55 protein-coding genes and 2 pseudogenes (2 of these 57 cut by a window edge) are annotated in these 56,291 nt (G+C 66.0%); 22 read left to right on the forward strand and 35 right to left on the reverse strand.

The window, feature by feature from the left end; translation table 11 throughout:
* The 4 genes from CJ177_RS40110 to CJ177_RS40125 all read left to right on the forward strand — a co-directional run.
* On the forward strand, positions 1–1,103 hold the 3' portion of the coding sequence (locus CJ177_RS40110) for a hypothetical protein (RefSeq protein WP_095870321.1). Its footprint begins 262 nt before the window's first position; 1,103 of the gene's 1,365 nt are visible here — the last part of the coding sequence; its start codon lies beyond the left edge, outside the window; the stop codon is at positions 1,101–1,103.
* A 139-nt stretch (positions 1,104–1,242) separates the two neighbouring features.
* On the forward strand, positions 1,243–1,470 hold the full coding sequence (locus tag CJ177_RS40115) for a hypothetical protein (RefSeq protein ID WP_257014910.1): 228 nt from the start codon (positions 1,243–1,245) through the stop codon (positions 1,468–1,470).
* Positions 1,467–1,763, forward strand: coding sequence for a hypothetical protein (locus CJ177_RS40120; protein ID WP_061044450.1), 297 nt, complete (start codon positions 1,467–1,469; stop codon positions 1,761–1,763). The genes CJ177_RS40115 and CJ177_RS40120 overlap by 4 nt, the downstream gene beginning before the upstream one ends.
* 95 nt (positions 1,764–1,858) lie before the next feature.
* On the forward strand, positions 1,859–2,269 hold the full coding sequence (locus CJ177_RS40125; protein WP_061044449.1) for a secondary thiamine-phosphate synthase enzyme YjbQ: 411 nt from the start codon (positions 1,859–1,861) through the stop codon (positions 2,267–2,269).
* Positions 2,270–2,294: 25 nt separating this feature from the next.
* On the opposite strand, the gene CJ177_RS40130 is transcribed toward CJ177_RS40125, so the two are convergent.
* Complete coding sequence (locus CJ177_RS40130) at positions 2,295–2,930, reverse strand: TetR family transcriptional regulator (protein WP_061044448.1); 636 nt, start codon at positions 2,928–2,930, stop codon at positions 2,295–2,297.
* 157 nt (positions 2,931–3,087) lie between these two features.
* On the opposite strand from CJ177_RS40130, the gene CJ177_RS40135 reads away from it, so the two are divergent.
* Entirely contained in the window at positions 3,088–3,555 is a 468-nt protein-coding gene (locus CJ177_RS40135; protein ID WP_231914481.1) for a CarD family transcriptional regulator, read from the forward strand.
* Positions 3,556–3,653: 98 nt separating this feature from the next.
* On the opposite strand, the gene CJ177_RS40140 is transcribed toward CJ177_RS40135, so the two are convergent.
* Positions 3,654–4,529, reverse strand: a complete 876-nt coding sequence (locus tag CJ177_RS40140) for a glycine-rich protein (protein WP_257014911.1) — start codon at positions 4,527–4,529, stop codon at positions 3,654–3,656.
* A 231-nt stretch (positions 4,530–4,760) separates the two neighbouring features.
* Between CJ177_RS40140 and CJ177_RS40145 the strand changes: the two genes are divergently transcribed.
* Positions 4,761–5,759, forward strand: coding sequence for an MBL fold metallo-hydrolase (locus CJ177_RS40145; RefSeq protein ID WP_061701535.1), 999 nt, complete (start codon positions 4,761–4,763; stop codon positions 5,757–5,759).
* Positions 5,760–6,456: 697 nt separating this feature from the next.
* Here CJ177_RS40145 and CJ177_RS40150 read toward each other — a convergent pair.
* Positions 6,457–7,662, reverse strand: a complete 1,206-nt coding sequence (locus tag CJ177_RS40150; protein WP_061042523.1) for an IS4 family transposase — start codon at positions 7,660–7,662, stop codon at positions 6,457–6,459.
* 369 nt (positions 7,663–8,031) lie between these two features.
* Between CJ177_RS40150 and tnpB the strand changes: the two genes are divergently transcribed.
* Positions 8,032–9,531, forward strand: a complete 1,500-nt coding sequence (tnpB, locus tag CJ177_RS40155) for an IS607 family element RNA-guided endonuclease TnpB (RefSeq protein ID WP_061044445.1) — start codon at positions 8,032–8,034, stop codon at positions 9,529–9,531.
* Here tnpB and CJ177_RS40160 read toward each other — a convergent pair.
* Complete coding sequence (locus tag CJ177_RS40160; protein ID WP_061044444.1) at positions 9,516–10,565, reverse strand: DNA polymerase IV; 1,050 nt, start codon at positions 10,563–10,565, stop codon at positions 9,516–9,518. The two genes, tnpB and CJ177_RS40160, sit on opposite strands and share 16 nt — an antisense overlap.
* 275 nt (positions 10,566–10,840) lie before the next feature.
* Here CJ177_RS40160 and CJ177_RS40165 point away from each other — a divergent pair, with 275 nt between their 5' ends.
* Positions 10,841–12,139, forward strand: coding sequence for a DUF6884 domain-containing protein (locus tag CJ177_RS40165; RefSeq protein WP_257014913.1), 1,299 nt, complete (start codon positions 10,841–10,843; stop codon positions 12,137–12,139).
* A 201-nt stretch (positions 12,140–12,340) separates the two neighbouring features.
* On the opposite strand, the gene CJ177_RS40170 is transcribed toward CJ177_RS40165, so the two are convergent.
* Positions 12,341–12,793, reverse strand: coding sequence for a hypothetical protein (locus tag CJ177_RS40170; protein ID WP_061044442.1), 453 nt, complete (start codon positions 12,791–12,793; stop codon positions 12,341–12,343).
* 222 nt (positions 12,794–13,015) lie between these two features.
* Positions 13,016–14,413: a plasmid pRiA4b ORF-3 family protein gene (locus CJ177_RS40175; protein WP_061044441.1), complete on the reverse strand. Its 1,398-nt coding sequence runs from the start codon at positions 14,411–14,413 to the stop codon at positions 13,016–13,018.
* Positions 14,414–14,474: 61 nt separating this feature from the next.
* On the opposite strand from CJ177_RS40175, the gene CJ177_RS40180 reads away from it, so the two are divergent.
* Positions 14,475–15,656 (forward strand): serine/threonine-protein kinase, encoded by a 1,182-nt coding sequence (locus tag CJ177_RS40180; RefSeq protein WP_061044440.1) that lies wholly within the window; start codon positions 14,475–14,477, stop codon positions 15,654–15,656.
* A gap of 1 nt (position 15,657) precedes the next feature.
* On the opposite strand, the gene CJ177_RS40185 is transcribed toward CJ177_RS40180, so the two are convergent.
* Together CJ177_RS40185 and CJ177_RS40190 are read right to left on the reverse strand one after the other, a co-directional pair.
* The gene (locus CJ177_RS40185) at positions 15,658–16,011 is read right to left on the reverse strand and encodes a hypothetical protein (RefSeq protein WP_005252569.1); all 354 of its coding nucleotides are present in this window, start codon (positions 16,009–16,011) and stop codon (positions 15,658–15,660) included.
* Positions 16,008–16,916 carry an LLM class flavin-dependent oxidoreductase gene (locus CJ177_RS40190; protein ID WP_095870322.1) on the reverse strand — a complete coding sequence of 303 codons (909 nt, stop codon included), beginning with the start codon at positions 16,914–16,916 and terminating at the stop codon, positions 16,008–16,010. Before CJ177_RS40190 ends, CJ177_RS40185 begins: the two co-directional genes overlap by 4 nt.
* Before the next feature lie 110 nt (positions 16,917–17,026).
* On the opposite strand from CJ177_RS40190, the gene CJ177_RS40195 reads away from it, so the two are divergent.
* Positions 17,027–17,374, forward strand: a complete 348-nt coding sequence (locus CJ177_RS40195; RefSeq protein ID WP_061044438.1) for a GNAT family N-acetyltransferase — start codon at positions 17,027–17,029, stop codon at positions 17,372–17,374.
* Here the strand turns inward: CJ177_RS40195 and nhaA are convergent, their stop codons facing one another.
* Entirely contained in the window at positions 17,375–19,243 is a 1,869-nt protein-coding gene (nhaA, locus tag CJ177_RS40200; protein WP_095870323.1) for a Na+/H+ antiporter NhaA, read from the reverse strand.
* 321 nt (positions 19,244–19,564) lie between these two features.
* Here nhaA and CJ177_RS40205 point away from each other — a divergent pair, with 321 nt between their 5' ends.
* Complete coding sequence (locus CJ177_RS40205; protein WP_257014914.1) at positions 19,565–21,133, forward strand: plasmid pRiA4b ORF-3 family protein; 1,569 nt, start codon at positions 19,565–19,567, stop codon at positions 21,131–21,133.
* A 41-nt stretch (positions 21,134–21,174) separates the two neighbouring features.
* Here CJ177_RS40205 and CJ177_RS40210 read toward each other — a convergent pair whose 3' ends face one another.
* The 3 genes from CJ177_RS40210 to CJ177_RS40225 all read right to left on the reverse strand — a co-directional run bounded on the left by CJ177_RS40210 (position 21,175) and on the right by CJ177_RS40225 (position 23,796).
* Positions 21,175–21,615, reverse strand: a complete 441-nt coding sequence (locus CJ177_RS40210; RefSeq protein ID WP_005252560.1) for an SRPBCC family protein — start codon at positions 21,613–21,615, stop codon at positions 21,175–21,177.
* Between the two features lie 33 nt (positions 21,616–21,648).
* Entirely contained in the window at positions 21,649–22,350 is a 702-nt protein-coding gene (locus CJ177_RS40215) for an alpha/beta fold hydrolase (RefSeq protein ID WP_061044435.1), read from the reverse strand.
* A gap of 459 nt (positions 22,351–22,809) precedes the next feature.
* Positions 22,810–23,796 (reverse strand): arabinofuranosidase, encoded by a 987-nt coding sequence (locus CJ177_RS40225; RefSeq protein ID WP_095870324.1) that lies wholly within the window; start codon positions 23,794–23,796, stop codon positions 22,810–22,812.
* A 206-nt stretch (positions 23,797–24,002) separates the two neighbouring features.
* Here CJ177_RS40225 and CJ177_RS40230 point away from each other — a divergent pair, with 206 nt between their 5' ends.
* Positions 24,003–24,365: a VOC family protein gene (locus CJ177_RS40230; protein ID WP_061044433.1), complete on the forward strand. Its 363-nt coding sequence runs from the start codon at positions 24,003–24,005 to the stop codon at positions 24,363–24,365.
* 55 nt (positions 24,366–24,420) lie between these two features.
* Here CJ177_RS40230 and CJ177_RS40235 read toward each other — a convergent pair whose 3' ends face one another.
* From CJ177_RS40235 to CJ177_RS40260, 6 genes are all read right to left on the reverse strand, one after another.
* A complete protein-coding gene (locus CJ177_RS40235; protein WP_005252545.1) occupies positions 24,421–24,753 on the reverse strand; it encodes a hypothetical protein in 333 nt (110 codons plus the stop codon).
* A 167-nt stretch (positions 24,754–24,920) separates the two neighbouring features.
* Entirely contained in the window at positions 24,921–25,244 is a 324-nt protein-coding gene (locus tag CJ177_RS40240) for a hypothetical protein (RefSeq protein ID WP_095870325.1), read from the reverse strand.
* Between the two features lie 96 nt (positions 25,245–25,340).
* Positions 25,341–25,820 (reverse strand): MaoC/PaaZ C-terminal domain-containing protein, encoded by a 480-nt coding sequence (locus CJ177_RS40245; RefSeq protein ID WP_061044432.1) that lies wholly within the window; start codon positions 25,818–25,820, stop codon positions 25,341–25,343.
* A gap of 104 nt (positions 25,821–25,924) precedes the next feature.
* Complete coding sequence (locus CJ177_RS40250; RefSeq protein ID WP_257014916.1) at positions 25,925–26,467, reverse strand: hypothetical protein; 543 nt, start codon at positions 26,465–26,467, stop codon at positions 25,925–25,927.
* 194 nt (positions 26,468–26,661) lie between these two features.
* Complete coding sequence (locus CJ177_RS40255) at positions 26,662–29,010, reverse strand: WXG100 family type VII secretion target (protein WP_095870326.1); 2,349 nt, start codon at positions 29,008–29,010, stop codon at positions 26,662–26,664.
* A complete protein-coding gene (locus CJ177_RS40260) occupies positions 29,007–29,408 on the reverse strand; it encodes a hypothetical protein (RefSeq protein ID WP_061044429.1) in 402 nt (133 codons plus the stop codon). The genes CJ177_RS40255 and CJ177_RS40260 overlap by 4 nt, the downstream gene beginning before the upstream one ends.
* Before the next feature lie 194 nt (positions 29,409–29,602).
* Between CJ177_RS40260 and CJ177_RS40265 the strand changes: the two genes are divergently transcribed.
* The gene (locus CJ177_RS40265; protein WP_005252532.1) at positions 29,603–30,823 is read left to right on the forward strand and encodes a fatty acid desaturase; all 1,221 of its coding nucleotides are present in this window, start codon (positions 29,603–29,605) and stop codon (positions 30,821–30,823) included.
* A gap of 1 nt (position 30,824) precedes the next feature.
* Here the strand turns inward: CJ177_RS40265 and CJ177_RS40270 are convergent, their stop codons facing one another.
* The 6 genes and pseudogenes from CJ177_RS40270 to CJ177_RS48800 form a co-directional block, all read right to left on the reverse strand.
* Positions 30,825–32,126 (reverse strand): glutamine synthetase family protein, encoded by a 1,302-nt coding sequence (locus CJ177_RS40270; protein ID WP_061044428.1) that lies wholly within the window; start codon positions 32,124–32,126, stop codon positions 30,825–30,827.
* On the reverse strand, positions 32,126–34,069 hold the full coding sequence (locus CJ177_RS40275; protein ID WP_095870327.1) for an acyl-CoA thioesterase/bile acid-CoA:amino acid N-acyltransferase family protein: 1,944 nt from the start codon (positions 34,067–34,069) through the stop codon (positions 32,126–32,128). Before CJ177_RS40275 ends, CJ177_RS40270 begins: the two co-directional genes overlap by 1 nt.
* Before the next feature lie 62 nt (positions 34,070–34,131).
* A complete protein-coding gene (locus CJ177_RS40280; protein WP_306453425.1) occupies positions 34,132–34,698 on the reverse strand; it encodes a LysR family substrate-binding domain-containing protein in 567 nt (188 codons plus the stop codon).
* Between the two features lie 398 nt (positions 34,699–35,096).
* Entirely contained in the window at positions 35,097–35,348 is a 252-nt protein-coding gene (locus CJ177_RS47080) for a hypothetical protein (RefSeq protein ID WP_143548788.1), read from the reverse strand.
* A gap of 32 nt (positions 35,349–35,380) precedes the next feature.
* Positions 35,381–36,439 (reverse strand): YbhN family protein, encoded by a 1,059-nt coding sequence (locus tag CJ177_RS40290; protein WP_095870329.1) that lies wholly within the window; start codon positions 36,437–36,439, stop codon positions 35,381–35,383.
* 146 nt (positions 36,440–36,585) lie between these two features.
* A pseudogene (locus tag CJ177_RS48800) lies at positions 36,586–36,732 on the reverse strand (cold shock domain-containing protein); the annotation flags it as partial.
* Between the two features lie 611 nt (positions 36,733–37,343).
* Here CJ177_RS48800 and CJ177_RS40300 point away from each other — a divergent pair.
* Positions 37,344–37,634: a MerR family transcriptional regulator gene (locus CJ177_RS40300; RefSeq protein ID WP_179443398.1), complete on the forward strand. Its 291-nt coding sequence runs from the start codon at positions 37,344–37,346 to the stop codon at positions 37,632–37,634.
* Between the two features lie 209 nt (positions 37,635–37,843).
* Here CJ177_RS40300 and CJ177_RS40305 read toward each other — a convergent pair whose 3' ends face one another.
* Positions 37,844–39,559 carry a GAF domain-containing protein gene (locus tag CJ177_RS40305; protein ID WP_095870332.1) on the reverse strand — a complete coding sequence of 572 codons (1,716 nt, stop codon included), beginning with the start codon at positions 39,557–39,559 and terminating at the stop codon, positions 37,844–37,846.
* Between the two features lie 261 nt (positions 39,560–39,820).
* Here CJ177_RS40305 and CJ177_RS40310 point away from each other — a divergent pair, with 261 nt between their 5' ends.
* Positions 39,821–40,246, forward strand: a complete 426-nt coding sequence (locus tag CJ177_RS40310; RefSeq protein WP_095870333.1) for a pyridoxamine 5'-phosphate oxidase family protein — start codon at positions 39,821–39,823, stop codon at positions 40,244–40,246.
* Between the two features lie 363 nt (positions 40,247–40,609).
* Here CJ177_RS40310 and CJ177_RS48805 read toward each other — a convergent pair whose 3' ends face one another.
* From CJ177_RS48805 to CJ177_RS40325, 3 genes are all read right to left on the reverse strand, one after another.
* Positions 40,610–41,809 carry an alpha/beta fold hydrolase gene (locus CJ177_RS48805; protein WP_095870334.1) on the reverse strand — a complete coding sequence of 400 codons (1,200 nt, stop codon included), beginning with the start codon at positions 41,807–41,809 and terminating at the stop codon, positions 40,610–40,612.
* A gap of 6 nt (positions 41,810–41,815) precedes the next feature.
* Positions 41,816–42,259 (reverse strand): nitroreductase family deazaflavin-dependent oxidoreductase, encoded by a 444-nt coding sequence (locus tag CJ177_RS40320; protein ID WP_257014918.1) that lies wholly within the window; start codon positions 42,257–42,259, stop codon positions 41,816–41,818.
* A gap of 257 nt (positions 42,260–42,516) precedes the next feature.
* Complete coding sequence (locus CJ177_RS40325) at positions 42,517–42,954, reverse strand: hypothetical protein (RefSeq protein ID WP_095870335.1); 438 nt, start codon at positions 42,952–42,954, stop codon at positions 42,517–42,519.
* A 594-nt stretch (positions 42,955–43,548) separates the two neighbouring features.
* On the opposite strand from CJ177_RS40325, the gene CJ177_RS40330 reads away from it, so the two are divergent.
* Positions 43,549–44,715, forward strand: coding sequence for an ABC transporter substrate-binding protein (locus tag CJ177_RS40330; protein ID WP_095870336.1), 1,167 nt, complete (start codon positions 43,549–43,551; stop codon positions 44,713–44,715).
* A 157-nt stretch (positions 44,716–44,872) separates the two neighbouring features.
* Here CJ177_RS40330 and CJ177_RS40335 read toward each other — a convergent pair whose 3' ends face one another.
* Together CJ177_RS40335 and CJ177_RS40340 are read right to left on the reverse strand one after the other, a co-directional pair.
* The gene (locus CJ177_RS40335; RefSeq protein WP_095870337.1) at positions 44,873–45,802 is read right to left on the reverse strand and encodes an IS3 family transposase; all 930 of its coding nucleotides are present in this window, start codon (positions 45,800–45,802) and stop codon (positions 44,873–44,875) included.
* Positions 45,799–46,107, reverse strand: a complete 309-nt coding sequence (locus tag CJ177_RS40340) for a transposase (RefSeq protein WP_095869356.1) — start codon at positions 46,105–46,107, stop codon at positions 45,799–45,801. Before CJ177_RS40340 ends, CJ177_RS40335 begins: the two co-directional genes overlap by 4 nt.
* Here CJ177_RS40340 and CJ177_RS40345 point away from each other — a divergent pair.
* From CJ177_RS40345 to CJ177_RS40365, 4 genes are all read left to right on the forward strand, one after another.
* Positions 46,106–46,456, forward strand: coding sequence for a rhodanese-like domain-containing protein (locus tag CJ177_RS40345; protein ID WP_095870338.1), 351 nt, complete (start codon positions 46,106–46,108; stop codon positions 46,454–46,456). The two genes, CJ177_RS40340 and CJ177_RS40345, sit on opposite strands and share 2 nt — an antisense overlap.
* A 315-nt stretch (positions 46,457–46,771) precedes the next feature.
* Positions 46,772–47,941, forward strand: coding sequence for a tyrosine-type recombinase/integrase (locus CJ177_RS40350; RefSeq protein WP_095870339.1), 1,170 nt, complete (start codon positions 46,772–46,774; stop codon positions 47,939–47,941).
* Positions 47,938–49,584 (forward strand): tyrosine-type recombinase/integrase, encoded by a 1,647-nt coding sequence (locus tag CJ177_RS47085; protein ID WP_143548789.1) that lies wholly within the window; start codon positions 47,938–47,940, stop codon positions 49,582–49,584. Before CJ177_RS40350 ends, CJ177_RS47085 begins: the two co-directional genes overlap by 4 nt.
* Entirely contained in the window at positions 49,581–50,129 is a 549-nt protein-coding gene (locus CJ177_RS40365) for a DUF6262 family protein (RefSeq protein WP_257014919.1), read from the forward strand. Before CJ177_RS47085 ends, CJ177_RS40365 begins: the two co-directional genes overlap by 4 nt.
* A 479-nt stretch (positions 50,130–50,608) precedes the next feature.
* Here the strand turns inward: CJ177_RS40365 and CJ177_RS40375 are convergent, their stop codons facing one another.
* On the reverse strand, positions 50,609–50,845 hold the full coding sequence (locus CJ177_RS40375; protein WP_095870340.1) for a toxin: 237 nt from the start codon (positions 50,843–50,845) through the stop codon (positions 50,609–50,611).
* Entirely contained in the window at positions 50,842–51,102 is a 261-nt protein-coding gene (locus CJ177_RS40380; RefSeq protein WP_095870341.1) for a ribbon-helix-helix domain-containing protein, read from the reverse strand. Before CJ177_RS40380 ends, CJ177_RS40375 begins: the two co-directional genes overlap by 4 nt.
* A 211-nt stretch (positions 51,103–51,313) precedes the next feature.
* Between CJ177_RS40380 and CJ177_RS40385 the strand changes: the two genes are divergently transcribed.
* Positions 51,314–52,276 (forward strand): recombinase family protein, encoded by a 963-nt coding sequence (locus tag CJ177_RS40385; protein ID WP_095870342.1) that lies wholly within the window; start codon positions 51,314–51,316, stop codon positions 52,274–52,276.
* A 3-nt stretch (positions 52,277–52,279) separates the two neighbouring features.
* Here the strand turns inward: CJ177_RS40385 and CJ177_RS40390 are convergent, their stop codons facing one another.
* The 3 genes from CJ177_RS40390 to CJ177_RS49595 all read right to left on the reverse strand — a co-directional run bounded on the left by CJ177_RS40390 (position 52,280) and on the right by CJ177_RS49595 (position 55,852).
* Entirely contained in the window at positions 52,280–54,364 is a 2,085-nt protein-coding gene (locus CJ177_RS40390; protein ID WP_257014920.1) for a site-specific integrase, read from the reverse strand.
* Entirely contained in the window at positions 54,361–55,485 is a 1,125-nt protein-coding gene (locus CJ177_RS40395; protein ID WP_095870343.1) for a tyrosine-type recombinase/integrase, read from the reverse strand. The genes CJ177_RS40390 and CJ177_RS40395 overlap by 4 nt, the downstream gene beginning before the upstream one ends.
* 91 nt (positions 55,486–55,576) lie before the next feature.
* On the reverse strand, positions 55,577–55,852 hold the full coding sequence (locus CJ177_RS49595) for a LysR family transcriptional regulator (RefSeq protein ID WP_373560077.1): 276 nt from the start codon (positions 55,850–55,852) through the stop codon (positions 55,577–55,579).
* Between CJ177_RS49595 and CJ177_RS40405 the strand changes: the two are divergent.
* Positions 55,830–56,291 (forward strand): annotated as a pseudogene (locus CJ177_RS40405) (acetyl-CoA C-acyltransferase) (its annotated part continues 405 nt past the right edge of the window); the annotation flags it as partial. The gene CJ177_RS49595 and the pseudogene CJ177_RS40405 overlap by 23 nt on opposite strands.

A 56,291-nucleotide genomic window follows, 5' to 3' on the forward strand; every position in this document is an offset into this window, starting at 1 on the left:
TTTCTCATCTGACTGTTGTCAACACCAGAACGGCTGAGGCCGAGGCCGACCATTGCGCTGTGGCCGATGACTGGTCCGTTGTCGGCTATACCGCTAAGGCTAAGCAACATTCATCCGCTATCGCTGCCGCGTTGCGGGAGCTCATGGTGGTCGCGGATGACACCGCGAAGAAGATTCGCGACGCCGCCGTCGAGATCCGGGCATGCGGAAATCAACTACCTGAGGGACTCGATCCCTCGGGCGCAGAACATGTTGTCGGCACACAGGAAGCCCGCGATCAAGTTTCAGCTGAAGCGTTCAATGACATGTTCGGGCGATACCCGCTCTCGCCAAGTGACTGGCAAACCGCCACCGTGCTGAATCCGAACAGCTACACAGAGAAGTACCAAGGAGTGCAGCCGGATATCAAGGTTGTGCACATCGATCCGGTACCGGGCCAGGGGGTCGTTCGGACGAGTAGCTTCATCGAGCAGTACTCGGTGTTCAACCGGCCGTACTACGACCTGGGAGACAATCGCCCGAACATTCCCGACTTCGATCCCGAAAACAGCAGAGTAACCACATATGTCGACTATGAGAACGGCATCGTCGTCATGCGGCAGAACCCGTCGGTCGATACCAACGGTGAGGTGAAGGTCGGGTCTCCGGACGCCGAGGTGTGGCAGGCGGACGACGGGTCAGTGCGCCTGAAGTACGAAGCAGCGAACCCCTTCCATCCGAAAGTCGGACCATTCGAAGCACCCGGCGATGCAATGCCCACCGTGCACGGCGATGTGGTGATCACGCCAGGGCAGGGGCAGCCTGGGATGCCCAGTTCCACTGGTGTGACGGTCAATGGAACGCGCGCCGACTATCCGTCCTTCGAGGTGTACCAGGACGATCCCACTGGCGCGACGCACACGGTAGCCGTGGATCCCGCGGCCTCGGGCCAGCCATGGGGCCCGGCGCTCAACCTCTGGACCGACCATGACATCGGCAGCGGCGAACGTGCGCTGGAACAGTTTCAGCACGTTCAGGAATGGGCTGGGCGCATCCCTCCCACCGTGTCCGATCTTCCCAGCACGTCCCTGGGCAGCACCGACAATCCGCCGCGCGTGAAGTGACCAGGAGGCGAGTCGAATGTTGATGAATGTGTTGAGAAGGGCCGCGACAACCGGCCCAGGCTATTGGAGAGCTGCAACTCTGGGCACTCCGTCATGGCTCGCACTCGTCGTCGCAGGGTTCTTTGCTGTGGCTCCAATCGTGGGCGCTCTCCTCCCCGGCGACCCGGCCGACGTGGCCGTCGAGTTCGCCGCCATTGGCACCGAAGCTGTCATCAGCATCCTGGTTGCGGTCGCGCTGTTCGCGAGCGGCTCGGCGGCCCGGCGCGGACTTGCACTGGGCATTGTCACCGCGGCGATAGTCGGCGTGGAGTTCGCGGCGATTCACTTCGCGATCAACATTGATGCACAGTATGCGGTGGCTCCGTGACCGAGAAAACTGACACCTGGTTCGGTGCCGCCACCTATCTGTCAATGGCGATTACGCTCGTGCTCCTTGTCGTCGGAATCGTGAATCCGTCGACTGATTCGGGCACCCCGGCCTGGGCATGGGCCGCTCTTGTTGTCGGGCTCGTCGTCATGATTGCATTCTTCGTTGTCGGACAGATCTATAGACGCATCGCGTTTGGAGTACTCATCGGGCTGCTGACGCCCCTCTGTGCGTTGTTGGCGATTCCGATCGTGGCAGGGATAGGTCACATAGTGGGTGCAGTCGTCGGATAGCCACCAGTGCAGAGCAGCGACTGACACATCCGCGTATGCGAAGGCCGCACACGTTCCGATCGACTGTCACGGGGCATGGCACTAACGTCGGAACTATGTTCAGTACCGAGATCGAGGTGCGCACCGGCGCTGAGCCGGTGGTGCACGACCTGACCCGTGAGATCGAGAAGTTCCTCGCCTCAGCCGGGGCCGGCGACGGCCTGTTGCATGTGTGGGTGCCGCACGCCACTGCGGGACTCGTCGTCATCGAGACCGGCGCGGGAAGCGACGACGACCTGCTGCGGGCGATCGACGAGGTGCTTCCGCGCGACGACCGGTGGATCCATCGCCACGGCAGCCATGGGCACGGCCGCGACCACGTGCTGCCGGCGTTCCTGCCGCCCTACGCGTCCGTACCCGTCTTCGATGGCGCACTCGCGACGGGCACCTGGCAATCCGTGTGCCTGGTCGACACCAACATCGACAACCCGGTGCGGCACGTCCGGTTCAGCTTCCTAGCCGGCTGAGCCGGCGCCTGCGGACCCTCTCCGATCAGGCCTGCGCGAGTCCCCTTGCCAATGAATAGATTTCGGGCAGACTCGCCGCCTCGTCGATGGACGATTGGTCCACCCACGTTTCCAACGCCGCCCGGAGCACGGCGATCGACACGTCGACTGCCAGTCGAATCTGCAAGTCGGCGCAGTCGAACCTCTTCGACACCACATCGACAAGCGCCGCGGTCCGACGCACACTCTCGCGCGCCAGCTCCGCCCGCAGCGCCGGCTCCTTCTTGATGAGTCGGTTCACCCGCAGCAATCGCCGGCAGGCGATCGACAAACTGTCCGAGTACATCGTCAGAGCAGCAGCGAAGGCCGTTTCCAGGGCGAGCCTCGGTGAAACTTCCGAGTCGAGCTGGTCGAGCCCTCCGGCCAAGACCGCCTCGAAGGCCCAGTGATCCCGGAGTGCGGCCTCTTCCTTGGTAGCGAAATATCGGAAGAAAGTTCGCTGCGACACTCCCGCAGCCTGCGCGATCTCTCCGACGGTCGTGCCCTCGACACCCTTGTGTTCGAACAGTGTGAGTGCGGTCTCGCTGATCTCGACATTCGTCTGCTCACGTCGTCGCTCCCGCAGCCCCAACGGGCCGGCGGGCAGGTCAGGCGACACGGAGAACACTTCGAGTCTGGTCATCAACGGCCTTCGCAATCGGTAGGAGCACCCACCAGAGATCGTTCATATCTGGTCAGCAGTTGTCAAGATGGCAGCGTGTGCCATAATGTATGTGAAGGGTAGGTAATCTATGAATCTCAATATCGGTGATATCTTTCTGTACCCGCACCACGGGTCGGTGACAGTCACAAAGCTCACGACCCGGATGTTCAACGATTTGCCCACCGAATACGTACAGTTCGAGGTCGCTCAGAACGGGCTGTCCATCGAGATCCCGGTAGCGAAAGCCGAATCCATCGGCGTGCGAAACGCGATCAACAACGACGAAGTCGGTCGAGTCTTCGACATCCTGCGCGGTCCGACGGTCGACGACCCGTCGAACTGGTCGAGGCGGTTCAAGGCCAACCAGGAAAAGCTGACCGTCGGCGGAATCTTCACGGTGAGTGAAGTCATCCGCGATCTGATGACGCGTTCGCAGGTCAAGCCGCTGTCAGCCGGCGAGAAGCGGCAGCTCGAGCACGCAATGCAGCTCGTCATTTCCGAACTCGTCCTCGCAATGAAGTCCGATCCCGACGAGACTCGGCGCCGCATCGAAGCGATCTACGAACCCGCGTCCGCCTCTACGACGGCGGCTGTCGCAGTCTGAGAACACCATCGGCAGCAGCCCCGAACGAAAGTTCGGGGCTGCTGCCGATTTCGTGTGTCACTTCGCGGCCTGTCACGACTCCAGCGTGGGAGTCGAGATCAGCTGCTGCCGAAGAGGTTTCCGAGTGACCCTGTTCCCGATCCGGCCCCGTACGTGATGACTACCGACGAAACAGCATCCACCCCAGCGACGCTGAAGGTTCCGCCGGGCGCGTAGGACGACCCGCCACCGCCTCCGCCGCCGCCGTAGTTCTCGGCGCCGCCTCCGCCGCCGAACCAGCCACCGCCACCACCGCCGCCCGTGCCCGCGCCGGCACCACCGACACCGGCCTCACCTGGGGAACCATGCGGGTCGGTGCCACCGTTGCCTCCGACACCGCCGGAGTCGGCCGTGCCACCACCGCCGCCACCGCCCCCGCCGCCGGCTTGACCGTCGGGGCCCATCAGGTTGCCCGCGCCACCGATGTAGGTGTCGCCCGCACCGCCGCCGCCTGCGGCGACGAGCTGACGATCCGCCAGCTCACCCGTCCCGGTGCGCACGTCGGAGGCGCCGCCACCGCCACTTGCGCCGGTGCCGCCGCCTCCACCACCGTTGTATCCGGCTTGGCCGGTGCCGTCACCACCGTTGCCGCCGACCTGGATGTACAGCGCGTCACCCGCGGCGACCGTCAACTGTCCGGTCGCGACCGCCGCGGCGCCGCCGAGGATGTCTTCACTGTTTCCACCACGGCCGCCCGTTGCCGTCACCGCCAAGCTGGTGATGCCCTCGGGAACGGTGAACGACTGCGCACTGCCGGTGAATGTGAACGTACAGGTCACCTGGGTGCCGGCGCCCTGCACACAGCCGGCAGGCAACGCCGCCGGCGCGGCAACCGCCACGCTGGGGGCGAGCAGCCCCGAGGCACCCACTACGGCGAGACTACACATTCCGGTCGTGTACCACCGGCGGCGTGATCGAACGAGGGTTGTGGTCAAAGCAGTCTCCTGTCGCAATGCGAGCATGTTGAAAGCTGGTCCGAGTGGAGCATTCCATAGCGTCCGGCATCCAGTGGGTCTTCCGGTCTCCCGGTCGGATCTCGCGCGAAAGCACCTGGTCACGGGCCATGTCGTCCGCTAATCGGGACCCGCGGTATCGCAAACCGCGCCGAAAGGTCAGTATGAAGGTAAGTAGAACTAATTTGTTCATCTAGGCAACGAGGTATGCATATGAGCGACGCAGCGCCCATCGGTGACGGGATCTTCCAGATTCCGGTGCCGATCACCGACAACCCCCTCGGTCACACCCTGGTGTACGCGATGGAATCACCCGGCGGTCTGATCCTCGTCGACGCCGGCTGGGACGACGACAACGCCTGGAACGGCCTCACCTCCGGACTCGAGGCCATCGGACACTCGGTGAAGGACGTCGAAGGCGTCGTACTCACGCACTTCCACCCCGACCACACAGGTCTGTGCGGGCGGGTCCGGGAGGCATCCGGTGCGTGGATCGCGATGCATGAATCCGATCACGGGATGTTCGAGCACATGTCGACCGGTCATGGTCCCGAGTGGTTGGATTTCCAGAAGGCCAACATGACGCGTGCCGGTGCCGCCCCGGCAGATCTCGAGGCATTCGAGAAGGCAACGAGTGGGAAGCCGCCGGCGGGTCCCGAGTCGGCGCCCGATCGTGTTCTCGTCGACGACGAACTCATTGCCCTCGCCGGCCGTAACCTGCGCGCCGTCTACACCCCCGGCCACACTCCCGGCCACGTCTGCTTCTACCTGGAAGACGCCGACGTGATGTTCACCGGCGACCACGTCCTGCAGAAGACGACGCCACACGTCGGCAATTTCGTGTACCCGCTCGAGGAGCGCGACGGCCTGGCAGAGTTCATGGACTCGCTGCGCCGCGTGCAGACCATGGACATCACCCGGGGACTCGGCGCCCACGGCATCCCGATCGACGACGTCGCGGGCCGCGCCGGCGAACTCATCGAGCACCACGAAGAGCGACTCGACCACCTGTACAAGGCTTTCGGCGACGACCAGATCACCGTGTGGCAGGTGGCCGAGCGCATGAAGTGGTACAAGCCGTGGGCCGACATCTCCCCCATGGGCAAGGGCATGGCGCTGTCCGAGGCAGCGGCCCACCTGCGGCACCTCGTCGCCCGCGACCTCGTCGCCCAGGTTCCCGACAGCGAACCCGCAGTCTTCGCCCGCCGCTGACATGTGAGCGGCAGAGCGTGCCGGGCACGCTCCGCCGCTCACCTGGGCGAGTTCCTACTGTTCGCTTGTTGAGATGGTTTCGTGCCGTTCAGTGTCGTGATGTTGCACTATCGGCGGTAGTTAACGATCGCCGCTGACATGTGAGCGGCAGAGCGTGCCGGGCACGCTCCGCCGCTCACCTGGGCGAGTTCCTACTGTTCGCTTGTTGAGATGGTTTCGTGCCGTTCAGTGTCGTGATGTTGCACTATCGGCGGTAGTTAACGATGAAGTATCGGACCGCGTTGGCGTGTTTCACGCGGAAACGCTCCCTATCCGAGCTCGGCCGTTGCCGACGGGCACCATCCTGGTGGTAGATCCTGCGGCCTGCGCGCCATCTGTCGGGACTTCGGGCGCGGTTGTGGAGTGTTGCCGGGTGTCGTCGTCTGATCAGAAAACCGAATTGCGGCAGGCGGGTCGGGTGGTGAACGGGTGCGGTCAACGTGGTCTAAGTGCAATACCGTTCAGTTAGTGAACAAGGACGGTGCATTTCGGCGGTTGGGTGGGTTGTGGATGGTGTTGGTGGTGTGCGCGTTTGGCGGCCCATTTGAGGACTTTGCGTTTGACGACGCGGGGGTTTGATCGGGGTCGGCGTGCCGGGTTGATGCGGCGCAGGAGTTTGGCGATGCCCTGATTCCACAATCGGGTGGCGGCGTGGTGGTTATGAGGGGGAAAAAGAGCTGTGGGACAGGGATCGTCGGGTGATCCGCAGGGCGGCGACGAAGGAGATCCGGTCCGGGTCGTGACTGCCGGCGGTCGCGGCATCGCGCATCAGGGTGCGGATGGCGTAGTGGCAGCACAGGTGCCCCCAGATTTCCTGCTCGACCAGCGGTGGGGATTTCGACCGCAGGACCGCTCGCGGCCCGCGTTGGTGGGTTTTGAGTTCGTCGAAGGTGTTCTCGATCTCCCAGCGTTGGGCGTAGGCGAGGGCGAGTTCTTCCGCGGATGCGTCGGCGGGGTCGACGATGGTGGTCAGCAGCCGGTACTGCTCGGGGTTTCCCCGCCCGTCGTCGAGGGTGTAGTCGATCACGCGCACCGTCAGTGGTGTGCGCTGCTGCCGATTCTTCCCGGAGGTGGGGACGATCTGCGCCAGCCAGGATCCGTCGTCGAGGGTCTCGAGGTGGCGAGGTGAGAGCGTCGAGCTCACCCGCCACAGCAGGTCGGCGCCGGTGGCGGCGGCCCGGGTCCACATGTCGAATCCGTACAGGCCGCGGTCGGCGAGCAGCAGCATTCCCGGTTCGAGGGTGTCGAACAGATCGTGCGCCAGCTCCCGCTCGGAGGTGCGGCACGGTCCGATCGCGGCGTCGAAGACCGCGTGGGTGCCGCATTCGGCGAGGGCCACCAACCGTGCCTGCGGGAACGCGGACTTCTCGCCGCGACTCGATCCGGGCCGCCCGAAATGCTCGGCGTTGGCCGGGGTGTCGGGCAGGTCGAGGCAGGTCCCGTCGAGGGCCACCAACCGGCGCCCGGCGAGCCAGGATCCGGGTGTATCCGCGTCGGCGAGCGGTCGTGCGACACGGCGGAACAGCTCCCGCACCGGTTCGTGCCCCAGCCGGGACCGGGCCTGGAAGATCGCCGATTTCGTCGGCGGCGACCAGGACTGCGACCATCCCGACGACCACGACAAACCGTCGGTGAGCTGCTCGAAGACCTCCTCGTAGGAGCCTTGCGAATTCAATGCCATCCCGATCGAGAAATACGCCGTCACGCGAGCGGTCAACGACCTACTGCGCTGCTCGGTCCGCCCGCATTCCGCGATCACCTCATCGACCAGGGACGCGGGAAACACCCTGGTCAACAACCCCACCGACACCACATCCGACAACCGCCGATCCGAGACCGGCTTCACCCATCCACTCCGAGGCACACCTCATCGTAACGCAACCCGCACTAACTGAACGGTATTGGGTCTAAGTGTGTCGAAGACGGTCACGGAGTTCGGTTCCGGCCTGACGGGAAGCGCACGAAACTACATGAGCTGTGTGCCGATCCGGACGTGACGACGATCGTGTTGGGGCATCGGGATCGGTTGGCCAGTTTCAGGGTTCGGGCTTGAGTACGTCGAGGCGTTCTTGTCGGTACAAGGTCGTACTCTGCTCGTGTTGGCCGACAACGGGGTGGTTGATGATCTGGTGCGGGAGATGACCGAGGTGATGACGTCGCAGTGTGCCCGTATGCACGGGCAGCACGGTGCCCGCTGTGCGGACACTGCCGTGACCGCCGCGACGGACTGCCCATGACGGGCACTGCGGTACTCGCGGATCGGACTGCCGACATCGCTGCGCCGGAGCCGTCTCGGGTGGTGATTCGGGCGTTCGTGTACGTTCTCGATCCAACCCAGGTACAGGTCGAGGCGATGCGGTCGCATTGCGGGGCGCAGCGTTTCGCCTACAACTGGGCACTCTCGCAGGTCAAGGCAAACCTCGACCAACGCGCTGCTGAACGCTCCTACGATGTTCCGGACGCGGAGGTCACCCCGTCAATGTCGTGGTCTGCGTACAGCCTGCGCAAACACTGGAACACCGTCAAGAACGACATCGCCGTCAACCCCGACACCGGGAAGGTGTGGTGGCCGGAGAACTCGAAAGAGGCCTACAGTTCCGGGATCGCGAACTGCGCGGCCGCCCTGTCGAACTGGACCGACGCCCGGTCAGGGAAACGTAAAGGCTCGATGGGATTCCCCCGTTTCAAAAGCAAACGGGCGGTACTCTCCTGCCGGTTCACGACAGGCAGTTTCGGGCTGGTCACCGACGGCGGCGACCGCCGTCATGTGCAGCTACCCCGGATCGGGGCGATCCGGACGTGCGAATCCACCCGCAAACTGGCCCGCAAGACGATCACCGGGACGGCTCGGATCCGGTCGGCGACCCTGTCGTATCGACGCGGCCGGTGGCAGGTGTCCTTCTCCGTCGAAATCACTCTCCCCGCCAGAGCACTCCCCGCCGTCACCGCTTGTCCTCGGTCGGTCGTCGGAGTGGATGTGGGGCTCAAGCACCTCGCGGTCCTCTCGACCGGCGAGATGATCGAGAACCCGAAACACGCCCGCAAGCACGCGAAGAGATTGCGTCGCCTCGGGCGCCGCGCGTCCCGCCGTGTCGGCCCGGATCGTCGCACCGGCCGACTACCTTCCCGCCGGTGGCAGCGCGTCCAGGACCAGATCCGGGCAGTACACACCCGCATCGCCGACGCGCGCCGCGATCACCTGCACAAACTCACCACCCGACTCGTCCGGGACTTCGACACCGTCGTCGTCGAAGACCTCAACATTGCCGGAATGACCCGCTCCGGCGGGGCCTACAAACGCGGGCTGAGCCGGGCTCTGCATGATGCGGGGCTCGCCGAGATCCGGCGACAACTGACCTACAAGACCGAGTGGACCGGCACCAGTCTGCATGTGGCAGACCGGTGGTATCCGTCGAGTAAGACCTGCTCGAGCTGCCAGGTAGTGAAAATCAAACTGCCTTTGAATGTTCGGGTGTTCCTCTGCGATGCGTGCGGTTACCGCGCGGATCGTGATCACAATGCTGCTCTCAACCTCGCTGCCCTCGCAGCGGTTGTTGACGGTGGTGCGTCTTCGGCGAGTTGCGGACGAGACGTAAAAGATGCCCGACAGAAACCAACCATAAGACCCGCCCGGCGGGCAGACGGTATCGCTGCGGGAACACCACCGAGTGGTGAACGTGGCCGGGGTAACCCGGACACTCATGCCGAGTGCACGAATCAACACTCAGCGTGAACGGTCATCTCCAGCCGCACGCCAAGGAGTCGCACTTCCCGATCGTGGTCGAGTCTGTCGACCAATGCTGCTGCCGCGTCGGAGATCACGTCGGGATCGAATGTCGGTTCCGGAAGCGGCCTACTCGTCGTGTGGGTGTCGAACGGGGCGTAGCGCACCTTCAACGCCACTCGCACCGCCGGGCGGTTCTCTGCGAGGATGTCCTCCCTGACCCGGGCGGCGAGACGTCTAATCTCCTCGGTGACGGCCTCCCGGCCGGCGAGGTTCTGCTGAAAGGTAGTCTCCCGGCTGTGCGACCGGGCCACCCAGGGCTCCGCCGAGACCGGGGAGAGATCGATGCCGCGACCGATCCTGGCGTACCACGGTCCCATGTTCGGACCGAGGGTCGCGGCCAATTCCTGATCCGAGGCGTCGGCTAGTTCCTGCACGGTGCTGATACCCAGCGCGGCAAGCTTCTTCGCTGTCTTCTTACCGATCCCCCACAGCGCGTCGGTGGGGCGCTCCCCCATGACAGTGAACCAGTTCTCCTCCGTCAGCCGGTAGATGCCCTGCGGTTTGCCGAAGTCCGTCGCGATCTTGGCCCGTAACTTGTTGTCGCCGATACCGACTGAGCAGTGCAGCCCGGTCGCGTCGAGGACGACGTCGTGCACGGTTCGCGCGAAGGCCTCCGGGTCGTCGGTCTCGACACCCAGAAAGGCCTCGTCCCAGCCCATCACCTCGACGACGACGCCCAGTTTGCGCAACGTATCCATCACGACCGCCGACACCTCGGTGTAGGCCTCGGCGTCGACGGGCAGGAATACCGCGTCCGGGATCTTCCGTGCCGCGATCCGCATCGGCATTCCGGAGCCGACACCGAACTCACGCGCCTCATACGACGCCGTCGACACCACCGCGCGCTCGGTGGGATCCCCGCGACCGCCCACGACGACGGAACGTCCCCGCAGCTCAGGGTGCCGCAGCACCTCGACGGCGGCGATGAACTGGTCGAGATCGACATGCAGCACCCACCGGCGACGCGGCGGAGTGGTCATGGAACCAGTGTGCCTGAACTTGAGAACCTGCAATCCTCGAATCCACGAGGTCTGCCGTGTCCTGATGACGGTTTGGCTTGTCGGTTCTGGATGCACATCCGACAGGCTCTGGCAATCGGCCGCGAGCTCGGTCCTGTCGGATATCTGGATTGGAGGCAATGTGCCGAATTCAGCGGCACGCAGATTATTGGCGGCATCCAGTCGAGAAACGAGACCTCGGCGCGACCATTGTCGGTGACGTGATAAATACTGCTCCTGTGGCGCAGTGGAGCTCCTTGACGGAGAAACTAAGTGGAATCAGCACCTCGATTCGCTTGAGATGGGACGAACTCGAGGACGTAGTCGGTGAGCTGCCACCTTCTGCATCGAAGCACCGCACATGGTGGTCGGGCGATCGCCCCCACGTTCGTGAATGGCAGTCGGCTGGATTCTCTGTCGGCGACGTTCGGCTGGGCACGGAAGTCACGTTCATCCGCACCCCTGCAGAAGATGCCACGGCACACAAGGCCGGTCCCGTCGCGTCCCCCGAGCCGTCAGCACCCGCTACCAACAACTCCGACAACGCAGAGCAGCCAGATCTACTGCTGGTGACCTGCGTCAAGACAAAACTCGACGTCCCAGCAGCAGCCAAGGACCTGTATATCTCGTCGCTGTTCAAGAAGCAACGGGCCTATGCCGAAGTCCGCAGCATTCCGTGGTTCATTCTGTCCGCCGAGCATGGGCTCGTCGCGCCCGACGACTGGCTCGCCCCCTACGAGCGTTACCTTCCTGACACCCCGCCCACCTATCGCGCAGCTTGGGGTGCGTGGGCGGTAGAGCGTCTCGAGTTGCTCGCCGGGCCACTACGCGACAAAGTCGTCGAGATTCATGCTGGAGCTCCCTACATCAATGTGATCGCAGACCATCTCACTGCCAAAGGGGCAACAGTTGTCAACCGACTCGAGGGCCTTGCCATGGGTGCGCGACTCCAGTGGTACGCCTCATTTGATCCTCACTCTGAAGGGGTTCTGGTTTCTCAGAACGAGAACGCCCATGAGGCCACATCATCATTTGTGACGATGTGGCTCGACGAATCCCAGGCAGTCGAACCGACAGAATTCCTCGGGTACAACGGCGAAGGTCTCAGGGTCCCTGGCCTCTACAGCTGGTGGGTTGACGATTCCGGTGCTTCGGACCTGACGATCGGACTCGACACGCAGGTCACGCGTGGACTGATATACGCAGGCCTGGCAGGAGCGACCCGCTGGCCGAGCGGAAAGCGTTCGAGCAACACTCTGTGGTCGCGCATCTCCGGCATGCACCTCGGCGGACGCCACGAATTCTCCACCTTTAGAAAGACTCTCGGATCGATTCTCGCCAACACCGCTGGGAGCGCCAGCATTGACGAAGAAGCGCTCACAGTCTGGATGAAGCAACACCTGAAAGTGTTGACCGTCCCTTACGTGGACGCGGACACGCTGGGGAAGCTCGAGGACGACGTGCTGACGAGTATCGATCCGCCCCTGAATCTTCAGGGAATGGATCCATCGCCGATTCGGAAGAGGCTCAAAGAACTTCGACGTAACCACCGCTGAGGCCGGTCCCCCACCCAACTTGGGGGTCGAATTGCAGGTCTCACCTCGCGGAAAACCGACTCATGCGGGGTCCGCGGCTCGTCTCGTTGGACTCGTCGACATGCAACACCCACCGACGACGCGGCGGAGTGCTCATGGAACCAGTGTGCCGGAATCGACGTACCGCGACCCTCGAATCCTCGACTTCTGCCGCGGCGGAGGTCAGAACACGTCGTCGGCGTCGACAGACGGTATCAACTCGTCGGGGAATCGATACGAGCATCCGAGTTCGCTGGTGGACCGCGTTCCCCAATTGTCCCGGAACCAGGCCACGCAGGTGTTCGCGATCAGGTTCACGTCACGGCTGAAGAGATAGCCGTCCGTGCAGTCTTCGAAGTGGCCGTCGAAATGCCACCTGTCGAGGGTCAAGTGCTTGGCGGAATAGTCGGCGAGCAGCAAATGTCCGAGTTCGACGCGTGATCGACGAAGCATCAACACACCGTCGGCCAGTACCTGAATCTGCGCGCAGACGACTTCTTCGTCGTCGTCTTCACTGACGTAGCTGTTCGGGCCGATCTCGACGATGAGCGCGACCGGTTGATCGACCAGCGAACCCGTCAACCACTCGACCATTCCCGCCCACGAAACCTCGGGCACCTCGGTGGAATCGACCATCGTCGTCAACCTCCCTCGCTCGCGACCGACTATTGCATGGACGTATCAAAGCAGAAGATTCCGACACATGTGGCCCGAAATCGTTCTGCGTCGAAGAGTGTCGTTTGCGTGATCGTCCGGCGACGCCTGGAGGCATCGGCACCGCGCTATTGCGGTGCGGGTCGAAAGCAACTGCGCCCAAAAAGGTTCGGGCGTAGCCCGGTGCTGTCACGACGTTGCCGCCTACATCGACAGCACCATCTGAGCGAGGAGCCGACCCCATTCGGGGTCCATGGGCTGGTCGCGTTGGACGTAGCCCTCGACCATTGCGCCGATGAGTTCGAGGAACGAGATCGTGGGGCGAGCGGTCCAGAAGACTTCTTCCCGGCCGACGATCGTCCCGTCGCTGGTCTGCCAGCCGAGGGCGGCGAGTCCCTCGGCGATCGCGTCCCGTCGTTCGTCCGACGACGTGCCTGCGGCGAGGGTGAGAAGCACGAGGTATCCGGCCTCCCGCTCGATCTGTTCGGTGCCCAGCGGCAGGCGATCGAGCAGATGACGCCACATCTGTGTCGCGTTGTCCGCCATCGCCGTTCCGAGATTGGTTCGAACGAGTTTTCCCTTGTACTTGCGCACCAGTCCGAGTGTCTTGGCGTACTCGCGGAGCAGGTGGACCGGCCGTTGGTCCGTCTCGCGGTTGCTGGTGGCGGGCCAGTCGTCGAAGCCCGGTAACGCCTGCCGCATCTCCGCCACCACGGCCGGGGGCAGGTAGCCCGCCTGAGTCAGCGTGATGCCGTCGGATCCGATGCGCTGCAGCAACCACCGCAGATGCAGCGTCGCCGCTTCCTGGGCCGCAGGAAAATCACCCTTCCGCGTGGTGAGCTGGGCATGCTCGAGAAGCGAAAAGACATGCGGGGCAGCCTGATGGGGTATTCGTCGCAGCAGGTCGGCGAACTTCGAATCCGTCACCGGCCAGTGGTCACGGATCACGACTTCGATCCGCAGGTTACGGTTCACGGCGTCGACGCCGAACGATTCGGGCGCGAAGCCGGGCCCGACCCACGCCCCGGCGTCGTGGTGGCCGGGGTGCGACGGCGTGGCCAGGACCGTCAGCAGGTCGGCGTATCCGCCCGGTCCGCCGCAATCCTCTGGTGGGCAGGCGCGGGCGCCGGCGAGGCAGGTCACCGTCGGCGCGGGCCCGTCGGCCTCGATCCGTTCGAGGACGATCGTATGGTCCCAGCCGTCGCCGAAGTCGTATTGATAGGACAGGAGCTCGCCGGGTTCGGCCAGAACCTGATCGAGCCGGACCGCGTCCTCGCACAGCTCGTCGTCCTCGTCGGCGAAGCCCTCTTCGATGCTCTCGCGCATCTCGTACCGCTCGGAGGCGGGCGGCTCACCGCCGACCCACGAATGCAGGTGGCTGTCCTGCCAGCCCATGACCGTCTGCACGATCGGATGCAACTCGTTCAGCCGCAGATTCGAGGGCACGACGAACTGCCGCCAGATGGCCGGCGACACGTCGTCGAGTTCGATCCGCAGGTGGAAACTCGCCACGTCTCGGCGACCCGGCCGCTCGGACGGCCGGACGATCACCGGCACGTCGGGAACGACGGACAGGTGTCGGCGTTTACCTGAAGCGGTCATGGCGTCATGTTAGACAGGAGGCAGCGGTGTCCGGCACAAGTGCTGACGATAGCGTGAGCACATGTCGGTGTCCGCAGTTCTCGCAGGTCGGTACGAGTTGCGGGGAGTGCTGGGGCGCGGCGGAATGGCCGATGTCCACGACGGATGGGACCTGCGCCTGCAGCGACCCGTGGCGATCAAAGTGCTGCGCCCGGAGCTCGCCTCCGTCCCCGACACGCGTCGGCGGTTCGAGGCCGAGGCCCGGTTGGCCGCCACCTTGAATCACCCCAACGTCGTCGCGGTGCACGACTGCGGCGAGGACGCCGGAATGGCGTACATCGTGATGGAGCGCCTGCCCGGGCGGACCCTCGCCGACGAGATCTCCGCCGGCCCCCTACCGGACGCGCGGGTGCGGTCGATCCTCGCCGACGTGCTCGCCGCCCTCGGCGCCGCCCACGGAGCCGGGATCCTGCACCGCGACATCAAACCGGGAAACGTGCTGTTCACCGCCGCGGGCACGGTGAAGGTCGCCGACTTCGGCATCGCGAAGAGCGCCGCGTCCGACCACACCGCGACGGGACAGGTGCTGGGCACCGTGGCCTACCTCAGCCCGGACCGCCTCCTGGGCACACCCGCCACGACCTCCGACGACCTCTACGCCGTCGGCGTCGTCGGTTACGAAGCCCTCGCCGGGCACCGGCCGTTCGCCGGCGACAACATCCTGTCGCTCGCCCGGGCCATCACCGACGGAGCGGCCCGACCGCTGCGCGAAGCCCGCCCGGACGCCGATCCGAACCTCGTCCACACGATCGAACGGGCGATGACCCGCGACCCGCAGCAGCGGTACGCCGACGCCCAGACCATGCGGGACACCGTCCTCGGAGCGGCCGGCCCGCATCCGCCACCGACGAGAGCATTCACACCCACCACCTCCGTCCCCCAGCTGCCGCCCGAGCCCCGGCGACCACGGCGGACCGGCCTGATCGTCGCCGCCATCGCCGCGGTGCTGGTGGCCGTGGTCGTGGCGGCACTGGCCATCGCGTCTCAGAATCAGGACGGCACGGTCGGTCCGGGACCGAGCACCACCGCCGTCGTCCCCGCCCCGGCACCCGTCTCCGTCCCCAGCAGTGCCGTCGAGGTCAACCCGGTTGCGCCTCCCCCACCGACCGGCGCTCCGGAACCGAAGACCGGACCGGGAAACAACAACGGCAACAACGGCAACGGAAACAACAAGCCCAAAGACAAGGAGAAGGACGGCAACTGACCTAGTCGGACTGCGCGTCTTCGTCGCCAGCCACTGCGTGAACCTTGAACAGCACGATCTGTTCGTTGGCGAACGGGATGACCGACGCCGGGCTCGCTCCGGCCGTGCGGGGCAGCAAGTGCACTGGGACGTCCGGTTTGACGCCGAGCACGAAGTCCCGCATGGCATCCCGGGCGGGATCGTCGAGGCCGCCGCCGATCACGACGAGGTCGACGTTTCCGTCCAGGAGTGCCCGCCGGATCAATTCGCGGTCGTTGGATGCCACGACGTCCCGCCCGAACCGGGTCAGTTCTTCCTTCAACACGTCCAGCGTGGACTGGCGCCTGCCGATGAGGAGGAGCCGCGGTTCGCTCATGCTTGCGCACCCGTTCCACGGCGCTCATCCACGGCGGCCCGAACAGCGGGCGCGACGTCGGTCGCGAACGTGCGGACCTGGGCGAGGTCGTCGCCGTCGGTGCCGAAGACGAACGTGTCCATGCCCGTCTCCAGCGCGAGTTCCGTCAGTTGGCTCACCCACTGCTCGGCGGTTCCGTGGAACAACTTATCCGACGGTGTGTCGCTCACCTGGCCGAACACGTTGTAGGCGCGGACGATCGAACTCGGGTCCCGGCCCGCATCCGCCGCACCCGCGTCGATCCGCGCGTGCATGCCGGGCAGGACATCGGGCGGAAAGTACGAACTCGACGGGACCCACCCGTCCGCCGAGCGTCCCAGCGCACGCAGCAGCCGGGGGCCGCCGACGCCCAGCCAGATCCCGATCCTGTGCGCCGGGACCGGTCCGGGATGCACGCCCGCGAGGCGATAGTGCTCACCCTCGGAATACACGGCACGCTCACCGGACCACATCAGGCGGATCACCTCGACCGCCTCCTCCAACGCCGTCGCGGCCTGACCGGGCGTGCGCACGTCACCGCCCATCGCCCCGATCGCCTCCCAGAACGCGCCGGCACCCAACGCCAGTTCGAACCGGCCTCCCGACGTCACATCGAGGCTGGCCGCGGCCTTCGCCATCGTCGCCGGCGGGCGAAGCGGCAGGCACGCGACGTCGGGAAACACGCGCACCCGCTCGGTCCGGGCCAGCAGCGCGCCCATCAGCGACCAGCAGTCGAGGAATTTCGCCTGGTACGGGTGATCTTGCACGCCTATCAGGTCGAGTCCGGTCTCGTCGGCGAGGGCGGCGAGTTCGAACGTGTTGGCCAGCAACTCCACCGACGGGGTCACGAACGCCCCGAACTGCAAGGCCCTGCCGTAATCGGTCATGGCGGTCGCGTCCCCTCTCGGATCGCTGAACTCCTTCGATCATCCACCTCCGCGACGTCCGGGAACACCCGCCGCGCAGTCGGAACCCCGCCGGGCGGCATAGTGGGTTCATGACAGACGACACGCACGACGGCCCCGCACCCGACGTCCGGAACGCCCCCGAACTACACCGATTCGAGGTCCGCGTCGATAGTGAACTGGCCGGGTTCACCGAGTACCTCGACGACGAAAATCAACGGATCTTCTTCCACACCGAGATCGGTGACCAGTTCGCCGGGCGTGGCCTCGCCAGCACCCTGATCCGCAGCGCGCTCACCGAGACCGTCGGGGACGGCAAGCGGATCGTGCCGATCTGCCCGTTCGTCGCCGGCTACCTGAAGAAGCACGACGACTTCGCCGACGACGTCGACCCGGTCACGCCGGCCGCGATCCAGGCGGTGCGGCGTTCGCAGGGTTGATCAGGGTGCGCCGTCGGCGCCGCGAGCCTCTTCGAGCTGCCGGATGAGGGTGGCGGCGTCGTAGGGGCCGCTGTGCCGGGCGAGGTCGGTGCCCGTCGCGCCGAGGTAGAACGTGGGGGTCACCCGGAAATCGCTCGACTCGGCGTCGAGCTCGTCGTCGTCGATGCGGTGAACGTAGGTGCCCCTGCGGATGTCTTCCTCGAACCGGTCCATGTCGAGCCCCAGCTCGGCGGCGTAGCCGAAGATCTCGTCCTCGGCGAGGGCGTCGCTGTTGGCGAACAGGTGGTCGTGCATCTCCCAGAACCGTCCCTGCGCGGCCGCCGCTTCGCTCGCCTGGGCGGCGAAACGCGCGTGCGGATGCACGGCGTCGAGTGGCAGATGCCGGAAGACGTAGCGGAGCTCGTCCCCGAAATGCGCCCGCACGTCCCGGATGCTGCCGGTGGCCTTGCTGCAGAACGGGCACTCGAAGTCGCCGTACTCGACGAGGGTGAGCGGCGCATCCACCGGCCCGCGGAGGTGATCGCGGCCGGTGGCGACGGGCCGGAGCAGGGTGAGCCCGACGGCCTCCGTCGGCGGGTGCACCCAGTCCGACAGCCGGAACAGCGCCCAGCCGAGGACGGTGGCGATGACCGCCGCCGTCAGGACACCCACCCGAGCGTCGTTGGCGAGTTCGGGTGAGTCGATGGCCAGGTCGACGATGAACAGCGAGATCGTGAAGCCGATGCCGGCCAGCGCGCTGCCACCGGCGATCTGTGACAGCGTCAGCCCGGGCGGCAGGCTGCCGGGCCGCAGCTTCGAGAACAGGGCCGTGGCCGCCGTGATGCCGACGAGCTTGCCGACCACCAGGCCGAGCACGAGGCCCCACGCCAGCGGAGACCGGGCCGCGTCCGCGAGGGTCTGCCCGGTGATGACCACACCGGCATTGGCGAGCGCGAAGATCGGGACGACGAGGAACGCCGTGTAGGGCTGGTAGAAGCGCAGAAGCCGCTCGTTGACGGACACCGCGCGCAGCACACCGAGTTGGGCGGCGCGGGCGTAGTCGGAGTTGGGTGACTGCCGGAACGCGCGCGTGAGTTCACCTGCCCGTTCCACCTCGCTGCGCCGCGGCGGATACACGGGCAGGATCAGCGCGATCAACACGCCGACGAGGGTGGGGTGGACGCCGGACTCGTAGAACGCGACCCACGTGCCCGCCGCGACGATGAAGTAGGCGACACCACGCCACACCTCGAGCTTGCGCAACTGGATGATCAGCAGCAACCCGACGCACCCGAGGAGCAGCGGTCCGAGCCGGAGGTTGTCGGTGTAGAAGAAGGCGATGATGGCCAGGGCACCGATGTCGTCGGCGACGGCCAGGGTCAGGAGGAACACGCGCAACCGGGCGGGGCATCGGGGGCCGACGAGTGCCAGTGCGCCCAGCACGAACGCCGTGTCGGTGGAGACGACGACGCCCCACGCACTGGCCTCGGCGCCGCTGGGGTTGAGGATCAGGAACAGGACGGCGGGCAGCGCCAGACCCGCGATCGCGGCGAGAAGTGGGACGGCGGCACGGGCGCGATCGGTGAGTTCGCCGATCGTCAGCTCACGTTTCACCTCTAGCCCCACGACGAAGAAGAACAGCGTCATCAACCCGTCGTTGACCCAGTGCTTCAGGTCGAGGCTGATGCCGTAGTCGCTGATCTGGATGGTCACCGGGGTGTGCCAGAACGACTCGTACGAATCACCGATGTTGGCCCACACCAACGCCAGGATCGTGGCGACGAGGAGGAAACCGGCCGACAGCTTGTCGTCGTCGGTGTCGTCGCGGATCAGGGCCAACCGCGCCGACAGTCGCCGAAGTGTGGTGGGGCTGCTCTGCTCGACCGTCATCTGTCCCCTCGCTCACAGTTTCTGCCGCAGGTCAGCCTAATGCCCCTGCACATGAGCCGCCCCGCTGTCCGATCAACTCCGATCCGGCGGCGCCCAGGCACCTGATCTCGGTCGCGTTATCATCTCGCCATGGGATCGAAGCGGAGTCGAAATCCGGGCCAGAAGCGTGCGGCAAAACAGCAGGCACGCCAACGAAGGAACCGCTCAACAGTCGCACCGCTGTTTCCCGCTTCCGCCGTCGACCCAGCGCTTATCGACAGCTTCGTTCAGTGGCTGCGCAGGGGCGATCTGACCGAGGACGCGGAACTCTTCGCACACCTCGTGGAGTCGACACTCACGAACCTCGCGCACGCCCACCCCGGTTTCCGTGCCACCGGCTGGCTCCCCGCGGACGCGCATACCCTCCTCGATGCCGCTGACGAACTAACCGCAGATAATTCCGAGGACATGGATGACATCGCATTGACGATTGTCGCCTCGGCACTGACGTTCCTCAACTTTCTCGACGAAACTCGGCTGTGGACCAGCACCGAAGAGAACCTCATACATTGCATCGAGGACCTCATCCATTTCGTCGAGCCGCAACCACCCGTCGTCCTTCCCGAAGACATCGCACTACCCGCCGTGGACGAGAAGGACGAACTACGCGCACTCACCTCCCTTCCGCTGATCGCCTCCCTCGTCGCACTCGTGGACTGGGTCGGGAAGGGTGCGGCCGTCACCTCGACCAAGGTGCCCAAACCCGCCTCTATCCCCGGTCTCGCTGACGCGTTGGGTGTCGATCTCGACCTCGACTCGGAGGGGTTTCCGCGTGCGCGCCGAATCCGCTCGATGCGCGACGTGCCCGAGATGCTGACCTACTGGGAAACTGCGGAAGAGATCGGCCTCATCACCGTCAACTCCACACGCGCGGTCCGCGGACCGAACGCGGAGCTGATCGCCGACCGGACGACCCGGGCGCTGCCGTTGATTCGTGCAGCTGTCACCGAATTCGTCCGCAGCCAACTCGTATCGACGCAACATCACCCACTCGACCTCACGCAATTGACCGATGTGGTCGTGACGCAGGTGATCTTGGCGGGGATGACATCGGAGCCGCCTGTCGCCGACTCGGAAGACGCGCCATCCGGCGACGAGCAATCGCTCCTGGATTCCTTCGTCTATGACCGACTGGACAGGCTGGTGGAACAGAAGTGGCTGACCAAGGATGACGCATACCGGGTTCCGGCCGCGCTGCAGCCTGCCGTTCTTCGTGCCGTCCAACTCGCTGGCGCAGAGACCGAGTACGCACTATCCGACATGGTGGATTCGCACGTTACATTGCGGATTTCATTGGAAGGCAACCACATTCCCGTCTGGCGCCGCGTTCGACTCGACGCCTCACTACCGCTTTCCGCTCTCCACGACATCATCCAGTCCGCGTTCGGCTGGGAAGACTGCCATCTACACGAGTTCTCTGCCGGGCCCGCGTACTCAGGCGGCAGAGTATTCATTCCGAATGAAGACTTCGCGCACCGCGACCTCGTAGGCCCCGCCGTCGCGGAGGAAGAGGTCCCCGTCGGTTCGCTGCTCAGCTCGGTCGGCGACCGTCTCACCTACCTGTACGATTTCGGTGACGACTGGATCCATCACATCGTCGTCGAATCGGTCGACAACCCCGCTCCCGAATCCCCTGTAGCGCTATGCCTCGACGGGCGCAATATGGCGCCGTACGAAGATTCCGGCGGTCCGTGGGGCTGGGCGAACATGATCGAAGCCAGCGCTGACCCGCATCACCAAGACCACTCGGAGATTCGGGACTGGCTGGGTCTGCGCCCCGATCAGCAACTCGATCCGACATCGTTCGATCGAGACGGGATCAATGAGGCCTTCGCGACGTTGTTCGGGTAGAGCGTCTGGCGGGTGTCCGCGCAGCACGCGCGGACCCCGACTCAGACATAGTTCTCGAGAACGAACTTGGTGAATCCCTTGCGGATCAATCGCACGGCCTGCTTCTGCCCCTGACGCAGCACGGACTTCGGCACCCACACCTTCGGCTCGACCGACATGGTGAGGTGCACCGACGTCCCGCGCGGGGTGGGGGTCAGCCGATACTCCCCTTCCTGGCACTTCTGCTTCTCGCTCTCGAGGAGGGTCCACGACATCTGCTCGTCCCCGAGCCACTTGTGCTCGGCCAGCTGCGTGTCCGCGACGCCGAGGACGGCGAGCGTCATCCGCACGGTGCGGGGGCGTCCGTCGTCGAATCGGGACTCGACGACCACCTTCTTGTGCACCACCGACCACTCGGGGATGCGTTCGACGTCCGCCAGCGCGGCCATCACCTGCTCCTGGGGCGCCTCGATCTCGAACTCGCCCGATACCGACAACGCCATCGATTGCTCTCCTTCTCGTCGGATGTACATGCCCTAGAGTTCGGACGCGTAGCGCTCCAGCATGGCAGCAAGATCGCCGGGCCGCGCGAGTGCCGCCAGATGGCCCGTGTCGATGACCTCCGGTGCGATGCCCAGTCGCTCCCGGACGATCCGCTGCATGAAGTCGAGCGGGAAGAGCCGATCGCGCCTCCCGGCGACGACCCGCGTCTTCACGTGCGGCCACGCGTCCGCCTGCCACACCGTCTCGAACGGGGTGTTCGACATGACGGGCGCCTCCTGGCCGAACGCCTCCTCGGTGACGTCGTCGGGCACGTCGTGGAAGAACAGCACCCGCAGGTCGTCGGGCGCGTCCGGGTCGCGGCCCTCCAGCACGTCGAACGCCCGTTTCGCCTCCGGCTGACCGGTGGTCTCCCACCACTGCCCGGGTGCCTCCCCCGGCGCGGGCAGCATCGGTGCCAGGAGAACCAGCAGGTCGACGTCGACCTCGCCGCGCTGACAGACGATCGCGGCGGTGAACGCGGACATCGACTGCGCGACCAGCACGATCGCCCCCTCGACGTCCTCGACCGCATCGACGACGACGTCGGCGAACTCGTACTGGCCCGCGTCGTCGTCGCCGTACGGAAGGTCGACGGCGATCACCGAGTGCCCGCTTCCCTCCAGGATCGGTGCGACGCGGTGCCAGTACCACGAGTCCGAGCCGGCGCCGGGCAGCAGAACGAAGGTTGCGGGCATCTCGACTCATCTCCTGTTTCCGGGACACGAACGGTCGAGTCGAGCCTAAGCGCTACGTGCGCGGGAATGCGCGCCCGAACAAACTTTGCCACTCACCTGCGGGGACCTGAAACGGAAGCGCCGCCGAGGGCGATACATCCAGTAGGTCGGTCAAGAAGGTCCGATCGTGCCGGGATCCACCACACGTTTCGAGAACCGAGCTGACATGTTCACCAACCATCTCTTCGGCGGAATGACCGAACAGGAAATCGACATCGAGATCGCCGACGAGCTGGCGGCCTGACGTAGCTCCCCCCGCACGCGAGTGGCGATGTGCACCCCGGCACGCTGCGCCACTCACCTACGAGTTACGTTCACGCTCAACACCGGTCGGCCGGTGAACCCTTCCGCACAGCGTATCGGTGTCGTTGTGCTTCGCGGTTGCCGCCGTCGACGGCGGCGGCGTCGCGGGAGTCGTCGTTATGCCGGCTCTCTCATCACGCCGACGTGGCGCACCGTCCCGGAAAGGCCTGGGAGCTCTTGCACGGGTGACCAGGTGCGCAGCCCGTCGGTGCTGTCGGAATAGAGATACTTTCCTTCGGTATAGGCGTCGAGATATATCCGCCAGGCGCCGCTCGGCAACTGAACCAGGGCTGGGCCCTCCACCAGCGAGCCCCAATTTCCAGGCGGGACGAATGAATAGGGTCCCGTCACCGACGACGCGACCGCGTGCTCGACGACCTTCTTCGTCTCGTTCTTGGTAAACGCATGGTAGGTCGATCCCACCTTGACCACGGTGGTGTCGATGTGGTCCGCGCCGATCCCGGCGAGCGGAACAGGCGGGCTCCACAACCTGAGCGATGGTTCCAGCGCCGTCATCAGATACGGCACGAATCCTCCACCGGTCGACATCGACAGGATGACGTTGACGCGGTCGCCGTCCACGAACCATTCGGGTGCCCAGGCCTTGGTGGTGAACGGCGACAGCGACGGTCCGTCGCTGAACCCGGCCGACCCCGAGGAACCCGGCGGGCTCGCTGAGCCCGTTCCGTCTCCCGTGCCCGGCAGGAAGGCGCAGCAGAACGGGACCGGCCAGGCCCCAAGGAACTTCCAGTCCATGCGGTCACTGCTGCGTGCGAAGCCGATGTTCGCCCCGTCGATCGTCGTGTAGGTGAGGTAGTAGAACCCGTCCGTGTGCCGGAAGATGCTCGGGTCACGCACCACCCCTGACGGAGGACGATACGCAGACAGTCGGAGGGGCTGGAACCCCGTGCCGTCCTCCGATTCGTATACATCCAGGTCGCGGTCGCTGACGTTGCTGAACGCCACCATCGTGGTTCGCCAGGCGAGCGGCGCGGCGCCGCTGCTCCCCGGGTCTGCGACCAGCAAGCCTGCGACAGCGAGCATCACCATCGATATGGCGGAAAAGCAGGTTCGTTTGGGCAGCATCACCGGTGCAGTATCCATCACAGCAGGCGCACCCTGCGTAACTTTGGCAGCAGGCTGCAGAACTGTACCGACGGCGGTGCAGTGTTGCCGTAGACGAGCCCGAGGGTGCCACCCGCAGCAGCGGCGATCAATACTCCTGCGGCGCGGTCGGTCTACGCGCGAGCCTTATGCGTGACTTCATCTCGGCGTAGCGTCACGGGGACACTGTCGACGGAGGAGTGCTCATGTCGGGCGAACTGTCATTCTTCGAATTGGGTGTGGCCAACACCGAGCAGGGCCGAAAGTTCTACTCGGCGTTGTTCGGCTGGGAATTCGAGTCCGGGCCCGGCGGGTCGGGTTACTCCATCAACACACCGAACGTCCCAGGCGGGATCCACGGCGGCGACGAGGGCGCCGGCCCGTATGTCTTCTTCCGGGTGCCGGACCTCGACGCCGCGGTCGAGCAGGTGCTGGCGCTGGGCGGCACCATCGATGCCGTGGACCTGGGCGAAGACCCCGAGTCGGTGGCGAAATTCGGGCGGTTCAAGCTGTGCCACGACGACCAGGGTTCCTCCTTCGGACTGCACGAACCGCCCTCCGGCAACTGAATCAGCGCGCCCCGGAACGGAGACTCCCGGGGCGCGCTGATTCGGATCGGTCGGTTTACGGCTCGTTCGGCGAGTCGCCTCCGCCCTCGTCACCGCTGTAGGTGGCCGGTTGCGGCAGACCGTCCTCGGGTCCGTCGCACCAATTGTCGTACTGGTTGTACGGGTCCGTGCCCCATGCGGGGACATTGTTCTCGTACGGTTCCGCCCAGTCGTCGCAGCCGGCCGGGCCGGTCGGCGGAACACCAGGAGGCAGTGGTGCAACCGTGTCCGGTGCGCGAACCGGTACGACCGCCGAGTCGAGCGCGTCACCCCAGGCGACACCGGATGTTCCCAAACCGATCGAGGCCGCGAACACAGCGACCGCAGCCAATCTCGAGCCGACCTTCATCGTTGCCTCCCATAGGTGAATAACGCTGCCTAAGGGCTGTACCCAAAGACACCGTAAACAATCCTCGAAGAGCGAATTTCGTGAATGAAATTTGACGGACGGTCGGTTTCAGTTCACGACCGGCCTACACGACAGCCAAATGCCTCGTGCGAACATTCACCGTCGAATCAGGGATTGACCGTCCGGCCCTGCTGGTCATTGACCGGCGGCTGCTGCGCGGAAAGTCCGTCCTCGGGGCCGTCGCACCAGTTGTCGAATTGGTTGTACGGATCGCTGCCCCATTGCGGCACATTGTTCTCGTAGGGTTCCGCCCAGTCGTCGCATCCGATCGGACCGTTCTGAGGGAAGCCGGGTGGCATCGGTTGAATGACGTCCGGTCGACGCACCGGCACCGCCGAGTCGAGACTGCCGCCCCAGGCGACACCGGATGCTCCCAATCCGATCGAAGCCGCGAATACTGCCACCGCGGCCACTCTCCTGCCCATTCTCATGACTGCCTCCCGTTGATTACCTGGCCTCTCGGGGCGGTACCCAGAAACCCGGAAAACAATCCTCGAGGAGAGTGTTTCGTCCAAGAAATTCGACGATCAGTCGGTTTCCGGGCTGCAGCGCATGTACATCTCGGTCACCGAGGTCAGGACCTGCTTGCCCGACCCGTTGAGAATCTCCGCCGCGACCGTCACCAAGGCCCGTCCGCGATCGTCAGGCGTCACCTCCTCCACGACCAGCTTTCCGGTGAGCACATCACCCGGCTTCACCGGCCGGAGGAAGTTGACGTCGCGCATCCGCACCCCGGCAATGACGCTCCAGCCTGCATAAAGAGTGGTCGCGGACAGTCGCTGACACACTGCGATCGTGTGCACACCACTCGCGATGAGCCCACCGAAATAGCCGCCATCTGCAGATTCACGGTCGATGTGAAACGACTGCGGATCCCACTGCCCCGCGAACTCGACCAGTTCTTCCTCCGTCACCGTGTACGAGCCCAGCTCGAACTTCTCGCCCACCCGGAGGTCGTCCGCATAAACGACGTCACATTTGCTGTCCACTACCAACCGTCCGATCATTCGCCCACGCCTCCACCGAACACGGAGGCTGACGTCGAGGATATGACCGGACGACGGCGGCGGTGACAGTGCCCTTCCGCCGACGGTGGCGGTGGCGGTGGCCGTCAGTTCTCGTCGTAACGCGGCCAGCCCGGATACGGAGCAAGCGTCGGGTAGGGAGTGTCGTGGGGGAGGTTCGCCTTCTGCGGTCGCACATCCCTGGCATCGGGCATGCGCGAGTCACACTCCGCGTATGCGTTCTGATCGCGCGCGCCTTTTACGTGCTCAGCCAGCGTCCAACCATCGAAGACATTGATGGTGGGCGCACGTTCCGGTCCGGAGGAATTTGCCGACGTCGCGGACACCTCATTCGGTGCGATCACCTCCACGGTCTCCGCATTCACATACTTCGACCCGACGTTGTAGAACTTCCCGTCCTCACCCACTTCCATCACCGAGTAGTCGCCCGTGCAGATCGTGGCAAACCAACCGCGCTCGGTCTTCGTCATCCACATCAAGTGTTGGAACTGGGTGCCGACGTATCGCCGTTCAGTCGGGTCGACGGGGTGGTCGAAGTCGGCTCGCTTGTGCTGGGGAACCGCCTCGGCGAATCCCGGATATGCGGCTGAGAGAGCGCTGGCGTCGATCGCTAGGTAGTAGGACTCCACATACGCACGAATGACCGTCGCCTGCCGGCTGTACAGATCGATGCCAGGGTCAGCGGACCACCGATAGTTGAAACCCATGTTGCCGGGAACCGAGTAGGCCGAGGACGACTCGACCGCTGGGGGCTCCGGCTCACTCGATCCGCATCCCGCTGCCAGCACGGATGTCGTGACCGCTATCGCAATACAACTTCTTTTCACTGGCCGTGCGTCGCATTCTGAACGTATTCGCGCCCTGCGTTCAGTTGGTCTATGAACTCACCCAATCCCGTGTATCCCGATTCGATGATGTAGCTGGAAAGGTTCGCACCGAGTACTGGGAGATTCGAAGCGGGGCGGTCGCCTGCAATCTCGTCGTATGACAGCAAGGCGCCATTCTCACCGTCGCGAAATCTGTCCAGACCCTCGTATGGATCCAGCACTCCACCATTCGCCGACTGGATCCCCAGGGCAATTTGGTAGTACTGCTTCGCAAGGTGCGACTCGTCGGAGAACTGAGTGTTCGGCTGCGCAGTATTATCGGGTACCGCTCCCATAACCGCACTCTTGAACGCCGGATCAGCGAGATCGATCCCACTCGAAATCAGAGGACCGGCACCCGGAATGAATTCGACGCCTTTGCTCACCACTGTTCTGATGGTGTCGTAGGCGACGCCTTTGTTCTCGAAACCTGAATTATTACTTGATGATTCATCCCCAGATCGGTCCCCGAACTCGAGATCGAATCCTTTATCCACTACGCCCTGAATGCTTCCTGCCCACCATCCATATTGATCGTGCGAGATCTGTGGAGCATGCGAATCCAACGCCCACGCCTGCTCGAGCTGAGCCGACATTCCGAACGCCTGCGCGTTGAAGTAGCTCGCCGCATCGGCATTGGAGTCGATCACCGAGAAGAGGCGGGGCGCGTTCTCGAGACCGAATTCGCCGCCTGTCGAGCTGGTGAAACCCGAAGTGCCGGCGAGGTCGCCGGGCACCCCCACCATGTTGCCGATGTAGGGAGCAAGCGTTGTCCCCAACGCCTGCGTGATTTCGGGGTTCACCTCACCGATTGCCTGCCCCGAAATTCCCGGGATGTCGAGCAGTTCGGCGTCTTTCGCGGCGAGGATTTGTGCGAGGCCGAATGCCGATTCGCCGACTTGTGTCGACCGGAATATTTCGCCGGGGTCGGACGGATCGGAGGGCCGGGCGTCGTCGGCGATCCAGTCGAACATCGCGGCGACGTTCTGTTCGCCGCCGTCGGACCAATCGCGTTGGAGCAGGTGCATGATGACGTCGTCGCGGTTGTAGCCGGCCGGCATGCCTTCGCCGGACAGGATGTTGTGGACGGCGGCATGGTCGCGGCCACCGACGCCGACCATGTCCTGCAAGAGGGTGTCGACGCTGTCGCGGCCCAGAGCGTTGTGGTCGAAGGAGTCCCCGATCAGAAGACTCTTGTCGTTGGTGGCCGAGGCGATCTCCCCGGCACGGGAGAGGAGGCTCTCGCTCAGCTCACTGCCCTGCTGCACGGCCGGGTCCGCGAGACCGAAGGCTTTGGTGAAGCGTGCCAGGTCGTCGCCGTTGTTGACGACCACCGACGGTTGCGGCGCGTCGTGCGCACCCTTCGTCAGGTTGCCGGTCGACGTCACCGGGCCCTCGAACAGTCCTCGAAGACCTTCCGGAATGTGGCTCTGACCGCCGACGTCGCCGCTGGCACTACCGACGTTGTAGTTCGACACCACGGCGAGGCCGTTGGACAGCGCGCTCGCGGCCTCGGTGCGGCCGTTCTCGCTGTACTGCTCGGACAGGGCGAGGAAGCCGTCCTTGCCGGCCGCGGTATAGAACTGCTGCAGGAAGTCGATCGTTCCCTGTGGAAGATCGGTGACCTTGCCGCCGTCGGCCAGCGTCTGCACTTGTGCGGGAGTAAGTCCCGCCGCCGCGATCTCCCGGGCAACACGGTCACGCACGTCCTGCGGAATATCGGAACCGCCTCGCGCGACCTGCTCGCCCAGCGCCGTGCCCTCGTGCCCCGACAGACCCGTGGTCGCCGGGGCACTCGCCGCCACCGCGCGCAGCGCGTCCCGGATCGCCGTCGCCATGTCCCGATCGGCATTGTCGAGTTCCGTCAGCGCTCCACCGAGTTGGCTGCGCCAGTACTCCATCAGCTCGGCATGCTCGGCGGCTTCGGCCTCACTCATCGTGCTCGGCGGGCTGACGATCTGCCAGTCGTCGGAGACGGTGAATCCGTCGATTGCCGCCTTGTCGATCACGGTGGCGACGTAGTCCCGCGCATGACCGAGGCGATCGGCCCCACCGACGAGCGCGTGCGACAGATCCTCCAGATCGTCTGCGAGCCGACGGATTTCCGTGCGCTCACTGTTCGCCCGCTGCTCGGCGGCCGCCTGCGCCGGACCGCGCCAGTCGTCGTGCCGGCCCAGATCCGCGACAGCACGCTGGACGTCGTCCGCCCGGCCCCGTGTGTCCTCGGCGGTCCGTCCGATCTCCTCGCCCGCCAGTGTCAGATCCCGCGGGTTCCAGACGTGCAGTTGCGACCGACGCGGAATCACATCTCCCCCATCGCCGACAGCTGCGACGCGAACGACGTGTCGGTGGCCTCGTAGTTCTCGGCCCCGTCACCCGCGATGAACGCCATCTCGTCGATGCGACCGGCCGCGACTCCCAGCGCGGACGCGAGGATGTCGCCGGCGTCCTGGCACGCCGCCGCGGTGTCGGATCCCTCGACGGCCCGCACCGCGTGTTCGAAGCTGCGCCGGCGACCCAACGCCTCGACCTCACGGGCGATGACGCCGAGTGCGGTGGACATCGCACGCAGCATGTCGGGGTCGACCTTGACGACCGCGACGGCCGGTCCGCCGAGCACCGGCGCCAGCCCGGGGACGGCCAGCGGAGGCTGCGTCGCACCGGTCCCGTCCAGCGACGCGATGACACTTTCCGGCCATGTCATATCGCCCTCTGACATCGAATTCTCCCCCTGCTATCCGCATCGAGATCCACCCCCGGACCCGGGTCACCGACACGCTCGGCGACCGTGGAGAGAATAGCGGACGCCCTCATACGGACGTGTGACCACAACACGGTTGCGCAACGGTTGGGCGGATTCGCAGATTGAGAATCGGGTGAACCGGGTATCGAGACCAGATGGCCATCACCGATATCAAGGAGTACAGCCACCTCACCGATGCGGATGTGGAGGCGCTGGGCGCGGAACTCGATGCGATCCGGGCAGACATCGAGGAGTCCCGCGGCGCCCGCGACGCGCGGTACATCGACCGGACGATCAAACTGCAGCGGTCGCTGGCGATCGCGGGCAGAGTCGTCCTGTTCGGCAGCCGGAAGAGACCGGCGTGGATCCTCGGTACCGCCTTGATGGGTGCGGCGAAGATCATCGAGAACATGGAACTCGGCCACAATGTCATTCACGGCCAATGGGATTGGATGAACGATCCCGAGATCCACTCGTCGAACTGGGAGTGGGACAACACGTGCCCGTCGTCGGGGTGGAAGCACTCGCACAACTACGTCCATCACAAGTTCACCAACATCGTCGGTCTCGACAGCGACGTCGGTTACGGGATCCTGCGCATGACCCGCGACCAGAAGTGGTCGCCGGTGTACCTGGCACAGCCGTTCTACAACGTGCTGCTGGCGTTGCTGTTCGAGTGGGGTGTCGCGCTTCACCACCTGGACGTGGAAAGCATCCGGCGCGGCGACTACGACCGCGCCGAAACCCTCCGCAACGCCAAAGAGGTGGGACGTAAGATCGCGCGGCAGGTCGGCAAAGACTACGTGGTGTTCCCGGCGCTGACCGGCCCGGCATGGAAGAGCACGCTGACGGCGAACATCACCGCCAACGTGATCCGCAACCTGTGGGCCTACGGTGTCATCTTCTGCGGCCACTTCCCGGACGGCGCGGAGAAGTTCACCAAGGAGGAATTCGAGAAGGAGACCAAGGCCGAGTGGTATCTGCGCCAGATGCTGGGCTCCGCCAACTTCAACGCCGGCCCGGTGCTGGCGTTCATGAGCGGCAACCTCTGCTACCAGATCGAGCACCACGCGTTTCCCGACCTGCCCAGTAACCGCTACGCCGAGATCGGCGTGAAGATGCGGGAACTGTGCGACAAGTACGACCTCCCCTATACGACGGGTTCGCTGCCCCACCAGTACGGACTCACCCTCCGCACCATCTTCAAGCTCGCCCTGCCCAACCGCTTCCTGTCGGCGTCCGCGGACGACGCACCGGAGACGGCGTCGGAACTGCGTTTCCGCATCCGGGGCGGGATGAAGGAAGTGTTCGGGGTCGATCCCGCGACCGGGAAGCGGCGCGGGCTGCGCACGGCGCTGGCGATGATCCGCAACTGAATCAGGACGTCCACGCGTACCGGAAGCGTTGCGCGACCTCGTCGACCGGTTTCTCCCGGTATTCGGCGTGCTCGTAACCCTTGACCGCCGCGAGCGCTTCCATGATCAGCGGTCCGAACAGATTGCGCGCGAGGGCCGACGACTCGAACGTTCCGAGCACGTCGGACGGCAGGGTCGGGAGGAGATCGACGGCGTGGGCGCCGGTCAGGTCCGCGGGGTCGATCGACACCTCGTCCGGGAGGGGAAGCGCACCGGCGATGCCGTCGTGGGCGGCGCCGAGAATGGCGGCGCTGCTCAGATACGGGTTCGCGGACGGGTCGATGGGTTTGATCTCGAGGTTCGCGCCGTGCGGGTTCCCGGCGGTGTCCGCGCAGAGGCGGACGGCTGCCTCGCGGTTCTCCAGGCCCCAGCAGCGGAACACCCCCGACCACATGCCCGGGCGTAACCGCAGGTGCGACAGCGCCGACCCGGCGAGAACGGCCGTGAACTCGGGTAGCGCCCGCAGAATCCCGGCGACCGCGGCGCCACCGGCAGGAGTCAGTCCGTGCGGGCCCGGGCCTCCCGACAGGATCGGCAGGTCACCCTCGGTGAACGACACGTGCTGGTGGGCACCGTTTCCCGCCCCGCCCGCGACGGGCATGGGTGAGAACGACGCGCGGAGTCCCTGGGCACGCGCGATCCGGCTGATCAGGGCGCGGGCCAGCACTGCGTTGTCGGCCGCCTCGACGGGATCCGCGGGGGCGAGCGACACCTCGAATTGGCCGAGCCCGGCCTCGGCGTGGACCTGTTCGATCGGCAGGGCGGCCGTCGATGCCGCCGCGAGCAGGTGCTCGAAGAATTCTTCTTGCGTGAGAACGGCATTGAGGCCGTAGGCGGACCATTCTTCGGTGGTCGCCGCGTCGAATAGCGCGAACTCGATCTCGTGGCCGATTCGTGCGGTCAGCCCGGACTCCGCCAGCCGCGCCGTCACCCGCCGCAGCGCGCCCCGGGTGCAGGCGAGCGACGGCGTCCCGTCCTGCTCGGTCAGGCACGCCGGCGCCCAGTACGTGCCGTTGCCCAGGTCTCGCACGTCGTCGCCGTCGACACGCAGCCGGAGGTCGCCCACCACGGAGAAGGACGGCGTGAATGCGAGGTGGTCGTCGACGCAGAACACAGTCCAGCTCGGCGATGCGCCTGCTCCGGAGTCGACGAAGGTGGACAGTCTCGAGATCGGCAGCACCTTCGCCCGGGAGACCCCGGCCATGTCGACGATCGAGCCGACGATGCGGTCCGTGTGGTCGAAACCATCCTCCGCGCCGCTCATCAGGCCCTCGCCACTGCGGTGGTCCGCGCGAGGAAGCCGAGCACGCTGTGCACCGATTCGCGTTGCGCCCGGCCCTGACCTGCGCCCTCGCCGCCGAACGCGATGCCGCCGGTCCATTGCGCGTCGGCGGGGAACATTCCGAGGCGGAGGAGGTGGCCGGCGCCGTCGAACGTCCGGTGTTCGTCGCGGGTGCCGGATCGACGCGCGAGAAGTGCCGTGGCCATCTCGTCCGACGGCCACAGCTGGTCGTCCGCACCGGTCAGACACAGCACCGGTGTGGTCGCGTGTTCCGACCGCAGCGTCGCCTCGGCCGGTGCGGCCACGAGCCCGGCCCGGTAGGCGGCACCCAGGCGCAGCAGGCTCGGGCGGTGCGCGGTGACGTCGTGGTGCGCCCGCCACGCGTTGCGGATCAGCTGGGGCATCAGCGTCCCACCCGGCAGCGGCGCCCACGGCACGGGCCGGCCGTGCCACGTCCACGACGGGGTGTCGGCGATCTCGCCGTCGGGGCCGATCGCCTGCCACGACACCGAACTCGGGCTGATCAGGATAAGCCCGGCGACGGGGAGGTCGCCGACGCACGCAGACGCCAACAGACCCTCCGCACCGCGCGAAATGGCCATCGCGGTCAGGCGGTTCGCGTCCACCGACGGCTGCGCTCGCAGCGCCTCGACCGCGGACGCGAACCGCTCGAGCGGAACGTTCACCAGCGTCGCGTCGGTGTTCGATTCGTCCACCCACGAATAGGCCAGTGCGGCATACCCGTTGGCGGCCAGCATTCCGACGGTGGAACGTTGGGAGTCGACGCCGCCCTCCGAGCCGCCGAAGCAGGCGACGCCCGGCCACCCGCCGCTCGGAGCGTCGCCGGCCGGCAGTGCGAGCAGGGCCGGCCGGTTGCCGACATCGAGGGAACGGACGGACACTCCGGGGGCGCTCACGTGACGCGTCACCGTCCGCCGCGACGTTCCGTCCGGAGTGCTCACCTCGACGGTGACCAGCCAGGCGTCGGGCGGCGCCACGAAGAGGTCGGGAACCCGGCCCTCGGACACGAAACGCATGGCCCACAGCGGCGCGTCCGCATCCGCCACGTCCCAGTCACCGTGGTCCGGAACCTGTCGGGCGACGTCGACGATTCCGTCGGCCGGGACGGTGAACGTGGCCTCCGACCGCCACTGTCCACCGAACAGGTCGGTTCCGGTGGTGCGGACGGTCACCGACGATCCGGGCCGGGCGCCGCGGACGATCAGCGAGAACGCCTCGTCGTGACGCGACGACGCCGGAACGTCGAGTTCGAGGGACCCCGCCGACAGATCCGCGGCCGGCGCGGGTTGCTCGGTGACCGCGGGCTCCACCGAAGTGTGGGTCTCCAGCAACTGCGACCGCTTCTCGAACCATCCGGGGAACACCGCGGACACGAGGCCCGCGACGCCCATTAGGGTGAACGGCAGCACCCAGTAGCAGACGACGGACAGGGTGTCGCCGGCGTCGCGCATGGTGGCGTCGCCGTCGACGATCGGCGGGATCAGCGAGAACACGGTCATCAGTCCGAACGCGGCCACCCACATCCACGTCATGGCCGTGGTGATGTATCGGAAGCCGCCGCTCGCCGCCGTCCGGGCGTCCACGGTTGCCGCCGCGTACTCGCGCACGAACGGCCGCCCGATCAGAGGGCCCACCGCCGCGATCGCGAACAACCCGAAGTTGCTGACCGGCTGAAGCCAGCGCTCGAGGACGGCGTCGTCCAGGGTGAGTGCCGCGATCAGCAGCAGCGCGAAAACGGCGACGGTGCCGACCTCGAGGGTCCGCCACGGCTGGCCCCGTAACCGTTGCAACACCTGGCCAATCGCCGCGATACCGAACGCGATCGCGACGGCAGCGACGAATCCCGTGTTGCCCACCAGGATCCAGTAGACGATCCACGGTGCGAATCCGATGATGAATCCCATTGCACTGCCCCACTGGTCGACTCACCATATTGTCGACCCTCGGACGGGCGCGGGATGCCGATTCACCGAAGGTCGGTGCGGGTCAATGCGCGAGCGATTCCGCCAGTTCGCAGAAGCGTTGCACCGTGACCCCGGCGAACGTCGAATTGTACGCCCGCCACCGCCAAACCGATCGCCGGGCGCAGCGCTGCGGGAACGAGCGGCCGGAACCGCACACCGGAGCCGGCACGCTTCGACGAACTCGACGGGACGAGCGCCCAGCCGAAGCCACTCTCCACCAGAAACAGCACCGTCTGCACCTGCACTGCCTCCTGGGTGACTCGCGGCGAGAACTTCGCCTCCTCGAACAGGATCGAGGTCAGCGCATGCAGCCCGGGCAGCCCCGATGTCGTGTAGTCGATGAACGGCTCGTCGCGCAGGTCGTCGAGCGAGACCCCCTCCTTTGCCGCCAACCGGTGTCGCACGGGAAGCGCGACGACGAAGTGATCACGTTCCACGGTGATGTTGCGGATGTCGCTGCGCCGGGACAGCGGTACGCGCACGATCCCGACGTCGAGGTGATTCTGCTCGAGCGAGTCGATCAGTTCGGCGTTGGTGAGCTCCGAGATTATGTGGACAACATCTCGCAGTCAAGACACAGACATCACCGGTTGTTTGTCCTCGCCTCGCGCTGTGGGATATCGATAAGTGCCCGATCTGGGTGCTTGGGAGTTCCTGCTCACCGGTGGTGGTGCTTAGGTTCGTCCTGGGCGATGTGGGCGAGTACGTCAGTCAACTCAAGACGGCGCTGGTCCCGTTCGTAGAGTGGCTGCACGTCCTTGCCTGCGAGGGCGTCGGCGAGGCGGTGGAGTCGCCCTACGAGCTCCGGGCTCACGGCCGATGGTTCGATACTGGATCGCCCTGCGCTGCTCCTCCGGTCGAGTGGATCGACGGGTCCCTCCGAGCATGAGTGTGATGCGGGACAAGGTGTCTCGTGTCAGTGACGCTGGTAGGTCAGCGACCACGGTTGCTGTCCGCGCGGCCGACCTCATGCCAACCGTCGTCCTCGATGATGCGCCGACGCCGCATCGGTGAGATCGCGGGGAAAGTGGTCCGCGAGGACCGCGCCCGGGATCGGTTGCTGGGCGTGATGACTTCGGCACAGTCCGAACATCAGCGTCGTCTGTATGTCGACGCTGGTGTCGCGGGTGGCGGGCGGCATCTCCCGCCGGGGCGAGGTGAGGGCATACCTCGACGGACCGTCCGTCTGGTCTTCCGGAGGTGAGCGGCGCTGAATCATTGCACGGTCGTGCGCTCGCCGCGCGGGACCTCTTACTTCCCGCGGTGCCACAGTGGCGCGAGGTCCGGTCCTTCCTCGCCCTGCGGGGTACCCCGGAAGCGTGCCGCGAAGACGATCCAGCCGATGGCGGCCATGAGCAGGAAGCTGACCAGGCGGTAGACGACGATCGCGGACACCGCCTCTGCGCCGGTCATTCCGCTGGCGGTCAGTGCGGGGACGAGCACGGCGTCCATGACACCGATTCCGGCGGGCAGGAGGGGGATGGCCGAACGGGCGGCGTTGCCCGTCGCGTACGCGACGGCGAGTCCGGCGAATCCGGGATGTGCGCCGACCGCGTAGCACGCGAAGGCGAGGCATGCGGCGTCGGCGATCCAGTTGAACAGCGACCATCCGAACGCGCGGGCGGTGTCGCGGCGATCCATCCGGACGGCGCTCATCTGGTTCACGATGTGCTTCCAGTGGCGAACACCGGTCAGCGGAGGCTTCTTTCGAAGCGCGTTGAATCCGCGCAGCGCGGTGATGCCGACACCTTCGAGGGCGTCGGGCCGCGACGCGGCGTACTGAGCCACTACCAGGAAGGCACACAGGCCGCCGAACGTGAAGATCAGCGAGAACGGGTTGGTCTTGGCCCCCACGAGCAGTGCGCCCGCCAGTCCGACGAGCGCCAGGCCGATGGCCTGGAGGACGCCGGCCATCACCAGTTGCCACGTCGCGACCACCGGCGACGCACCCCAGAGTCGCGTCTGCCGGTACCTGAACGTCGTCGCCAGAACCAGGCCGCCCGGCAGCGTCACACTCATCGAATTGGAAGCGAACGTCACCGCGAGGGACTGCCGCTGTCTGACGTGCACGCCCGCGACCCCCAGCAGGCAGCGCTGGACCCGGGCGAAACTCGACATCGACGCCAGCGACGCCACGACCGCCGCGGCCACCCATCCCCATTGGAGGTCGCCGAGGTTCTGGACACTCTGCGACAGGTCCGGCCAGACGAGGACGATCTCCACCGCGAGCACGACGACGAGGACGCCGCCGATCACCCATACGACTCGACGCCTGCGGGGCGTCGGGAGGGTGTCTTCGGCGTCAGTCATACGCGTCCATTACACATGGTTTGGCGATTGCACCGTGTATCCGCCGTCTATGTCCGGTGACGAAACCGCGGTCCCTGTGTCAGGTGACAAAGACTCCTGTCGCCGTTTCGGGGGGTGGCGGCTCTGGACACAGGGCAGTTCAGAGGACGCTGGTTCTCATCGAGCGACTTGAAATCGCTGCCCGAGATCTCCGAGTAGTGCACGAAGACGTCCGGAGTTCCGTTGTCGGGCGCGACGAAACCGAAGCACTTCTCGCCGTTGAACCACTTCACAATGCCGTGCGCCGTGCCGATACTCGCTAAATGTCGATCCGAGCACTCACATCGACTCCCCGATCTCGATACCACTGATCCTGCCACCCCGGCGACGGGTCCGGATGACCGCACCTGATCTGAGTAAGCGGACATCTCGACGCCTACTGCGACTTCGCCGCCCCGTCATCGATCAACAAGAGCCGATCCATCGAGGGGCCGGCCGGCGACGTAGACGGACCCGACTCGCCTTTGGCGCGGATGAAATACCTGGTCAAACAACTCCAGAAATTCTGCAGTGGCGGGAGTAGACATTGAGGTGCAGCCGTTGTAGAGTTTCTCTCGTCGCAAGGAAAGAGTTCACGAGGTGCGGGAGAGAATGAACTACCCGCATAGCAGTACCGCAAGACCAGGATGTGCCGGGCAAGGGTTGATGTGAGTGTGTAAGGCCCCGGCACCTCCGGCCGGCGACCGGGCAGCAAGAACAGCCTGACAGCCGGAAGAAGTGCGGTGAACAAGGAAATCAAACCGGCCCCCGGTGCCTCACGGCGCCGGGGGCCCTGTCCGTTGAAAGGTGTCACCCCATTCAGGACGATTCACCCGACCGCAGCCCGGCCGGAAAGTTCGACGACGAGGACTACCCGGCCTACAGCATGGGCCACGCCGCCGAGATCCTCGGCGTCACACAAGCATTCCTGCGCAGCCTCGACGCTGCGAAGCTCCTCACCCCCGGACGCTCGGAGGGCGGCCACCGCCGCTACTCCCGATACCAGCTGCGTCTTGCCGCCCGAGCCCGCGAACTGATCGACCAGGGCACCGCGCTCGACTCCGCGTGCCGCATCATCATCCTCGAAGACCAACTCGCCGAGGCCCGACGCATCAACACCGAACTCCAGCACACCCACCGCCGCAAGTTGGATCAGCCCGGCCCCGCATCCGGCTGAAACACCGCCACCCCTTCGGAACACCAGTCGAGGTCCATTCCGCGGAAGCCGCCCATCCGCTTGCGGAGCCTACTTCGGAGTGCGAAGACCGACCCTCGCAGACCGCAGGACGCGCTCGGCCCGGAACTGCTCGGCCAGGGCTGCGGCGAGGTGCGGTGTTGCGAATCATTGGGCGGCCTACGCGTGACTGAACATGGAACGGCCGAAATTCAATCTGCCCCTGGCACTTCCGGCAGTGGTGCGGTCCAAGTCAGTCGGGTTCCGCCGGTGGTGGGGGTGGTGACGGTGCAGGTGCCGCCGGCCTGCTCGGCGCGGGTGGTGAGGTTGTGCAGGCCGCTGAGCGTGACGGCCGGGGGGATGCCGGTGCCGTCGTCGGTGACGCAGAGGGTGAGGTCGTCGCCGACGGAGACGGTGACATCCACCTGGTGGGCGTGGGCGTGGTGGACGACGTTGCTCAGTGCTTCCCGCAGCACCGCTTCAGCATGGTCGGCTAGGGATCCGGTGACCACGCTCAGTGGCCCGGTCATCCGCACCGTGGTGCGCAACCCGCTCTCACCGGTTTGTTCGGTGATGATCGCGGCTAACGCCGGGCGCAGCGCGAACCCGTCGTCCCCTCCACCGTGCAGGTCGAAGATGGCGGTGCGGACGTCGGTGATGATGTCTTGGACATCGTCGATCATCTCCGACAACCGTTGCCGGGCCTCGGGGACGCGGCTGCGGCCGTGGGCGCTTTGCAGGTGCAGGCCGTGCGCGAACAGCCGTTGGATGACGTGGTCGTGCAGATCCCGGGCGATCCGGTCCCGCTCGGCGATCAGGGACAGGGCGGTGAGTTGGCGTTGATCGTCGGCCAGTTTCAGCGCCAGGGCGGCCTGGTCGGCGAAGGCCGCGGCCAGCGGCAGTTGCCGGTCGTCGAACGGTTCCCGGCCGCGGGTGCGGAGGAGGGCGAGGACCCCGGTCACCGAGTCCGCGGACACCCGCAGTGGCAGCAGCAGGGCCGGACCACCGTGCGGGCCGGCGTCGCTGATCTCCGGCACCTGAGCCAGTGTCCCGGTGCGGTAGACCCGTCCGGTGACGGTGTCGTCGACACCGATCCGCAGACCGAGCACGCTCGGATCGGTTCCGGCGTACGCGGCGACGGTGAGGGTGGTGACGTCGGCGGAGGCTTGCTCGAGGTCGTCGGGTCGGGAGATCAGGACGTGATCGGCATCGGCCAGGTGGCGGGCCCGGCGTGCGATCAGGGCGAGCACCTCGCCCGGGTCGATGGCGGCGAGCAGTTCACCGCGGATATCGCTGGCGGCCTGCTGCCACTGCTGGCGCTGCCGGGCTTGTTCGAACAGGTGGGCGTTGTCGATGGCGATCCCCGCCGCCGAGGCGAGGGCCTGCACCAGGATTTCGTCGTCCTCGGAGAAGGACAGACCTGCGGTCTTGTCCGTGAGGTAGAGGTTGCCGTAGACCTGCCCGCGGATGTGAATCGGAACGCCGAGGAAGGTGCGCATCAGCGGGTGATGTTGGGGAAACCCCACAGAAGCGGTGTGCCCGGCGATGTCGTCCAGGCGCAGCGGTGCGGGGCGCTCGATGAGCTCACCGAGCAGCCCGTGCCCGGTCGGCAAATCCCCGATCAACAGGCGAGTCTCGTCGTCGACGCCCGAGTAGACGAAATCCTGCAATCGGTCTCCGCTGTGGTTGAGCACGCCGAGGGCCGCGTATCGGCAGTCGACCAGTCGGGTGGCGGCGTCGACGATCCGCCGCAGTGTCGCCGCCAGGTCCAGACCGGAGGAGATGGTGAGCATCGCCTCGAGTAGTTCGTCGAAGTGTGCCCGGGCGATGGTCATCTGTGCGATGCGGTCCTGCATCTCGGTGAGCATCTGACGGAGCCGCAACTGCGAGAGTGTGTCGAGCAGCAGTGATTCGTCGTCTCCTGGCATCGTCACCAGCTTTCTGCGCCGCTTCGTGATGCGCGCCCCGCCGTGCAGGCGGGGCGGCGTAGCCGACGGCGGCGCGTGCCCTCCGAGGATATCCCCTTGTCGTCGGGGTCAAACCCGGCCGCGGGAGGGGATGCGCCATGGGTGACTGTGAGCGGAAGGGGCAACGACTTAGGACTCTAACCCGGCCGGGACGGCACGCTCATGCTGAGGAGGTAGACGCACGCACCCGACCGACGCGCCTGGAAAGAAGACCACAGCGTGATGCGTACCTCCGGCAGCGACGGCACCCTGACCCCGACCGAATGCATCCACGCGTTGCGGTCGGTACCCACGGGTCGTCTGCTCTACACCGAGGACGCCCTGCCCGCGGTGCGGCTGGTGACCTTCGCCGCCCCCCGCTCCGAGATCATCATTGCGACCGACAACGAGTCCTGGTTCGACCGCCTCGATCGGACGTTCGTCGCGTTCGAGGCCGGCCACATCGAACCGGGAACCCGCGCCGGGTGGAGCGTGGTCGTTCTCGGTCACGCCCGCACCGCCACCGGCTCCGAGTACCTGTCCGGGTTCGACCACTCCGGTCCCTCCCCCTGGACGATCCAGGCCTCTGACGGTTACCTCGTCCTCGATATCGAACACGTCACCGGGCGACGCCTGACCCTGCCCCGACTGGCAGGCGACCAACGATAGCGCCCGAGCGCCGCTTTTCGCCCCACACCTGCAAGGCTTGGGTGTGGGCACCTGAGTTGGCCCCAGCCAGGTCACTGCTCGGAACGAATTGGCCCCGGCTGAGGATGCCGGTGGTTCGCGACCGGTGCCTTCGATGTACCAGCCGTCCTCGTTTCTGGATGCGAGTAGCCAGGACCTCCGCGCCCTCAACCAGGCACGCCCTGCGCACGGAAAGGGTCGGAACATCCGCCATCTCGGTCGGGGGAATCAGCAGGGTCGACCTGGCGACTTCTCACCACCAAGTTGCCGCTGTGCCATTCTCATGAACTTGTCGGAATCCTCAGCCCGGTCACCGCGGGGCACCTTCTGTGCTCGAGTGGACCGCTACGGGCCGACCGGCAGATCTCGAGCCGTCGGGCGTCCAAGCCCGGGACGTCGGTGCGGCAAGCGGTACGTCGGCGTTGCGGCACGCGAAGAGCCGAGAAACCGGCGCGTGAGGCCCATCGTCACGTCGGGCAGTTCCAGCTGAGGTACGTGTCCGCAGTCGGGGAGCACAACGGATTCCGCGGTAGGAACAGCCATGCTCACGTGCCGGGCGAACCGCGATGGGACCAGCCGGTCACGCCGCCCCCACAGGAACAGTGTCGGAGTCCGGACGGTGGTCAGTCGCTCCCAGAATCCGTTGTCGCCGAACGGTTCCTCGATGTAGATGTTGATCAGTGCGGACAGCGCCGCCCGGCGGCGGGCACCCTGGGCCATCGCGATCTCGAACTCGTCGACGGCGGCCTCGAACCATGGTTGGGGCACCCGGTCGGGACGAGCGAACATCGCCTTGGCGCCCGCCATCACCACCCGACGCGGCAGGCCGATCGTCGGCAACCGGGCGATGTCCACCGGCCACCACCGGGCCAGGGGGGCCAGTTGGCGGAACCGGCGGAACGCCGGGGAGGGACACAGCAGCACGAGTTTGTCGACTATGTCGGGATCGCGCATGCCCAATTCCAGTGCGAGTCGGCCGCCCAGCGAATTACCGATCACCACCGCACCGGCGGCGTTCACGGTGTCGAGGACATCGCGCAACCAGCGGTGGAGTTGCTCGGCGGTGTAGGTCCAGGCCGGCGCCTCGGAGGCCCCGAACCCGGGCGGGTCGTTCCCGGCTTCGAGGACGTGCTTCAGGCCCGTCCAGATGGCGCGTTCCTGCCTGCGCCCGATGAATCCGACGACGGGTTCGGCGAGGCGCGCCAGGCCCGGCACCGTGATCTCCCACTCCCACCGGAACCGGGTGCCGCCCGCAACGGGTTCGCATCGCACCTGTCCGGTAACGACCGCACCCGTCATGACGCTCCGTGACGCCAGCCGGCGGGGGCGGTCGAACCCGGTGTACTCGACGATCACCGCGAGTGGTTTGCCTCGGCGAAGAATGGTCGCGTGGAACCGTGTCCCCACCCCGATCGGCCCGTCGGTGAGCTTGACCGAGTCGGTCATGGCCGGGTTGTAGCGCACCTCGTTGCGCTGATCGGCCACGAAGTCGAAAACCTCCTCGACCGGTCGAGCGATATCGAGGCTGCCGCAGATCCGGGCCATCGCCGGTCAGACCACTGGGACGAATCGGATCAACGGGATGGCTCGGGTGGTCCGCTCGGGGATCTTGGCGTAGGAAGGGGCGATGGCCACCACCTGCGGCCACCACTGCTTCGCCTCCACATCGGTGAGCTCGACGGCGCGGACGGTGAGGGTGTGCCCGTCGACCTCGACCGTTACCTCGGGGGTCGCCGTGAGGTTGTGGTACCAGGCGGGGTGAGTCGGGCGGCCACTGTTAGCGGCCACGACGATGCGGTCCGTGCCGTCGGGGAAGTACTGGAGCAGCACGGACCGAGCCAGCCCGGTGCGCCGGCCCCGGGTTGTCAGCACCAGGACTCGTCGCCCCCAGGGCCGCACGATGCGGCCCCTGGTCGCGCGATAGAGCCAGACCCCGAACCGGCCGAACCGGGCGTCGAGATCGTGCTGGATCCTGGCCCACGTTTGCTCACTCACCAACGTGCTCACCCATCTTCCGGCCTCGGGCCGAGGAACTCGGCGAGTCTCGGTCCGCCGAGCATGCGACCGGCGCCTCCGCCCGTCCGCGTGGAGCGGCCACGCCCCTCCGCACTCGGCTGCATCGTGGAACGCGCCGAAACACCTGGCCGATAGCATCCTCCAGCCAGCGCATCCAGCTGCCGCTGGAACCGAAGCTGGGCAGGCGCACCGAACCGCCGGTGAACCGGGTTGCACTGCCACCCCGGTCGGGCCGTTCAGGCCGGTGGCGAGGGTGGTGGGGGTGCTGCGAGATCCTTCGCGGTGTCCGGGATCCAGGTGAATATCGCCCAGATGACGACCACATCGAGCGCGATGATCAGGATCGACCACGCCGGGTAGTAGGGCAGCCACAGGAAATTGACGATGATCGACACTGCCGCGATGACGACCGCCAGCGTTCGCGCCCATATCCCGCCGGTGAACAGGGCGAGACCGACCAGCGCGATCAGCACGCCGAGCACGATATGGATCCAACCCCACACGGTGAGATCGAACCTGTAGGTGTACTCGATACCCACGACGAACACCTCGTCGTTGGCGACCGCGGCGATGCCCTGGAGCACCTGAAGCCCACCGACGGTCACCAGAATGACCGCTGCCCCGATCGACGTGCCGGCCGCGATCTCCTGCTTGACGTTCGAATTCTCGGCCACGGTGGTTCACCCCTTCCGGGCTCGGTGCTGTGCTCTCAGTGTGCGCTGCGCGGCGGGTAGCCACCCGGACTTGCGCAATTCTCGGACCAGCTGTCGCATGGCAGGGGACCGGTATACGGCCCGCGAAGCCAGGCGGAACTTCAGTGCACCCCGGGACGACCAGGCTTCCCCAGCGGCGCCGAAATATCACCGATGACGCGGATGACGGCTTCCGAGCGGTGCCGGGCAAAGGCCATTCAGCCCTATCCAGCACACCGCTGGTGCTGATGAAGTGAAACCAGACAGTGCACGCCAGCGAGAAGAGACCGTGCACGCCAGTGAGGAATCGGTTGTGGAGTAGGCCCTGCCGATCCGGACGCTCGTCGCGCCTTGAACGGGCGCGAACCGACCAGGCCTGGAACGGGATCCGATGACCGTGACCGCCGCAGACGAACCGCTGAATGCCATTCACGCGGCGAGATCGACTGTGGCGTGGGCGTGGGCGGGGGCGTGGCGGTGACCTCCCGAGAAAGGACCACACAGAAGGCGACAACTCGGGTCGAACAGCACCACACGCGAGTGCGGTTGACACGGAATCGATGAAAGAAGGTAGCCATGACCGCGGTACTGAAAAAGGGCAACACCGTCCCCCTGAGATGGGACGAGGTCTACTACACCAACTGTCCCCTCGTCTCGGCCAGCAACGTCGACCAGGAACTGGGCTGGACCCGCGAGGAGTACAAGAAGATCGGCGTGGAATACGCCTTCCTGCGCTCCCGCCGGGAGAACGACTGGTACCCGCACTACATCCACAATCTGGACAATCTGATCCGCTTCGGCGGCCTGTTCCCACCCATTCACGTGCACGCGGACATCCGCCGGACCCGGCTGCTGGGTGCAACGCACGCCCCGCACGAGGGTGGGTGCATGCTGGTGCGCGCCCGGGACGACATCTACCGGATGGCGGAACTGAAGGGCAAGAAGATCGGCCTCACCAAGAGCCTGAACACCATCAAGAACGACTGGTGGCGCATCCAGGAGGAGCAGGGCATCGAGCTGATGCTCCGACTCAACGGACTGACCCGCGCCGACGTCGAGATCGTCGAGTTTCCCTACCCGGACGACTGGTACGACAAGCCCGAGATGCTCGACCCCATGAACAACCCGTCCGAGCTGTGGCTCCGACGTGACCACAAGCACGACCTGGCCTTCCGCCCGCTCGAGACCGCACTCGAGCAGGGCCTCGTCGACGCCATCTACACCCAGAGCAAGCCGTTCCAGCACCTGCAGGAGGCGACCGGCAAATTCAAGGCGATCGAGGACCTGTCCCGGTACCCGGACTGGACCCTGCAGGTGGCCAACATCCCGGCCGTCATCACCTGCACCGACGAAATGGCCGACAAACACCCCGAACTCGTGCTCGCGTTCATGAAGGGCATGATCAAGGTCGGCCGCTGGGCCAACGCCAACAAGCAGGCCGCAGCAGCGATCCTCGACAGGCAAACCTTCTACCTCGACGCCGACGACACCTACGAGGGCATCAAACACATCGACATGGTGCCGAACCTCTCGCCCCAGAACCTGGCGTCCATCGAGATCGGCAAGCACTTCATGCTCGGCCACGGCTACATCGAGAATAACTTCGACGTACACCAGTGGGCCGCCCCCGAATTCCTCGAGCAGGCCGCCAAGGAGCTGCTCGAGGAGGAGTGGATCCGCCGCAGCACCGCCAAACTGCCAGAAGGCACGGCGCTCGAAGTGACCGCCACCCGACTCGGATGAGGACCGTGACGACATGACCAAAACAGCGATCGGCATGATCGAGGAGGCCCGAGCACGGGTCTCCGCCGTGGGCCCCCAAGCAGCCGCCGAACACGCCGCCGCAGGCTCGGTGCTCCTCGACGTCCGCTGAGATTCCCCCGCTTCTCCGGAGACTTTTCTATCTGGCTCCGACGAGCTCGGGTTCGATGATATCTGTCTCCTGTCCGTCTGGTCGGTCGTAGTAGGCGCGTTCGTATTCGTCGGGTGACAGTCCGTGCAGGCCGGCCTGAATCCTGCGCGGGTTGTACCAACCATCGATGTAGCGGAACAACGCCGCCTCCGCCTCGGCTCTGGTGGCGAATGTTCTTGCGGGCCAGTAGATAAGCTCGATCTTGAGTGTCGACCACAGGTTTTCGGCGAGGGCATTGTCGAAGCTGTCCCCGACGCTTCCGGTGGACGGGGCGATGCCCGCGTCGACGAGCCGCTGGGTGAACCGAACCGCCGTAAATTGACAGCCTTTGTCGCTGTGGAAAATCAACTCCCCGCCCCGGACATCGCGGGAGAACAGGGCATAGTCGAGCGCCGAGAGGACCAGGTCGGTGTCCGCCCGCGGGCCGGATCGCCAGCCGACCACCTTGTTCGAGAACGCGTCGCGCACACTCGCCAACCACAACACCCCCTCACCGGTGAGGATCCGCGTCAGGTCGGCCACCCACTTGGTGTTGGGCGCGGTCGCGGTGAAGTCCCGGTCGAGCAGGTCCGGGGCGGCGGTGTGCCGCGGATTCTGCTTGGTCGAGCCACCCTTCCAGCCTTTGCGCAGGTAGGCGCCTCGGCGCCCGTTCTCGCGCATGATCCGCTCGACGCGTTTGCGGCCGACCCGCACCCCGCGGCGGCGCAACTCCAGCCACACCCGCGGGGACCCGTAGGTGCCGGCGAACTCGTGTGAGGCGCGGATCTCGTCGATCAACACCAGCAGCTCGGCGTCCTCCCGCCGCCGCCGAGCGGGCAGGGTTGCTCGTGCCCGCCAGTCGTAGTAGGTCGACGAGGCGATATCCAGGACCCGCAATACGAGACCGACCGAGAAGTCATGCGCATCAATGAAACTCATGACCTTCTCCGGGTCGGGTCGATCTCGGACGCGAAATACGCGCTCGCCGCCCGCAGCACCTCGTTCACCCGCCGCAGCTCCGCGACCTCCCGGGCCAGTCGCCGGTTCTCCTCGATCATCGCCGTCGACGGCCGGTCGTCGCGCTCCCCGTGATCGGCCTCGGCCTGGCGGATCCAGTTCCGCAGCGCCTCCGGGTGCACGTTCAACTGCTCGGCCAGCCGGCGGAGCACCGGCTTCGGATCCGACTCCCGATACAACCGCACCGCACGCTCCCGCAGCTCCGGCGGATACTTCCTCGTTCCCATGACGCCCTTCCTCGGTCTCCAAGATCTAACCTGGTTCGGAAGTCTCCGGGAAAGCGGGGGAAGCTCACGCGAGGCCGAGGAATGGCAGCACGGTCACATCGAGAAGTCCGTGCCCGCCCCGCGCGGGCTGCTCGAGTTCTTCGCGGACCCCACCAGCCCCCGCCACAAGGCGGCACTCGAACCGACCAAACAAGTCATCGTGGTATGCGCCTCGGGGGCACGCGCCGCCCTCGCCGCCGCCACCCTCCAGGACATGGGCTACACCGACGTCGCAGTCCTCGAAGGCGGCTTCAACGAGTGGAAGGCAGCAGGCCTGCCGACCTGCGAGCACGACTACGCAGGAATCTGAGCTCCCCGCTGCCGGTGAGGAGGAGGCGCGAAACCGGTGCTCCCGACAACTTCGCCGCCCGGTGCACCAACCGTTCACACACAATGCGGCCCAGGTACCGATGTCGTAGCGACGTCTTGGGTCCGGTTAGCCGATGACGGATCTGATTGCCCAGCAATGGCATCAGCGCGGCCGTCTCATTTCCTTGGTTCCCTCTGGGTCCGATCACTTGTCGCGCACTGTGGCACTAGCTGATCACTTGCTTGGTGGACAACGGGTTCTCTCCGCGTGTCGGTCAGGTGGTCGTCGTTGTGGCGGCCATGATTGACAAGGGAGATGACGACGATGCGAGCTTTTCCGGTGCAGATGCCCTCTGGAACGCGGTACTGGACTGTGATCGACGAGGACCTGCTGGTCATGTCGGTGGCGGATTCGTATCTGCGGTATGTGAGGTTTGGGCGTGATGGGGCCGAGTCCACGACCAAGTCGTATGCGGGCGCAGTGGCGTTGTATCTGTCGTGGTGCGCGGCCACGGGGCAGGACCGGCGGGCCGCGGCGGGGAAGATCCCGTCGTTCGTGCTGTGGCTTCGCCACTCCCCGTCTCAGCCAGAAGGGGCACCGGCCGGCGGGGTGGGCATGATCGTGGTGCGTGGGCCGAGGCGGATCAACTGCGTGCTCGCGGGGGTGCGGGGGTTCCTGGCCTTCGCGGTGGATCACGGCCACGCTCCGAGAGGGGTGCTTGGTCAACTGTACGAGCTTGCCGATAGCCAGGATCTGCCGGCGGAGGCACGCGGCGAGGACGGCGCCTGGAGGCTGCGGATGAGGGCCCGGCACCGGGTTCCGATTGTCAGGCAACGGCCCGGCCGGGCCAGTGATGAGGACGTCCTCGTGCTGTTGCGGGCGTGTCGATCGGCGCGTGACCGGCTGCTGGTGCTGCTGCTCGCGCGGGCAGGTCTGCGTCGCGGCGAGGTGGTTGGACTGCGGCGCGAGGACATCCACTTCCTGCTCGACTCATCGGCTTTGGGCTGCAGCTTCCCCGGATCGCACCTGCACGTGGTGCGGCGGCAGAACACCAACGGCGCGTGGGCGAAGTCGCGGCACTCGCGGATCGTCCCGGTGGATTCCCTTGTGGTGCAGGCCCACGACCAGTCTGTCGCCGAGCGGGCCACGAAGTCCGCGGCGTGGGAGAGCGACTTCGTGTTCGTGAACCTGTTCCGTGCGCCAATCGGCGCGCCGATGACTCCCGGTGCGGTCAATGCACTGCTGGCGGCGGCCTCCCGCCGCGCGGGTCTGGATCGGGCGGTGCACCCCCACGCGCTGCGGCATGGGTTCGCCAGCAACGTCCTCGATGCCGGCGGGAGCATCGACGAGGTCCAAGAGCTCCTCGGGCATGCCTCGATCAGCTCGAGCCAGGTGTATGTCCACCCCGCACCGGAGCGGTTGCGGGCCGCGGTCGAGCGGGTAGGGGCGGTCGGCCGCGGCGACACCGAGGACGTGACCAGGTGAGCGCGGCGCCGGCTGGTGGGCCGGCCGCCTCGACACACGAGGACGAGCTGGAAGCCGAACTGGCCAAGGACATCTGGGCGATGTCCGTGTTTGGCCACCACGGACGGTTGGACTTCACCGCGATCAGCCAATCCTGGCTGCGCGAAGGTACGAAGCGGTGGGCGATACAAGACCTGATACGCCGTCGAGGCGACGGAGTCACCACAGTGCTGAGAGCTCACGTCGCAGCCTTGGCCGGGCTCTCGGAGAGCCTGCGCGTCCATCGCAGCGACCACGGTCTGATCATCGGCGCGCTCGGCCGCCACGACATCGAGATGTTCTTGCAGCGACTCGCCTACCTGGAGCACTGCGACGAGATCAGCGCCTTGTCCCGATCCCTGAGCTGCCGGAAGGTTCATCACGCGCTACGCCAGATGCGACTACTCGGCCTGACCCGGGCCGGCGACCCACTCGGCGGGCTGCCCGACGACTTCTGGCTCCGCCGCGAGGACATTCCCCGGCGCCCGGACCGGCAAGCCGCACACCGGGCGCTGCCGCCCGAGATCCTCGCCCAGCTCTGTGACGCCCTGCCGCTGCTGCGCACGCGCACCTCCAAGGTGTTGGCCGTTGCGATCGAGCTGCTCATCGACACCGGCCGCCGACCCAGCGAGATCCTGAACTTGCCCTGGGACTGCCTGGGCCACGACCACGACGACAACTACGTGCTGGTCTACGACGATCTCAAGAACAACAGACCCGGCCGACGGCTGCCGATCACCGAGACGACCGCCGAGTTGATCAGCGCCCAACAGCATGCGACCCGGGAACGGTTTCCCGACAGCAACCCGACGGAGCTGGTTCTGCTGCCCGCATCAGACCAGAACGGCCGACGTGCGATGGCCCGACACCAGATCGGCCGAACCCACCGCGACTGGCTCGAGTTGTTGCCGACCCCCATCCGGCGCTCCGACGGCAGCAGCTACGACCTGACCACGATCACGCCCTACTCTTATCGGCACACCTACGCGCAACGGCACGCCGACGCCGGCGTCGCGCTCGATGTGCTCGCCGAGCTTATGGGCCACGAGCTGTTGAGCTCGACGAAGGCCTACTACCAGGTCGGCGAGAAACGTCGCCGAGCCGCCGTCGACCGGCTGGCCAACCACCGGTTCGACCGTTACGGCAACCACATCTGGCGCGACGCCCAGGCTTTGCTCGACGACGAGCACGCTCGGCACGCGCTCGGCCAGGTCTCGGTGCCCTACGGCACCTGCCGCGAACCCTCGAACGTCCAAGCTGGGGGTGGCGCCTGCCCATTCCGGTTCCGTTGCGTCGGCTGCGACCATTTCCACACCGATCCCTCCCATCTGCCCGAGGTGAAGGCATACCTGCATGACCTACTCCGTGACCGCGAACGCGTGCTGGCCGCCACCGATCTCGAAAACTGGTCCAAGACAGAAGCTTTGCCCTCCGAAGAGGAAATCCGCCGAGTTAAAGACCTCGTGCACCGAGTCGAAGAACATCTCGAACAGCTCACCCCCGCCGAGCAAGCCGACATCGCCACGGCCATCTCAGCGGTGCGGCGCACCCGCCAGGTGACCGGCCTGGGCATGCCCAGCATCAACCGCCAGCCCGATCTCGGCAAGCCACTGGAGAGACCGTGAACACCAACACCAACACCAACGCCATCGCCGCCGCCCGGCAGGCCCACAGCACCAGATGCCGACAACGCGTCCTCACCGCGCTCGAGCAGGCTGCCCATTCGGGTGACGAGATCACCGTCTCCGCGATCGCCCGCCGCGCCCGGGTGGACCGCAGCTTCCTCTACCGCCACCGCGACCTGCACGCCGCGGTGCTCGTCAAAGCTGCCGAACCAGCCACCGCCAGCACCGGCGGTCCGAGTGCCAGCCGACCGTCGCTGATCGCCGACCTGGCCAACGCCCACGACCGCATCACCCGTCTGTCTCACGAAAACACCCAGCTCCGCCAACGCCTGTCCGAGCACCTCGGCGAGCAGGCGTGGCGAGAGTCCGGCCTCTGTCCTCCCGACGACATCGACCGGCTCCAACGCCGCGTCACCGAGCTCGAACAACACACTGCAGAACAACGCCGTCAACTCGCAGAACGCGACGACGAACTCGACGCGACACGGGCCACCAACCGCGAGCTGATGACCCGACTCAACCGGCCACACCCCGACGGGGCGTAACCACTAGACCCACACCTGTGGCCCACGCTAGAGTCTCGCCCGACGACGCTTGACATGCACAAACGAGGCGTGCTCCCGGTCCACAGTCGCGTCGGACCCCGAGAGAACCTTGGAAATGAGACGCTGCTGGGACTGCTGTCGGATTTCGCAAACACCCAGGCCCCGGCGTCTCGAAAGTTAATTCCACACTCCCGTGTCATAAAAGCCGTACAGTTCTAACTTTCAGGATGCTCCGTAGGTGGGATACGCCGACGCCCAAACAGGACCTCGAGCGGCAGATCGACCCTTCACCAAAGCTGGGATCGACCCGAACGTCCACGTGGACAAGAAGTCCGGGGCACCCCCCGAACGTCCCGGGTTACAGGCGCTGTTCGGCTACGCCCGAGGCGGCGATGTGATCGTTGGTGCACATCCTCGACCCGCCCGGGTCGGACCGTTCGCCTCCAGGGGAGGCTCTCGCACCGGTCGCTCAGCGAGCACTACAAGAGGTCGAAGTACTGCGAGCGAGCCTTCATGGCATGAATGAGCAGCTCGTTCCCACTGTCGAAGCGCAGGACAACCAGTTCCAGGAGCCGACCGTTCGGATCGAAACCCAGCCGGAACTCGCGCGCGGGGTTGTCATCGTCCAGACCAGCGGCATATACGTGATGCTCCGCCGCGTAGATGCCATCATTTTCGCTGATCCCGTGTTTGAGCGCGGATTTATGCGCCTTCACGCGACCTGGGTCCAGGCACGCACCGCTTCTCGAATCGCCTCAGATCGGGAAACATTCTCCTGCTCGGCACGGGCGTTCAATGCCTTCAGCAATGCCTCGTCCATCCGCACCGGCACCACTGCACCGGGGCCGTCCCCCACGGTCGGTCGACCGCGTTTGCGCAGCTTTTCGACGTCGTAACCGGCCTCGGCCTCGTCTGCCCACTCCTGGATCATCCCGTCCGTGACGGGTGCTCCGTTGATCGTCTCCTCAGCCATACCTATTATCGTAATACGAAAATGAGCTCTAGGCCACGGTCCTCAACCAGGCCCTGGGGCGGTTGAGCCGGGTGATACCTGCCGCTCCCGCCGTTCTTGCGGTCCATTGGGCCCGTCCCGGATCAACAAAGTACCAGGTAGCAGCTCGAAAATAAGTTTACATTCCGTGTCACAACAATCGTACAGACCTAACTTTCGGTACTCTCTGCGCATGGAGTTGGGGTACGCCCGGGTGTCGACGAGCAAGCAGGACCTGACGCGGCAGATCGACGCGCTCCGCAAGGCTGGGGTCGACCCGGCGAACATCTACGTGGACAAGAAGTCCGGGGCCACCACCGAACGTCCCGGATTGCAGGCGCTGCTGAGTTATGCCCGCGAGGGCGATGTGATCGTGGTGCACACCCTCGACCGGCTCGGCCGCACCGTCCGCGACACCCTGAACCTGATCCACGATCTGCACCAGCGCGGCATCGGATTCCGCAACCTGGCCGATCCCATCCGGATCGACTCGACGAACCCGGACGATCCGATGGGTCAGCTGGCGGTGGTGCTGCTGGCGCTGTTCGGGCAGATGGAACGCACCTACGCGGTCGAGCGGGCAGCCCACGCCCGCACCGTGGCCACCGAGAAGGGACGACGCACCGGCCGGCCCAGCGTGGTCACCGACGCCCAACTCGCCTACGCCACCCAACTCCGCGAGGGCGGCGCCACCATCGCCGAGATCACCGACAAGACCGGGTTGACCCGCTCGACCCTCTACCGCCATCTCCCGTCTCGTCCGCCGGAGACGCTCACCGCCGACATCCCGCAATCCGAGGACAGGAAGACCCCGACACCCGTCGCGGCGTCTTCGTCACCGGCGGCCGGACCTTCGGCCTGTCCCACCTGCGGCTACGAGCCCGCCACCCGCCGGGACCTCGTCCCGCACCGCGCCGATCTCGCGACCATCTGGTTGCACCTCGGCGATCGCGGCGATCTGCGCGAGGCGCGGCACTGCGCTCGCTGTCAGCCCCACGGGCACGTCCTGGTGGTCAGCTGCACCCGGTGCGGGGACGGTCCGCTGGTCACCGGCGCCGATTCCGGCACCGATGAAATCCCGGCGTCAGTGCGGGACTGGCTCACGCAACAGGATTGGGTAGTAGATTCGGACCTGTTGTGCCCCAACCATTCCTGAACCTCAGCGGGTTTCGCCGCCGTCGAGGTCGTCGAGCAGGTGCTGCAGCCGCCGGCAGGTCGCTTCGTGCCGTTCGACTTCCCGGTCCCAGCCGCGGGTGCGGGCGTCGTCGATCAGGACCTGTTCGGTCGCCAGGCGCGCCCGGATCCGCGGCGCGTACTCGCTGGTGGCGAGGAACTTCGGACAGGTGAGGATCAGGTCGCACTCGCACGGTCCCTCGGCGGGCAGCCGCAGGCAGTGCCCCAGTTCGAGTTCGGTCTTGAGGAAGTTCGTCTTCAGCCAATCCACGGTCTTGTCGTCGAGAGCGTCGTGCAGAAGGGCGTCGGCGGCCGGGCCGGCGATCCGGTGCCCGTCGGCGAGGGCCGTCTCGTACTGGCGCCGGATCTCGGGGTCCGAGATGCGGCTGTAAATCATCGACATCGTGGCACTGCGATGACCGAGTATTGCCATGATCGTCTGAATCCGGGCACCGCCCTCGGCGAGCTGGGTGCCGAGGGTGTGCCGAAACCGGTGCGCGCTGACGGTCGGGGATCCTCGGTCGTCGACCAGACCCGTTGCCGCGCAGACAGTACGGAATGCCTCGTCGAAGAGGGTTTTACTCGAGAGTAGCTTGCCGCGGCGGATGAAGACGTAATCGACTCGGCGGCCGGTGACCTCGTCGATCCGGGCGATCGAGCGTTGTGCCCGGGCTAGGCCGATGGCGTGTTCGAGCGCCGTGGCCGCGTCCGGGTGCAGGGGGACGATCCGTTCGGTGCGGCCTTTGCCGACCGGGATCCGCAGCCGTGGATGCCCGCCCGGATAGGTGTCGAGGCAATCCCAGGTCAGTCGGCGGATCTCGTCGCGGCGAGCCCCGGACCACCGCAGCAACAACAGCGCGGCCCTTTGCAGCGGGTCGGCCAGGTCGTCGACCGCGGTCATGATCGCGTCGAGTTCGTGTTGCGGAAGATACCGGGGAATCGACTCCGGACGCCGCGGTGTGTCACGAGAGGTCAGCAACGGTCGTCCGGGCACCTCCGCCCATCCCCAGACCGCGGTGTCGCGGCAGAAGCCGGCGATCGCGTTGAGTTCGTGCTTGACCGTGGTTGTCGCCAGCGGCAGACCGGTGTGTTGACTCGGACAGGTCGGCAGCGACCGCATGTACTCTTCGACGATGGCGCGATCGACCTGCGCGAAACTGCCGACCTGCGGATGATTCTCGCCGAGCCAGTTGACGAACCGGCGCAGAGCCTGCCGGGCGTTGTGAACCGTCTGCGGGCGATCCAGCTTGGCGTCGAGCCGCAGTTGTAGGTATCGCTCGATGACCGCCCGGATCTTGGGCGGACACGGTTCGGGAAGCAGGCGGTCGGTCCAGTTGTCGATCGTTCGCGTGCCGATGCGCGGCGCTGCCGTGACCTGGCCGACGTTGTACAGCAGCACGTGGGTGGCGTGCAGGTTCGCGAGGTGGTTGCGGAGGAACCCGCGGTTGGCGTCCGGATCATCGTGAAACTGGCCGTTCGCGAACAGGGTCCGGCGCAGAACATTGAAATCGTCGCGTGCGGCGAAGTCGCGGATGGCCGACCCGAACGCGAACAGATCGGCGGCGGTGATCGCGGTCATGTCGGGGTCGCCGCGGTGGAGCATGACCCGGCCCAGGCACCACGTCAGACTGTTCCGTGCCTTGGTCGGGGCGTGGCCCAGTTCGGTCAGTCGCGCGACCCACTGCTCGAACAGTAGGAGATCGACGCCGAGTTCGGTGCTGCCGCTGCGCCGGTCCAGCAGACGCGCGTACTTTCGGCCGAGAAGGAAGTCGAAGTCCAGGCCAACCCCTTGCACCATGGACAGATACACCAGATATCCGCTGGCGCGATGCGAGTCGGTGCGCCCGTTCGATCGCATGCCCTCGCCGACAAATCCCAATCGCACCGGCAGTGGCTGCTCGAACCACGCCTCGAGGTTCGGCCACCGCTCGACGAACCGCCGATAGGCCCCCATCCGCTCCCACCGGGCCGGCAGGTGAGGAACGTGCGCGTCCACCCACACCCGGTATTCGCTTTCATCGACGTGCCGGCGCGGGGCCGGTACCGGTCCCGCGGCTGCCGGCCCGGTCATCGGCGATCCCGCAGCGCAGCCGCGTACTCGTCACGAACCTGCTGGTCGGAGACCCGGGTGTAGATCCGGGTCGACTCCGGTGAGGCGTGTCCGAGGCGTCGTTGCAACGCCAACTCCCGCATCCCCGCCTCCCACATCGCTGTCGCGTGGGTATGCCGCAGGGCGTGTGGGGTTTTGTCCACCGTGCGTATCCCGAGCGTGTCCAGCCGCCGGGCGAACATCCGCACGAGCGCGGCGTACGAGAGCGGCTCGCAGCTACGAGCGCCCCTGCCCCCGACCAGAAACACGAACGGACTCGGTGCGTCGACCGGACGTTCATGGAGCACATACCGATTGACCGCATCCAACGTGCGAGGGTCGAGCAGGTCGACGACCCGTTCGTGCCGGGACTTCGCCCGCACGCCCCGCGGATGGTCGTCTCGTTTACGAATCGTGACCCGCCGTCGGCCGTAGGCGATATCGCCGAGCTGGAGCCCGAGCACCTCTCCCGGACGCAGGGCACCGTCGAGCATCAACAGCACCATCGTCAGATCCCGCAAACAGGTCATACTCTCCAGCAGCGCAGTCACCTCAGACTCGCTCATCGGACGTGGCAACCGGTGCGGCAACCGGACCCGCACCTCCCGGCTGACCGGCTGCTGCCTACTCGCATTCCCCATGCAGGGGCGGTGCCGTTCGGCGACCATCGCCAGCGCCACATCACGACGGCGCCGCATCGGGTTCTCGCCGGTGACGAGTTCGGCGACGATCGCCCAGTCGTAGAAACTCGATACCGCGGCCAGCACTCGCGCCACGCTCGCTGGCGCCCACAGCCGCCCGCCGGACCCGACGGACGAGAGGCCCAGCCGCTGCGCCGGCCCACGCACCGGTCGTCGCCGCAGCCATCCGAGCAGCTCCAGGGCCAGTGACGGCCGGAATTCGCGCCATTCGATTCCGCGTTCGGCGAAGAACTCGAACACCAGGCGCAGATCGTAGCCGTACGCGAGTGCCGTGTTCGGGCTCCGGCCGGAATCCAGCACGTACCGCAGGAACCGGGTCACCGGTGGCACCGGCTCACCATCGGCTCCCACCAGGACCACCGAGGACACGATCCCGCCCGTCTTCACGGTCTGCACGTGCATGACCCCAGCCCACCACCGGGTGATCCGATCCGCGTGCCGACTCGCCGTGAGATGTCCACATAAGAAAGAACTTCAGCAAGATATCGGGGTATTACTTCTCGAAGGCCGGCAGCAGCCGCGGGAGCAGGATGTTCTTGGCGGACCCGACGAAACCCACGCGCAGTCCGCCGCTGAATCCGTGCGCGGTGGACCGCGCCACCCTGGCCACTTCCTCGGCGTGGAAGAGCGCGGCCCGGGCATCGGTCAGCGCTGCCTCTCCCGCCGTGGTCAACCGCACCCGGTGGGTGGACCGGACGAACAGTTCCGCGCCGATCTCCTCTTCGAGTTTGCGGATCGACACGGACAGCGGCGGCGGCGTCGAAAGCATGAGCAACGTCGAGTTCTACACCACCGACATCCGCTGGGGTTCCCGTCAGGGAACGGTGAAACTGCACGACCGCCTCGACCGCGGCCGGGAACGGTCTCAGCCCGTCGAACGATTCGGCTACCTCTCCGGGATGATCGAGACGGCGGAGAACCTCGCGACCGGATACGGCATCCCCCGCGAGTCCGCCGACGCCTTCGCCGCTCAGAGTCATCACCGTGCCGCCGCCGCGTGGCACGAGGGACGCTTCACGGACGAGGTCGTGCCGATCAAGGTTCCGCAGCGCAGAGCCGAGCCCGTGATCTTCGACCGAGACGAGGGAATCCGGGCCGACTCGAGCGTCGAGAAGCTCGCGACGCTGCGCACCGTCATGCCGAACGGCACCGTCACGGCAGGCAACGTCTGCCAGCAAAACGATGCCGCCGCGGCGTGTCTCGTGGTC

Origin of the sequence: Rhodococcus sp. ACPA1 (assembly GCF_002300195.1) — a bacterium.
Classification (GTDB): Bacteria; Actinomycetota; Actinomycetes; order Mycobacteriales; family Mycobacteriaceae; genus Rhodococcus_F; species Rhodococcus_F opacus.

What these genes read in the sequence shown, in the direction of transcription:
- CJ177_RS40330 (WP_095870336.1), top strand. Translation starts at nt 43,549, where the DNA reads ATGACCGCGGTACTGAAAAAGGGCAACACCGTCCCCCTGAGATGGGAC.
- CJ177_RS40245 (WP_061044432.1), bottom strand. Translation starts at nt 25,820, where the DNA reads ATGATCGGACGGTTGGTAGTGGACAGCAAATGTGACGTCGTTTATGCG.
- CJ177_RS40210 (WP_005252560.1), bottom strand. Translation starts at nt 21,615, where the DNA reads ATGGCGTTGTCGGTATCGGGCGAGTTCGAGATCGAGGCGCCCCAGGAG.
- CJ177_RS40290 (WP_095870329.1), bottom strand. Translation starts at nt 36,439, where the DNA reads ATGACTGACGCCGAAGACACCCTCCCGACGCCCCGCAGGCGTCGAGTC.
- nhaA (WP_095870323.1), bottom strand. Translation starts at nt 19,243, where the DNA reads ATGACGGTCGAGCAGAGCAGCCCCACCACACTTCGGCGACTGTCGGCG.
- tnpB (WP_061044445.1), top strand. Translation starts at nt 8,032, where the DNA reads ATGACGGGCACTGCGGTACTCGCGGATCGGACTGCCGACATCGCTGCG.
- CJ177_RS40195 (WP_061044438.1), top strand. Translation starts at nt 17,027, where the DNA reads ATGACAGACGACACGCACGACGGCCCCGCACCCGACGTCCGGAACGCC.
- CJ177_RS40335 (WP_095870337.1), bottom strand. Translation starts at nt 45,802, where the DNA reads ATGAGTTTCATTGATGCGCATGACTTCTCGGTCGGTCTCGTATTGCGG.
- CJ177_RS40230 (WP_061044433.1), top strand. Translation starts at nt 24,003, where the DNA reads ATGTCGGGCGAACTGTCATTCTTCGAATTGGGTGTGGCCAACACCGAG.
- CJ177_RS40185 (WP_005252569.1), bottom strand. Translation starts at nt 16,011, where the DNA reads ATGAGCGAACCGCGGCTCCTCCTCATCGGCAGGCGCCAGTCCACGCTG.
- CJ177_RS40235 (WP_005252545.1), bottom strand. Translation starts at nt 24,753, where the DNA reads ATGAAGGTCGGCTCGAGATTGGCTGCGGTCGCTGTGTTCGCGGCCTCG.
- CJ177_RS40125 (WP_061044449.1), top strand. Translation starts at nt 1,859, where the DNA reads ATGTTCAGTACCGAGATCGAGGTGCGCACCGGCGCTGAGCCGGTGGTG.
- CJ177_RS48805 (WP_095870334.1), bottom strand. Translation starts at nt 41,809, where the DNA reads ATGGCCCGGATCTGCGGCAGCCTCGATATCGCTCGACCGGTCGAGGAG.
- CJ177_RS40225 (WP_095870324.1), bottom strand. Translation starts at nt 23,796, where the DNA reads ATGGATACTGCACCGGTGATGCTGCCCAAACGAACCTGCTTTTCCGCC.
- CJ177_RS40130 (WP_061044448.1), bottom strand. Translation starts at nt 2,930, where the DNA reads ATGACCAGACTCGAAGTGTTCTCCGTGTCGCCTGACCTGCCCGCCGGC.
- CJ177_RS40385 (WP_095870342.1), top strand. Translation starts at nt 51,314, where the DNA reads ATGGAGTTGGGGTACGCCCGGGTGTCGACGAGCAAGCAGGACCTGACG.
- CJ177_RS40395 (WP_095870343.1), bottom strand. Translation starts at nt 55,485, where the DNA reads ATGCACGTGCAGACCGTGAAGACGGGCGGGATCGTGTCCTCGGTGGTC.
- CJ177_RS40260 (WP_061044429.1), bottom strand. Translation starts at nt 29,408, where the DNA reads ATGACATGGCCGGAAAGTGTCATCGCGTCGCTGGACGGGACCGGTGCG.
- CJ177_RS40180 (WP_061044440.1), top strand. Translation starts at nt 14,475, where the DNA reads ATGTCGGTGTCCGCAGTTCTCGCAGGTCGGTACGAGTTGCGGGGAGTG.
- CJ177_RS40390 (WP_257014920.1), bottom strand. Translation starts at nt 54,364, where the DNA reads ATGACCGGGCCGGCAGCCGCGGGACCGGTACCGGCCCCGCGCCGGCAC.
- CJ177_RS40145 (WP_061701535.1), top strand. Translation starts at nt 4,761, where the DNA reads ATGAGCGACGCAGCGCCCATCGGTGACGGGATCTTCCAGATTCCGGTG.
- CJ177_RS40275 (WP_095870327.1), bottom strand. Translation starts at nt 34,069, where the DNA reads ATGGGATTCATCATCGGATTCGCACCGTGGATCGTCTACTGGATCCTG.
- CJ177_RS40175 (WP_061044441.1), bottom strand. Translation starts at nt 14,413, where the DNA reads ATGACCGCTTCAGGTAAACGCCGACACCTGTCCGTCGTTCCCGACGTG.
- CJ177_RS40300 (WP_179443398.1), top strand. Translation starts at nt 37,344, where the DNA reads ATGGGCCACGCCGCCGAGATCCTCGGCGTCACACAAGCATTCCTGCGC.
- CJ177_RS49595 (WP_373560077.1), bottom strand. Translation starts at nt 55,852, where the DNA reads ATGCTTTCGACGCCGCCGCCGCTGTCCGTGTCGATCCGCAAACTCGAA.
- CJ177_RS40340 (WP_095869356.1), bottom strand. Translation starts at nt 46,107, where the DNA reads ATGGGAACGAGGAAGTATCCGCCGGAGCTGCGGGAGCGTGCGGTGCGG.
- CJ177_RS40215 (WP_061044435.1), bottom strand. Translation starts at nt 22,350, where the DNA reads ATGCCCGCAACCTTCGTTCTGCTGCCCGGCGCCGGCTCGGACTCGTGG.
- CJ177_RS40240 (WP_095870325.1), bottom strand. Translation starts at nt 25,244, where the DNA reads ATGAGAATGGGCAGGAGAGTGGCCGCGGTGGCAGTATTCGCGGCTTCG.
- CJ177_RS40380 (WP_095870341.1), bottom strand. Translation starts at nt 51,102, where the DNA reads ATGGCTGAGGAGACGATCAACGGAGCACCCGTCACGGACGGGATGATC.
- CJ177_RS40170 (WP_061044442.1), bottom strand. Translation starts at nt 12,793, where the DNA reads ATGGTCGATTCCACCGAGGTGCCCGAGGTTTCGTGGGCGGGAATGGTC.
- CJ177_RS47080 (WP_143548788.1), bottom strand. Translation starts at nt 35,348, where the DNA reads ATGATTCAGCGCCGCTCACCTCCGGAAGACCAGACGGACGGTCCGTCG.
- CJ177_RS40310 (WP_095870333.1), top strand. Translation starts at nt 39,821, where the DNA reads ATGCGTACCTCCGGCAGCGACGGCACCCTGACCCCGACCGAATGCATC.
- CJ177_RS40345 (WP_095870338.1), top strand. Translation starts at nt 46,106, where the DNA reads ATGACGCCCTTCCTCGGTCTCCAAGATCTAACCTGGTTCGGAAGTCTC.
- CJ177_RS40160 (WP_061044444.1), bottom strand. Translation starts at nt 10,565, where the DNA reads ATGACCACTCCGCCGCGTCGCCGGTGGGTGCTGCATGTCGATCTCGAC.
- CJ177_RS40305 (WP_095870332.1), bottom strand. Translation starts at nt 39,559, where the DNA reads ATGCCAGGAGACGACGAATCACTGCTGCTCGACACACTCTCGCAGTTG.
- CJ177_RS40350 (WP_095870339.1), top strand. Translation starts at nt 46,772, where the DNA reads ATGACGACGATGCGAGCTTTTCCGGTGCAGATGCCCTCTGGAACGCGG.
- CJ177_RS40265 (WP_005252532.1), top strand. Translation starts at nt 29,603, where the DNA reads ATGGCCATCACCGATATCAAGGAGTACAGCCACCTCACCGATGCGGAT.
- CJ177_RS40270 (WP_061044428.1), bottom strand. Translation starts at nt 32,126, where the DNA reads ATGAGCGGCGCGGAGGATGGTTTCGACCACACGGACCGCATCGTCGGC.
- CJ177_RS40190 (WP_095870322.1), bottom strand. Translation starts at nt 16,916, where the DNA reads ATGACCGATTACGGCAGGGCCTTGCAGTTCGGGGCGTTCGTGACCCCG.